Here is a 56637-nt window from a genome sequence, read left to right as displayed (position 1 = left end):
CGGAGTCGATGCGGGGGTGGCGGTCGGAGATGCGCAGGACCGACGACGCGCTGAGCTCGCACCCGACCCTGGACGAGGTGTGCGACGGCAACGGCTTCAGCGTCCGGTGGAACCTCGCCAAGCTCATCGGCGAGTACGCCCGGCACAACGGTCACGCTGACCTGATCCGGGAACGGATCCACGGCCAGACCGGAGAATGAAGGACACATCCTCCCCTGGATGCGGCGTGCCTGACGAGCGTCGACGTCCTCAACGCCGCAGGGGGGCCGGACCGGGTACAGAATCGGCAGAAGAGATCGAGACGGCCCACACCCTGCAGGAGCGCAGCCATGACGACGATCGTCGACCACGACGCCTACATCGCCGCGGCGCCGGTGCCCTTCCAACCCTTGTTGCGACGCCTGCGGCAGACACTGGCCCGCGCCCTGCCGGAGGCGGAGGAGGTCGTGGCCTACAACATGCCCGGTTTCAGGATCGGCGGTTCGGTCGTGGCGAGCTATGCGGCGTTCAGCAAGCAGTGCGGGCTGTACGTCCTACCGGGCGCCATCAGCGAGCATGCAGAGGACATCGCCGCCGCCGGCCTCAGGGCGACCAAGACCGGCATCACCTTCTCCCCGCGCAGACCGATCCCGGACGCGCTCATCGAGAGCCTGGCACGGGCGGCACGGGCGGACGCAACACCCTGACCCAGCGACCACCGTGTCAGGTCGACGAGACGGCCCTTCGCGTGAAGGTGACGCGGCCGCCGATGCGGACGTCCTGGCCACCGGCGGCTGCGCGAGCCGTCGCGAGTGCGTCGGCCGGGGTGGCCTCGAGAAAGTGGAACGTCGTGCCGCCCTCCATCTCCATCGGGGGCCGCGGGTGGTGGGTGAGCACGACGGTCGGTGTGTGGAACGGTGGATTCGGTCCCCACCGACCCCTCCAGTCCGGGTCGTCCTGCCACCCCGGCGGCCGGACGTGTTGGCGCCCATGATCTCAGCTCCGAAGCCGACACTGTGGCGCTGTGCGAAGGCATGGTCGACGCCCTCTGACCCGCCACCGTCCGCTGCAGCGTCGGAGGTACCCTCGGACCGTGGCATCGCGTGGCCGAGCGGCGATCTACGCACGCCGTCGCAAACGGCGCATGGCTCAGGTGGTGCACGACCTGACGGACGTGCAGTGGGCTGCGCTGGTGGGTGCCTGGGGCGGCTGCGCCTACTGCGGGGTGATGGATCGCCAGCTGCAGAAGGACTGCATGCTGCCCGTCTCCCGGGGAGGGCGTTACACCTTCACGAACGTCGTACCCGCGTGCGGCCCCTGCAATGCCAGCAAGTGCAACGCCGAAGTCACGGTGTGGATGCGACGCAAGAAGCTGGACGAACGCACCTTCCTCAGGCGCCAGGTCGAGATCGCGGAAGCGGTCGCCACTGCGGAAGGGTGACGACTGTCGGCGGCGTTCTCCCCGAGATCGTGCCTTTCGGGGTTGTGCTTCCATAGCGGCATGGCCGTTGACCTGGTTCGACCTCCGAAGGCCAGGGCTGGCGATCGCATTGCCGTGCTGTCCTCCTCGTTCGCTGCGCCGGCTGTTGCTCCTGAGGTCCACGATCAAGCAATGGCGCGACTGGAGCGGGTGACCGGGCTTGTCCCGGTCGAGTACCCCACCACCCGGCAGCTGGGCGCCAGCGCGAAAGAGCGTGCCCGCGACCTGAACGAGGCTTTCGCCGACCCGGCCATCAGGGCCGTCCTCACGACGGTCGGGGGCGAGGACCTGATCACCGTCATACCGCACCTGGACCCTCATCTGGTCAGATCAGACCCCAAGCCCTTCCTCGGGACGAGCGACAACACGAACGTGCACACCTGGCTGTGGACGCACGGTGTCGCAAGCTTTCACGGTGGCTCCTCACAGGTGCACCTGGGTCCGGGGCCGGATGTCGACGACATCCATGCGCGGTCGCTGCTGGCCGCGCTGGTGACGGGAGAGACGCTGGAGATCACGGACCCGGGCGAGTCGGAGGACTTCGGCCGTCACTGGAACGACCGGGGTGCCCTGCGGGAGTTCGGTGACCGCGAGCCGACCAAGGACTGGGTGTGGGCCGGCCCGGCCCGGGTCGTGACCGGTCCGACCTGGGGCGGCTGCCTGGAGGTGCTGCAGTGGATCCTCACCGCAGGCCGCTTTCCCCAGGATCCCGACGTCCTCGACGGGGGCATCCTGCTCGTGGAGACCTCGGAAGAACTGCCGTCGGCACGGGAAGTGCGGTGGATCCTGCGTTCCATGGGAGAGCGTGGCCTGCTGGCGGCTGTCGACGCCGTCCTCGTGGCCCGACCGCCGGTGTCGACCTTCGAGGACCGACCAGACCTGGCGGAGCGCAGCCGCCGGCGCACCGAGCAGTGCGAGACCGTGATCGAGGTCATCGGTCGGTACAACCCGGACGCGGTCGTGTGCGTCGGGATCCCCTTCGGTCACACCCGACCACAGTGGATCCTGCCCCACGGCGGGACCATGACGATCGACTCGACGACGCGACAGGTGACGGCTGACTATTCGTAGGGGCCGAACGTCGCGGGGGCGACCTCGTCCTGCGATGGCGATGCCGACGCTCTCGAGTCCGATGGCGATGCGTCACGCCACCCATTCCGTGGTGGCGGTCACAGCCATCCCCGGTCCCGCGCCAGCCGGGCCGCCGCGACCCGGTTCGAGGCGCCGAGCTTGCGCATCGCCTCGGACAGGTAGTTGCGCACCGTGCCCTCGGACAGATGCAGCTGTCCGGCGATCTCGCCGTTGGCCAGTCCCTCACCGGCCAGACGCAGGACCTGGCGCTCCCGGTCGGTCAGTGGGTCCGGCTCGCCCCAAGCGTCGGCGGCGAGCTGGGGGTCGATGGTGCGACCTCCTCCGTGTACGTCGCGGACGGCCTGGGCGAGGGCGCTGGCGGGCGCATCCTTGAGGAGGTAGCCGACAGCACCGGCATCCAGCGCCCGCCGCAGGTACCCGCTCCGAGCGAACGTGGTCAGGATGACCACCCGGGTCGGCAGGCCTCGACGCTGGACCTCGGCGGCCACCTCCAGCCCGGACATCCTGGGCATCTCGATGTCCGTCAGCAGGACGTCGGGGTGCAGTGTCTCGACCAGGCGCATGGCCTCCTCACCGTCGGCGGCGGTGCCCACCACGGTGATGTCGACCTCGAGCTCCAGCAGGGTGCTCAGGGCACCGAGAACCATGAGCTGATCCTCGGCCAGGACGACGGTGATCGTCATCACCCACCCACCTCCGGTGACCGGAGTCCGTCGTGGGCCGTCCGCACCAGGGGCACGGTCACCTCGACCACGGTCCCGTGCGCTGAGTCGAGGTGTGTCGCTTCGCGCACCTGGACGTGGCCACCGAGGCCAGCGATCCGTTCGCGCATGCCGGTGAGACCCGATCCCGCCAGCCCCGAGGAGCCGCGTCCGTCGTCACTCACCGTGAGCCGCGCGTGAGCCCCGACCGTGGTGATGCTGACGGTGGCGCGCCGGGCCTGGGCGTGGCGCACCACGTTGGTGACGGCCTCGCGCAGCGCCATCGCCAGGGCGGACTCCTGCTCGGGGCGCAGGGCGGTCATGTCGGCATCCACGTCGACGTGGACGTCGACTCCTGCCGCCTCCAGGGCCACCCGCGCCCCGTCGATCTCGGCGGAGAGACCCCTGGCCCGGTATCCGGCGACCGCGGTGCGCACCTCCGCCAGGGCTTCGCGGCCGATCTGCTGGATGTCGTCGGCCTCGGCCACTGCCCGATCCGGATCTGTGCGCACCAGTCGTGCGGCCAGCTCGGACTTCAGCACGATGACCGACAGGGTGTGCCCGAGCAGGTCGTGCAGGTCCCGCGCGATCCGCTCCCGTTCCGCGATCGTCGCCAGACGCTCGATCTCCTCGTCGGCACGCAGGAGTCGTTGGCTGGCCCTTTCCCGCTCAGCGTCGAAGATGCTCGTCGCGCCGACGACGGCGGTGAAGAACAGGGCGGGAGTGGGCCCGGCCAGCCGCCACGGCATCGGCACCGGGGAGATCAGCACCATCACCGCGACGAGAACGACGAGAGCGGCGACCGCCGTGACGGCCCGGCGGGTGGGGTACAGACGACCGGCGATGGCCGCCGCGTAGATCGCGAACACGCTGGCCCCGCTGTTGGCCAGCGAACCCGCCAGGGCCAGGACGCCGATGACCGCGAGGAGGATGAGGGTCTGCCGGTCGTCGCGGGCCCGGAACGTCGCGGCATACAGCGGCACGAACAGCGCGACGAGCACCGCCACTGCGAGCCAGTCCCCCGCATCGCTCGAGGTGTCGAACACGGGTTGGAAGAACAGCGCGCCGAGGTAGACCAACCAGACGTAGCGCATGAAGCGGGTGGGGTGCGGCGGGCTCTGGCTCATCAGGTGCGCCTCATCCGTAGGTCCGACCCTCGTCGCGCCGGAAGCCCCACGCGGCCACGGCCAGGAAGAACGCCGTGAACGCTAGCAGGACCACGACGTGCAGCGCCCATGATCCGCTCTCCGCGGCGCCGATCGTGCTCAGGGCGAGCTGGGCGAAGTGGTACGGCGGGAGAGCCGGAGCGATCCCCTGCACGAAGGTGGGCAGCTGGTGGATCGGGATCCACAACCCTGACGCGAACGCCATCGGCAGGTAGATGAGGTTCAGCATGGCTGGTGCGGAGTTCGGGCCGACGAGGTAGCCGAAGGCCAGGCCCATGGCCGAGAACGGCAGCGCCCCGAGCAGCAGGACCAGCCCGAGGCTCATCCACTCCGTGGCGGGCAGCCGCACCGCACCCACGCTGGCACCGAGGACGAACAGCAGCCCGATGATCAGTGCCGAGACCGTCGTGCTCATCGCCACCTTGCCCACGAAGTAGGCCTGCGGGGGCATCGGCGAGACGCGCTTGAGCCGCATCCAGCCCTGCCCCCGCTCGACGGCGACCGAGACGCCGAAGCCGAACAGGGCCGCGCCGATCACGCCGAACGTGCCGTACGTCGCCAGCATGTAGGTGGTCGCGCCCACCCCGCCGCCCTCACTGCCGCCGAACGCAACGCCGAAGAGCAGGTAGAACATCACCGGCAGGGCGATCGTGCTGACGGCGAAGATGGGAATGCGGATCAGCTTGAGGAACTCGTGTCGGGCCTCGGTGACGTAGATCCTCCTCTGACTCACCCTGGGCGCTGCTTCAGAGGTCGTCGTGGGTGTCGCAGTTCGGGTAGTCATGATGCTGCCTCCATGTCGCTGGTCAGGGTGAGGAAGGCTTCCTCCAGGCTCGGTTCGGTCACGGTCACGTCAGCTGCCCGGGGATCGAGATGGAGCAGCGCGCGGAGCGCTGGCTCAGCCGATACGACGAGCAGGTCGAGCCACGGACCCTCGCGTGATGCCCGGGTCACGCCGGGCCACCGGTCCGCCTCGGTCACGCTGACCGTGGTCTGGGCGCGGACCCGTCGCCCAGGCACGCGGGCCTTGATCTCGGCGGGCGTGCCCTCGGCGATCGCCACGCCGCGGTCGATCACCACGATCCGGTCGGCCAGGGCGTCGGCCTCCTCGAGGTAGTGGGTGGTGAGCACCACGCCACGCCCCGACCGGGCCAGCTCGCGCAGCGTGGTCCACAGGCCCCGCCGAGACTCCGCGTCCAGACCGGTGGTCGGCTCGTCGAACATCAGCAGGTCGGGGTCGCCCGCCAGGGTGATGCCGAACAGCACGCGTCGCTGCTGGCCGCCGGAGAGCTCGCCGAACATGCGGTCCTCGAGCCCTTCAAGGCCCGCTGCGCTGATGACCTGCGCGATGGGCAGGGGGTCGGGGTAGTAGGCGCGGAAACCGGCGAGCAGCTCCCGCACGCGCAGCGTGTCCGGTACCCCCGAGGCCTGCAGCATCGCGCCGAGACGGCGACGGGCACGCAGGTCGCGGGGGTCGCGTCCGAAGAGCCGCGCCATACCGGACGACGGCGTCGTCAGGCCGGTGAGCATCCCGATGGCCGTGGACTTTCCGGCCCCGTTGGGTCCCAGGATGGCCAGGAGCTCCCCGGAACGCACCTGCAGGTCCAGTCCGCAGACCGCCCGTACCGTGGCCGCGCCCTGACCGTACTGCTTCGAGGCCCCCACGAGCTCGGCGAGCACGGTGGTGTCCTGGGTGGTGGGCAGGTCCTGATGTCTGAGCTTCGTCGTCGTCATACCTCAAGGCTCGACCTCCGCGCACCGCGACAGTAGTGCCCAGAATCACCACCGGGGCATGAAAGTTGTCATGCCCGGCAGTGGTCCGGGGGACGTGATGACGGTGCTCGCCGCCGAGGTCCCACGGTTCGGCGTGCAGCAGCCACGCATCGACACAGCCCTGGCCCGAGCCGGGCAGGGAGACCACGGGTGGGTCCGCTCACCAGTGGTCGCCGCGGCCAACCGCGTCTGGATACAGCTGCACGAGGACCTACTGGCCACCCGGGCCATCCCGAGAGACGACCGCGGAGATCCCGAGGGTGTGGTTCCTTCACTCCCCCTGTCTCGACGCCGCAGCCCACGACGGGGGGCTTTACCGTCGGTCCGGGGCATGCACTAGATGACTTTCGGGAGGAACGCGCCCAGTACGCCCGACAGCAGCGGGGCGAGGATGAACAGGCTCGACTGCAGCTGCTGAAGGGGCGAGACCTGCGCCTGGGTCAACGTGTCTATCCGTGCTCGCCCGTCCATCCACTCCTTGAACTCGGACGTCGTCGGCGCAGGCATCCCCGCGACGGGAAAGTGGAACTCGCGGAGGTCGACGCACAACCGTTGAAGGGTCAGGTGTGCAGGGACGTAGACGACCAGGAGGAGCGCAGTGAAGAAAGCGCCGTAGAGGAGCACGGCCTCGGCCGGTGCCGCCCTGATGCTCCCACCCCCAGGGTCGAAGAGAAGGACGGCACGGCGGAGCGCACCCGCAGCCAGGACTGCCAGGCCGATCACGGCACCGGCGATCCCGAGGTACCTCTTGATGTAGTCACGGGCGACGACGGCGACCCTGAGATCGGCCTGGGTGAGCTTGTCCGGTGAGTGACGCCGGACCCGGTCCTGCACGAGCGCGATGGCATGTAGCGCAGGCAGTCCGACACCGACCGCCGCGAAGAGGGTCAGGAACGCCATCTTCGGGTGGTGCGCCCACAACGGTGAGTCCGGTCGCTGGGTCCCCAGCCGCGACACGATCAGCACGGCTAGGGCGGCCGTGATCAAGAACGGCAGGACCATCAGACGACGCGATGGCGCAGTGTCACGGTGCAGGTCGATCACCTCGCGCCAGAGGGGGAGCGTCACCACCGACCAGAACGCGGTCTGGACGCAGATCGTCACCAGCCATACCAGGAAACCGTCGGACCGGGTGAACCGCATGTGCACGCCCTCGGACGGGCCTGTCAGCACGACGGCAGCACCGGCCGCGGCCCCGAGGAGCACGAGCGCAAGAACCTGCAACGGGTCCCAGCTCTGCAGGGTACGCCGTTCCCACGCCCCCGGCCTGACTGGTGCGTCACGCAGCGCATCGCTCACGTCCACGAGTCCATCGTGCCCCTGCCGCGCCCGCAGGGGTAGCACTCGAGCCGTGTCGTGAGCAGGCGAGCCAGACGGCGAAGCACAGGCGCTGCAGCGTGACGACAGCGGCAACGGCCAGACCGGTCGGGAGGATCTCGTGATGGCAGAACGACCGGCGGCAGAAGAGGCGACCTGGTGCTCACATACCCTGCCGATATGACGCGCGAACGGGCGGTGCTCCTGGGACATCTCGAAGCAGAACGCAAGCATGTGCTGGCTGCCGTGGACGGGTTGGACGCGGCGAACCTGACCCGAGCCGTCGCCCCGTCGGGGTGGTCGATCGCCCAGCTGCTGAATCACCTCACCTACGACGCCGAGGTCTTCTGGGGTAGCGCCATCATCGGTGGCGACGAAGAGGCGATCGGCCTCATTCAGGACGGTTGGACAGCTCCAGTGACCTCCGGCGCTGAGGCCGTGGAGCGGTACCGACACTGGTCGCGCCGCACCGGCGCCGTACTTGCCGAGGTGGACCTTGACGGACCACCGCGCTGGTGGCCCTCAGAGGACGCCTTTCCCTTTCCACCGTTCGCGGACGTTCGTCAGTGCCTGCTCAGGCTCCTGCTCGAGACCGCCACCCACGCGGGCCACCTGGACATGGCCCGCGAGGGAATCGACGGTCACCAGTACCTCGTTGTCGAATAGACCCGTACCGATGCACGACGCGCGGCAAGTGCGGGCATTCTTGCAATCAGCGGTGATCGCGGAGGAAGCCACGCACGGCGATCACTGCGAACTCTTCCGGAGAGCACTCGACCCCGCCTGTCGTCATCTGCTGGGGCTCCGTTCTTCGATCTGTCGCCCTCGTGGCCGACGTCGGGCTTGGATTCGCAGCCGTCAGGCTTGCTCACGGGTGACGGACCGGACCACTCGTGCCGGCGTTCCGACGACCACGGTGTCCGGTGGCACGTCCTTGGTGACCACAGATGCTGCGGCCACGACAGCGTTGGCGCCGAGGGTGACGCCAGCCAGGACCGTCACGTTGGACCCGATCCACACGTTGTCGCCGATGACGATGGGGGCGGGGTGCATGTCGGCCCGGCGGCTCGGATCGAGGTCGTGGTTGAGCGTTGCCAGCACGGTGTTGTGTCCGATGAGGCAGTCGTCGCCGATGGAGACCCCGCCCTGGTCCTGGAAGACGAGCCGGAGTTGATGAAGACTCGTCTGCCCAGGGTGGTGTTCTTGCCGAAGTCGGTGCGAAAGGGCGGGAAGAGCGTTACCGTCTCGTCGATCGGTCTCCCGGTGAGCAGTCCCAGCAGCTCTCGTACCTTCCGGGGGCTGTGGAAACCAGTGTTGAGCTGAGCGGTGATGCGTAGGGCTTCTTGGCTGGTGAGGTGCATGACCTCGTGCAACGGGGAGCCTCCGGTGATCCTCTCGCCGGCCCTCAGTGCACCGGAGAAGGTCCTCCAGGTCCATGGGCGTCCTCTCGGTTCGTGGGGGCGTGCGCTGCCGGTGGTTACGCCAGGGTGTCGGTGTCGATCACGAAGCGGTAGCGCACGTCGGAGACCAGGACGCGCTCGTAGGCGTCGTTGATCCTCTCGGCCGGGATGATCTCGACCTCGGCGCCGATGCGGTGCTCGGCGCAGAAGTCGAGCATCTCCTGGGTCAGGGCGATGCCGCCGATCATGGATCCGGCGAAGGAGCGACGGCCGCCGATGAGGGAGAACACGTTCACGCTGAGCGGGTCGGCGGGCGCGCCGACGTTGACGAGGGTGCCGTCCACGGCGAGGAGGCCCAGGTAGGCGTCGAGGTCGATGCTGGCGCTGACGGTGTTGAGGATGAGGTCGAAGCTGCTGGCGAGCCGGTCGAACGTGGCCGGGTCGTCGGTGGCGTGGTAGTGGACGGCACCCAGGCGCAGCCCGTCCTCCTGCTTCTTCAGGGACTGCGACAGCACGGTGACCTCAGCGCCCATGGCGTGCGCGAGCTGGACTGCCAGGTGGCCCAGCCCGCCGAGGCCGACGACGGCGACCCTCTTGCCGGGTCCGGCGCCCCAGCGGCGCAGCGGGGCGTAGGTCGTGATCCCCGCGCACAGCAGCGGCGCGGCAGCGGCCGGGTCGATGCTCTCGGGCACAGAGAGCACGAAGTCGGCGTCCACGACGACGTGCGTGGCGTAGCCGCCCTGGGTGGTGGTGCCGTCGCGGTCGGTGCCGGCGTAGGTGGCGACCATGCCTTGGGTGCAGTACTGCTCGTCACCGTTGCGGCAGCTGGTGCACTCCCGGCAGGAGTTCACCATGCACCCGACGCCGACACGGTCACCGACGCTGTGACCGCTGACCTGGGAGCCAACCTCGCTGACGACGCCGACGATCTCGTGGCCGGGGACGAGGGGGAAGGGCTGCGGGCCCCAATCACCGTTGACGGTGTGGATGTCGGAGTGGCAGATGCCGGCGTACTGGATCTGGATGAGGACGTCGTGTGCTCCGACGTCTCGGCGCTCGATCGTGGTCGGGGCCAGCGGCTGGCCGGCGGCGGGTGCGGCGTAGGCGTTGACGCGCATGATGGTCTTCCTTCGTTCTGTCGGGTCGTCTTGCGGGGTGGTGGGGGACGGCAGGGCAGGCTGAGGCAACCGTCGAGGGCGCGTGCGTGATCGCCGCGTGGACGTGATCACGGCAGTGGCGAAGGCCTGGGGCGGGGGGAGGAACGACCTACTGCTGGTTGGTCCGAGTCAGTTCAGCGGCCAGTGCTGCGGCCTGTTCCGACAGCTGGTGGGTGCGCGCCGAGTCGCCGGCGGCGACCGCGTGCCAGTAGTCGATCTTCAGGCGCACGTACCGGTGGCGAAGAGCGACGCGCTACGCCTCCAGGGCCAGGCGACGCTCCTGCTCGGTGAGCAGTTGGATCTGCTCCTGGGAGGCCTGGGCGCCCAGCTGTCCGTTGGCGACGTAAGTGCGCATGTCGGCCACCGACATGCCGGTGGCGGCCAGGCAGGACACCCACAGGAGCTGGTCCAGGTCCTCCTCGTCGTAGACGCGGTGGCCGCTGCTCTCGCCGCGGCTGACGGGCCCGATGACGCCGATCGTCTCGTAGTACCGCAGCGTGCTGGCAGGAAGCCCCGGTCAGCGCGGCAGCTTCCCGGATCGTGTACGACTGCCCGGCGGTTCGTGTCCTCACGCCAACCACGCTAAGAACTTCCAAGTACTTGAAGTCAAAGGATCTTGAAGTCAAAGGATGGCGGCCAGCAGCGCGGCAGTCCCGCGCGGTCCGGGCCCATACTGCCCCTACGCCAACCCAGGCCTTGGAGACCCAGCAGGAGCCTTCCGCGGATCACGTACGCCTGCTCGTGGTGCTGGATCGTCGGCTCAGTCCAAGAAGACGGACCAGCAGATGTCGTTGCGGCGGACCTGGTCCTCGAGGACGAGTCCCCGGATCCGGTCGGGCAGTTGCCGGCGCTGCCAGTCGCGCTCGGTCCGCCCAGCTTCGGGGTCCTGGGGGGAGGTGGCCAGGACGGCCTTGATGGCGTAGGCGGCAGCGCCAAGTTCGTGCTCGGGCACGTGGGCGACGCAGGCGGCCTGGCCGGCGGCGTATGCAGCAGAACGCGCAGCGCCGCGAAACGGTCGCGTCGCGCCCATGGAGTGTCCGCCAGCGGCCCGCGCCTGCATCATGCCCATCTCGCCTCGGGCCCATGCCCGAGTGGCCCCTATCGCCTCGCGTGGCCGGGGGTCCGTGGGAGCCTGCGTCTCGAAGAGGTGCAGGACGTGCTCGGCGCAGTCGGCGGCCCACAGGGCAAGGAGGTGGTGATCCACGTCGGTGAGCGTCCCCCCGCGCCGGATCGTGACCAGGCGGGGGTCACGGACCGAGGGGAGGATCACGCGTCAAGCGTGCCAGAAAACGCGACGGCAGCGGCGCTCCCGACCCGCACCGTGCGGCAGATCCCGACGATCGTCGTTCTCCTCGGTGAGGGGAATCACTGAGGATCGTCAGCCGACTTCGTGAATCGTGGTGAGACAGAATGGGTGGCGTCCGTCATGTCCGCAGAGAACGCCGCCAGATCCCCAGGGTTTGGGCATGCGATAGTCGCTGAGCTGAGGCGGATCGACGCGGTCACGCTTCGAGCCTACGGCCGTCCCGACAGGCAGCGTGGGGAATGGTGAGGCAGCCGAGCGCGGTGCAGGATGACCGTATGCGACCGGGCCGGTTCTGCTTGGGGCTGCCCCTCGTACGATCAGTGACGTGCCGCTCCCAACCCTGCTCGTGATCGACGTGCAGCAGGCTTTCGACGACTCCGCGTGGGGAGAGCGCAACAACCCGGATGCCGAGATCCACGTCGGCGAACTCCTGGCCGTCTGGCGTGAGCTCGGCGCACCCGTCGCACACGTGCGCCACGAGAGCGCTTCGCCCACCGGGCTTTTCCGCCGCGGCACAACGGCATTCGATTTCAAGCCAGAGGCGCGACCGTTACCGGGCGAGGTGGTCATCGACAAGCACGTGAACAGCGCGTTCATCGGCACCGACCTGCATGAGTATCTGCGGAACACCGGGGCCGATCACGTCGTCATCGTCGGCCTGACCACCGATCACTGCTGCTCGACGACGGCGCGAATGGCCAGCAACCTCGGGTTCGAGACATGGTTTGTCTCAGACGCCACGGCGACCCACCCCCGGGCCGGCTTCGATGCCGAGACGATGCACCGGACTGCCCTCGCCAGCCTTGACGGGGAGTTCGCCCGTGTCATGACCACAGATGAAGCGATCACACGCCTTCACGCGCTCGCAAAGTGGGCAGGCTGAGGCGACCGGCACCGGCCAGCGGTCAACGGGTAGACGACACCGGGACGTGGTCCCACCCCTCCGCGGGGGGTCACTCCCAGGGCATGTCCCGCAGGATGTCCTGCGGGCGGGCCAACACGGTGTAGAAGAACCACGACGCCACGGCGCAGACGACCATGATGGCCGCCATCGGCACCGCCGAGTCGACCCCGAACACCCCGCTGACCGGGGAGATGAGCGCACCGAAGACGAAGTTTGCCGCCCCGAGCAGGGCGGCAGCCGCTCCGGCCCGCTCCCCGTGGTCGGCCAGCGCGATGCTCGGGCTGTTCGGCATGACGAAGCCCACCGAGCCCATCAGAAGGACGATGCCGCCGACGATGGCCCACACACCCAGGTCCACCAGCGCGGCGGTGAGCAGCGCCAGGGCGATGGCCAGCATCGAGGGCAGCGCCACCCGCAGCACCGCGGCCGGGTGCACCGTGCGCACCAGAGACCCGTTGACCTGACTGGTGACGGTCAGCGCTCCTGCGCCGGCGGCGAAGACCAGGGCGTACTGCTGGGTGGTCATCCCGTACAGCCCCTGGAAGACGAAGGTCGCGCTGGAGATGTAGGCGAACAGGCAGCCCATCGCGGTGCATGCGGTCAGGACCAGACCCACGTAGCGTCGGTCCGAGAGCAGCACCCGGTAGCTGGTCCACAGGGTCCGCGGACCGAAATGGCGCCGTCGCTCCGGGGGAAGGGTCTCCTTGACGAAGACCAGCGCCAGCACCGCCAGCAGCAGCCCGAAGGCTCCCAGCGCCCAGAAGATGGTCCGCCAGCTGCCGAAGATCAGGAACTGGGCGCCCAGCGTCGGCGCCAGGATCGGGGCCACGCCGACCACCAGGAAGAGCCGGGAGATGAAGGTCGCCATCCGGGAGCCGCTGTAGAGGTCGCGGACCATGGCCTGGGACAGCACCATCCCAGCCGCACCGGCCAGACCCTGCACGAAGCGCAGCAGCAGCAGCACCTCGATCGAGGAGGAGACCGCGATCGCCGCCGAGACCAGGACATAGACGACCAGCGACGCGATCAACGGTCGGCGCCGGCCGAAGGAGTCCGACAACGCCCCGATCAGGAGCTGGCCGGTGGCGAGCCCGACTAGGGTCGCGGTCAGGGTCAGCTGCACCGTGGCCTCGGTCGTCGACAGGTCGTCCACGACGGTCGGGAAAGCGGCGAGGTACATGTCGATCGTCAGCGGGCCGACCGCGACGAGCGCCCCGAACAGCAGCAGCCGGCCCAGCGGGGAAGGTTCGGTGCGGGGCCGGAGGGACGCGGGGGGTGCTGCGACGGGGGCTGATCTCACCACGGGACCAAGGTGGATGCCCTCCTGGATATTCCGGCAGCGGGCGCGGGTAGCCTGGCCCCCAGGCGGCCGAGATGGTCACCTATGCCGCGTTCCCGTCCGCGATAGCCGGTGTCCAACTGCTGCGGGCAAACGCGGATTTTCGCGGTGGTCCCTCTCATCGGCTACCTAGCCAGGCCCAGGAAAGCCATCAGGGCCCGTTCGACCTCTACGAGACTCTCGGGCGCCAGGCGGCCAACGCGCGTACCGACGTTCTCCCGGCGGACTGTGGTGACCTTGTCGATCATGACCTGACTGTCGTGCTGCACACCGGTGAGCTCGTCGGCGGCGACGCGTACGCGAAGCAGAGGGGCATCGACCAGCGTCGTCGTCAGGGGCGCCACGGTCACCGAGGCAGTGCCCTCGAAGAGGTCGTCCTGCACGATCAGCGCGGGCCTCGGCTTGGAGGCGTAGACACCCCCGGCGACGGTCCACAGCTCGCCGCGCCTCACTCCTCGTCCCATGCGGCGGTGACGGCTTCGACGAACTCCTGGTCATCGGACTGCTCGTCCGCCCTCGCGACCAGGGCCGCCTGACGTTGCGCCTCCTGTGCAAAGCGCTCGCTACGCACGTCCGGCACCCAGATCTGCACGGGTCGAAGGCCGCGTGCGCGCATCCTGCGCCGGTACTCGCTGACTCGATGCTTCACCGTCATGCCCAAGAGGTTACATGTAACGAGGGTGCGGCGGAAGGAGGTGCGTCACCAACGACGCCCGAAGACCAGTCCCCACCGCAAGCGCCGAGCGACCAGCGGCAAGAGCGGACGGCGCGAGGCTGGCCGCTCGGAGTGGTTCAGGGAAACGTTGCGGTTGGCCTCAGGTTGTGTTCGGCGGCCGGAAGGAGGGGCCGCCGGGTGCTTCCCACGAGCCGTCCGTTGGGATGACGCGCCTGCGCTCGAACCCGCGATACCACGTGCCCTGATGGGTAAGTTGCCCCTGATCCCCCTCCGTGAACTGGCCGTACTCGCGTGGTGGGATCTTGACCTCGATGCGTTCACCACTCCCAACCTCGAACGTGGCGAAGTAAGCGGTCTGCACCGCGCTGTCGCCCGCTCCGCCTTCGGTGTGGGTCCGCTTTCCGACCACCCGTGCGGCGACGGTCTGCTCGGGCAACGCGGAATTGTTGGCGAAGGTCTGCCCGGCTTGGACCAGCTTCACGACGACCACGGTCACGAAGATGATGAAGAAGATGCCCATGAGCACCGGCATCGTGGAGAACAACCCCTCGCCCGGTCCAGCAATAGGGTCGAGAGACACCCCCGGATCGAACTGCACGTCAGGATCCATGGCCGGGCCCGATCCGTTGGCGCCTGCCCACAGCGGCCGCCACATGGTCGTATGCATCAGGCCCACCTCCTCGATGAGTGCCAAGGTTCAACTTGGCCCAGGTCGGACGCTACCGTCCGGCGACGGGTTCCCGCGGCCAGCACCCCCCGATCGGGTCAAGAACCTTTCTTGGGTCCCCGGCAAGCGCTGTCCGTGCCGGGCCAAGCATGTGTTCGGCCAGGCGGACGCCCCGAAGACCTAACGCCCTCCGGGCGGCAAAGTCGGACGAGCGCAGCCGTCCTCCACGCGGCAAAGTCGGACGAGCGCAGCCGTCCTCCACGCGGCAAAGTCGGACGAGCGTAGCCGTCCTCCACGCGGCAAAGTCGGACGAGCGTAGCCGTCCTCCACGCGGCAAAGTCGGACGAGCGTAGCCGTCCTCCACGCGGCAGGAGCGGACGGAGAGACCATCGGGCAGCGCAGTCTCCTGCTCAGCTCAGCAAACAGCGAGCCGCAAACCGCCATAGCCGCCTCCTCTACTCTCATAGGCCTGGAGCATTTTGCGCCAGCCTCCAGTTGGCTGAGTGAGCGCACCTAAGCGGAAGCACTAAAAGCGCCAGGGCGTGGGCACGAGACTCTTTAGATACTCCACCACTCCGGGCTCGAGCCGCACGGGAGAGTTGCGCGATTGCCACGCCACTAGTTCCCGGCTCACTCGGTACCGCGCGGTCAGTGAATTTACCGCACTTTTTACGGTCTTAGCGTCTGCTTGCGCCATTACTGCGCCAGCCTGGCTTCGCGGCAGCAAGACCTCAGCGGCGAACGCGCGTGCTCGTGCCTCGACTGTCGGATTCAGGCGTCCACCGAGTACCTCAGCTGCAGGTAGCGCCGCGTCTCTATCCAGAAGTAGATGGCATATCTCATGGGCGACTGACGCGTTTCGACCACTACTGGACTGGGAGTGCCGTCCGGAAGTATTCACGATCACCGCTGGCCCCCGTCGATAACCCCAGCAGGCCATCGCATCGATCAATGGCGTCTGTAGAGAAACTTCCTTGTACTCGATGCCAAGGTCCCTCAGCCAAGCAATGGGATCGAATTTGGTATCGGTCGGAATGGCCTCAATTGCTCGAAACGCTGACGCTGCTGCATAGCCTTGCTCATATGGCCTAGTGAGATCTTCAGTAAGCGCGGCTCGTACCGCGGCGGAAAGATCGTCGAGCCCGGGAGTGTCAGATAGCTTCAGATCCTCAACCTGTGCCAGTGCAGTGGCGGTCACCCGCAGGGGGAGTCCGGCCGTCATCCTCGCGACCGCTAGCAATTCGTTGCCCGTTATTGAAATTCCGTTGACGCCCCAATCGAAGTAGCCTGGGCTTGAGGGCGTCTTCCCCCTCTGCGGCGTGAGCTCGCTGGCTAGTTGCTCCAATTGCGTCGGCGAAAGGCCAGTTGCAATGGGCAAGACCTCCTCCGGCGAGCGATCAGCTCGAGTCGACCATTCCTGCAAAGCGTGCTGAGATCGTGCATCAGCACCGCCTGCCACGTCTAATCTCGCCGCAATCTCGTTACCCAACCCCTCGAGAGTTTCGATTACATGTTGCCAAGGTACGGTCACGCGTCCTTTATCGGTCAGAATATGGCCCAGATGCCCCTCTCGCCAAACCACGAAGGGACGTGAGGAGGCGCCCTGCAGGGCTCGGTTCATATCATGGGACTCGAAGAATTCCCAAAGCAGCAACTCAGGCTCATCTGAATTTAGAGACGGTGAGTAACGGTACGCTCCAAGTACATATGATTGAAGTTCGGAAACGCTTTGCGGATCGACGTCGAATGGTAGACCATCTTCCAGTTCTAGGGAGGTCCAGTTATGAGAAAACCACTCGAGGAGCTCGATCCAAGTCCAAGCGAAGCCCCCTTCGGCTGGCCAAGCGGAGCGCCCGTCCAGGTAGATCTCCAGGGTTCCCTCGGTGGCGAGGGCAGCGTTTCCAGGCCGGGCGACGTCTCCCCACTCAACCGCGTATGACAGTGCGTGTTCAGCGTCTAGGAGCGCAGCCATGCAACGACCTCAGATTCGCAACCCAGCGTGGTGGCACGGGCAATCAACTGTTGCCTCAGCGCGCGGCTTGGAGGTAAGTTCTCAAGGAGTTCAGGGAAGCCATGGTACGAAACCCCAGGGTTAGTTGGCGTGGCCCGATAAACCACACCTTCGCGAATAGCGTATACCCGCTGCGGATGATCGTGAGGCCAACGGGAGGGGCTCCACTCAATACCATCGTTCAGCATTTCCTCAGCGTCAGAGAGCGTGAGGTCACTTGGGCACTTGCTCACTCTCACTCCCTTCACTTCAACTACGCCGGCACGCTTTTTTGCCCAATGATGCTTGCGCTTTGGGATCTGGTCTGGCTCGTACTTCCACCCCACCCGTGGCTCCTTCGCGCGTATCTCTCGGCTCACGATTGTGCCACGTGTAGGTGACGTGCGACAGGCACCCCGGCGGCGACCCTCAGGCCGCCGGACGGCGCGCGCTTCAGGCTTTGATGACTTGCTCTGATCGGCTGTGCCCCCGAAGGCTTCTCGCAGACGTCCTGTACTCGGCGGAGTCGTGATGTCACAAACCTCCGCCCGAGTTGCACGTCGACGGGCACGACGCGCGTCCGATGGACCATCCGACTCTCGGCGGAGTCGTGATGTCACGACCGTCAGCACGTGGTGTCTCAAGGATTCGTCTTTCGGCGGCTGCACGACGTCATCACCCCGCGGGATGGATGCCAGAAGCATCGACCCTGACCGAGGTCTCAGTGCCACGCACTCGCTCGCGCTCCACCTGCAAATCGCACGCGACCAGCCCGCGCCGGGCAGCCGCCGAGACTCACACGTTGAAGCGGAACTCCACGACGTCGCCGTCGGCCATGACGTAATCCTTGCCCTCGATGCGGACCCGGCCAGCCTCCTTGGCCCGGACCATCGAACCGGCCGCGTCGAGGTCCTGGAAGGACACGACCTCAGCCTTGATAAAGCCCCGCTCGAAATCGGTGTGGATGACGCCCGCAGCCTGCGGAGCGGTCCATCCCTGGCGAATCGTCCAGGCGCGCGACTCCTTGGGCCCGGCGGTGAGATACGTCTGCAGGCCCAGGGTCACGAACCCGACCCGGGCCAGCTGGTCCAGGCCGGGCTCCTCGACCCCGACCGACTCGAGCAGCTCGCGTGCCTCCGCGTCGTCCAGCTCCGCCAGGTCGGCCTCGAGCTTGGCGTTGAGGTAGATCGCCTCGGCCGGCGCGACCAGCGCGGCGAGCTCGGCGTGCAGGGACTCGTCGGTCAGCCCGTCCTCGTCGAGGTTGAACACGTAGAGGAACGGCTTGGTCGTCAGCAGCCCCAGCCCGCGTGCGATCCCCAGGTCCACCCCCGCGGCGGGCCCGGCGGCATACAGCGTGTCCCCCGCCTCCAGCACCCGCTGCGCGGCGAGCGCGGTGTCGAGGACCGCCTTGTCGGCGCGCTTGCCCTTGACCTCCTTCTCCAGGCGCGGGACGGCGTTCTCCAGCGTCTGCAGGTCCGCGAGCACCAGCTCGGTGTTGATCGTCTCGATGTCGTCCCGCGGGCTCACCCTGCCCTCGACGTGGACGACGTCGTCGTCGCGGAAGACGCGCACGACCTGGCAGATCGCGTCCGCCTCCCGGATGTTGGCCAGGAACTTGTTGCCCAGGCCCTCCCCCTCGGACGCGCCGCGCACGATCCCGGCGATGTCCACGAAGCTGACCGTGGCGGGCAGGATCCGGGCCGAGCCATGGATCTCCGCGAGCCGCTGCAGCCGGTCGTCCTTGAGCGGGACCACACCCACGTTCGGCTCGATCGTCGCGAACGGGTAGTTCGCCGCGAGCACGGAGTTCTTGGTCAGCGCGTTGAAGAGCGTGGACTTGCCCACGTTGGGCAGTCCGACGATTCCGATGGTGAGGGCCACGGGGTCAGGAGTCTACCCGGGGTATGGCGTCGCTCCCGCCACGCGCGGCCCGCCCCTGGGCGCGCGACGGGTCACCCGCGCAGGGCGGCGCGGACGTGTGGCACGACCTGGTCGACCCCGCGCCGCAGCATGACGATCGTGTAGTGGTTGACGTCGGCGACCTCCACCACCCCGACCTGCGGGTGCTCAGCGGCCCAGCGGGTCCGGGCCGCCTCGGGGTAGAGGGGTGGCTCCTCGTCCAGCAGGCCGCGGGGCGCGACGAGCCACACGGCCGGGTGCCGCAAGTGGGCCAGCCCGGTGAGCAGTGAGTCGCCGTCGACGAGCTCGCGGATGTCAGCCTGCAGCGCAATCGCGCGGGTGGCGGGCCGCAGGGCCCCGTCGGAGTCCACGAGGTCGTAGTCGACGTAGGCCGTGGTCAGGTCCGTCCACTCCCGGCCGATGGCCGGGTGCGCGGTCCAGAACCGCCGGTAGGCGGCGACGTCGGGGAAGGTCATCGCCAACCGCTCGGCGGCCGGGCCGAGCACGGCCACCGCCAGCTCCTCCGGCGCCACGCCCGGGGGCGGGAGGAGCGGCATACCCCCGTCGACGAGCACGAGGGAGGACACCCGCGCGGGATGCCGGTCCGCCAGCACGACCGACACGAAGGCCCCCATCGAGTGGCCGACGGCGACGGCCCGCCCCACGCCGAGGTGATCCATCACCGCGGCGACGTCGTCGGCGTGCGTGGGCATGCCGTAGGGACCCGGCAGGTCCCGCGAGCGGCCCCGCCCGCGGAGGTCCGGTGCCACGACGCGCACGTCCGGCATGGCCCTCGCCAGCTCGGCCCAGGCCACGTGCGAGGAGGTGATCCCGTGGACGGCGACCACGGTCGGCGCGTCCGCCGACGCTCCCTCCGGCTCCCAGACCCCGACCCTCATCACCCCGCCCCGCACCGGGGCGTCCACGGAGCGGTAGCGGTCGCCGACGACCGCGGCGAGCGACTCGGGCAGCTGGTCGGGCAGGGCCGTGGCGTCGGGCGTCATCGCGCGGGCCTTTCGTCGGTCGTGGTCGGTGCGAGGGCCCCCTGGACGACGTCCATGAGCGCCTCGTAGATGTGCTCCGGGATGTCGTCCGCCTGCTCCCAGAGGATCCAGCGCATCCCGATCAGCTCGCCGGCCCCCATCAACGCCCACGCGGCCACGGTGGGGTCGACCGCGCGGATGTCACCGCGCTCGCGCGCCTGAGCCAGCCCCTCGGCATACCCGTCGACGATGCTCGCGTAGTGGGCGCGCATCGCCTCGGGCGAGACGAACTCGGCCTGCCGGATGATCCGGTAGAGCGCGGGGTGCTGCGCGGTGAAGCGGAAGAACGCACGGAAGCCCTCCCGCTCGGCCTCGATCCTCGTCCTCCCCCGGCCCGACGCCTCGCTCATCGCCTGGCGGACCCGGTGCGAGAGGTCGCCCACCACCTCGTCGAAGATCTCCTTCTTCCCGGCGAAGTGCACGTAGAAGGTCCCGAGCGCCACCCCGGCCTCCTCGGTGATCTTGACGATCGAGGCGTCGGGGTAGCCGACCGTGGCGAAGACGTGCTCGGCCGCCTCCAGCAGCCGGGCGCGTGTGCGGGCGCCCCGGGGGGTGCGGGGGACGCGAGGTCCGGCGGCCTCGGGGGCGGGTGGCGGGGTGATCGTCATCGGACCTCCAGGCCCTCGGCGGCGAGCGCGGCTCGCAGGGCGTGCTCGCGGGCCACCTTGCCCACGGACAGGTAGGGCAGCTCGTGGACCAGGTGCACCGCCGAGGGCACCTTGAAGCTCGCGAGCCGGTCCCGGCAGCGCTCCACCAGCTCGGTCTCGTCGGTGACCACCCCCGGGCGCCGCACGACCAGGGCCACCCCGCGCTCCCCCCACCGCTGGTCCGGCACGCCCACGACCACGGCGTCCTCGACGGCCGGGTGGGTCTGCAGGACGGCTTCCACCTCGGCCGGCGCCACGTTCTCACCGCCGCTGATGAAGATGTTGCGCAGCCGGTCGACGATGCGCAGGTACCCGGACGCGTCGCGGGTCGCGACGTCCCCGGTGGCCAGCCAGCCGTCGCGCCAGATCGCGCGGGTGGCGTCCTCGTCGCGGAAGTAGCCGGCGAACATCCCGGGGCCGCGCACCATCAGCTCACCCGTGGCGGGCCCCTCCAGCACCTCCCCCGTCACCGCGTCGGCGAGCCGGACGTCGACGTGGGGGTAGGGCACCCCCGCCCAGCCCAGGCGGTCCATCGCCTCCCGCGGCGGGACGCACAGCACGTTGGGGCCGGCCTCGGTCAGGCCGTAGCCCTGGGTGAGCGCCACGCCCCGGGAGTGGTAGATGCGCAGCAGGGGCGCGGGCATCGGCGCTCCCCCGACGACCGCACCGCGCAGCGAGCCGAAGTCCGCGTCGGCGAACCTCGGGTGGTCCGCCAGGCGGGCGTAGTGCGTCGGCACCCCCATCATCGTCGTGACCCCGTGCTCGGCGACGAGGCGCAGGACCCGCCCGGGGTCGAAGGAGCGCTCGAGCACGACGGTCGCGCCCGTCCACCACGCGAGCAGCGGTTGGACGTTCCAGCCGCCGACGTGGAACTGCGGCATCACGCTGAGCACCACGTCCGACTCGTCCAGCTCGAGGGTGCGGGAGAGCGAGAGGTTGGTCCAGTAGCAGCTCGCGTGCGTCAGGACCGCCGCCTTGGGCCGCGCGGAGCTGCCGGAGGTGAAGACCATGAGCAGCGGGTCGTCGTCCGCGACCGGACCGCCCGGCCGGGAGGGCGCGGGCTCCCCCGCCCCGTGCCAGGGCGCCGGCACCGTGCGCTCGACCCCGTCCTCCCCCAGGTATGCCGTGGGCACCCGCGCGCCGGTCCGTGCCAGGGCGGTGCGGGCCAGCGTGCGCGTCTCCTCCTCGACCAGCAGGACCGCAGGGTCGCTGCGCAGGAGCTGGTCGGCGAGCTCGACCGGGGTCAGCCGCCACGAGAGCGGCACCAGCACGAGCCCGGCCCGGGCGCACGCGAAGAACGTCACGACGTGGTCGGCGCTGTTGCCCACGAGCGTCGCGACCCGGTCGCCGCTGCGGTATCCGGCATGGAGGAGGGCCGAGGCGAGCAGGCCGGCGCGCCGGGCCAGCTCGCCGTACGTCAGCTCGACCCCGCGGTCGACCACGGCGACCCGCTCGGGGTGCAGCCGGGCACGGTCGGAGGGCCAGCGTCCCAGCGTGTGGACCCCGGCGCCGTCGTCGTGGGTGGGTGTCACGTCGTCTCGTCCTCCGCGACCAGGGAACCAGGGGTCGGGGCCTGCGCGCCACGTGTCCGCCGTGCCCCGCGCAGCCGTACCCCCAGGCCGGCAAGCCCGCCGGGCAGGAAGAGGACGACGAGGACGAAGATCGCACCCAGGATGAAGAGCGGCTCCGACAGCGGGATCCGCAGCACGGGAGGCAGGTCGGAGATGGCCGGAGACTGCGCCAGCACGGCCAGCCGCTGGCTGAGCAGCACGTAGACCACCGCGCCGAGGACCGCCCCCCACCGCGAGCCCACGCCGCCCAGGACGACCATGAGCAGCAGGGAGATGGTCAGGTCCGCGCTGACGGCGTGCGGCACCGCGCCGGAGTTGAGGATGAGGTGCACCATCCCCATGCCCACGGCGATCACCGACGCGGCGACGAAGATCGCCAGCTTGACGAGGAACGGGCGCATCCCGAGCACCCGCACGCGCAGCTCGTTCTCGCGCACCGCCTCGGCCACGTGGCCGGCGCGGCTGTGCTGGACCCACGTGACCACCGCGAACGTGAACACGAGGGCAGCCAGGGCCAGCCAGTAGACGTTGCGGGTGTCGGCCACGCCGACCAGCCAGTCCGGGACGTGCTCGGTCGGCAGCCGCAGCCCCTCCTCGCCGCCGGTGACCCGCCCGGGGTCGCGCCGGACGAGGACCGAGCCCGCCTGCGCGAAGGCGAGGGTGACCATCGCGAAGGGGATGCCGGTGACGCGCAGGCTCACCGCACCGAGGAGGGTCGCGAGCGCGACACCGGCCGCGAGCACGAGCAGCGCCGCCGGCACCAGCCCGAGCTCGAGCTCGCGCATCAGGATGCCGAGGGCGTAGGCCCCGAAACCGAAGTAGAGCGCGTGCCCGAAGGAGAGCAGTCCCGCCACCCCGAAGAGCAGGTGGTAGGACAGCGCCAGCGCCGCCATCACCATGGCCAGCGCCATCAGGTGCAGGCTCCCGGGGGTGTAGGTCGGGCCGGGCAGGACACCCGGGAGGCTCAGGTCGAGCAGCGGCAGGCCGGTGAGGAGGACGACGAGCACGACGGGCAGGGCGTACCTCGTCAGGGTGGCACGCATCACTTCCTCCCGAGGAGGCCGGAGGGACGGGTGAGCAGGACCACGGCGAGGAGGACCACGACGGCGAGGTCACCCGTCCCCCAGAGGTAGTAGTTGGCGAACTGCTGCAGGACGGCGACGACCACCGAGGCGACGGCGGCTCCGAGGAGGGAGCCAAGACCACCGATGACGGTGACGATGAAGGCGAAGATGAGCAGCGTCTGCCCCAGCAGCGGGGAGACGTAGCCGAAGTAGTGAGAGGCGAGGACCCCGCCGAGGCCGGCAGCGGCGCCACCGATCGTGAACACGAGGGTGAACGCGTTCCGCACGTCGATGCCCAGCGCCGTGACCATCGAGCGGTTCTCCACCCCGGCGCGGATGATCATGCCGTAGCGGGTGCGCCGGAGGAACAGGACGATCGCGAGGAGCACCAGCGCGGCGACGATGATCGCCACGAACCGGTCGTTGGGGACGTTGGCGCCCGCCACCCGGGTGGTGGTCTCCATCCAGCCCGGCCCGGTGATGAACCGGGGGTCGGTCCCCCAGATGCCGTCGAAGAGGGCGACGGTGGCCAGCGCCAACCCCACGGTCACGAGCACCTGCTCGATGTGGCGCTCGTAGAGGCGCTGCACCAGGAACCGCTCGGTGAGGGCCGCGAAGACGGCGCCGGCGAGGGCGCCCACGAGGAGGGAGACGGCGAACCCGCCCCACGTCGAGGTGCCCATGCGGGTTGCGACCTCGTAGCCGAGGAACGCTCCCAGGGAGAGGAAAACCCCGTGGGCGAAGTTGAGGACGCCCATGAGCCCGTAGATGAGGCTGAGACCCGAGGCCACGAGGAAGTAGATCGCTCCGAGCCCGATCCCCGTGATCAGGAGGAGAAGGGCGGTGCTCATACGGCTCCTGCCGGGTCGGTGCCGCCATGCACGCCCAGGAGGCGCTGCGTGGCGGCGGGGTCGTCGAGGAAGTCGGCGGCAGGGCCGTGGTGGACGCTGCGTCCGTCGGTCAGCACGACCACGCGCGAGGTGAGGTCGCGCACCACCTGCAGGTTCTGCTCCACGAGGAGGACCGGGACCACCTCGGCCGCGCGGGTGAGGACGCGCCCCACCTCCTGGACCAGACGGGGCGCCAGGCCCTTGGTCGGCTCGTCGACGAGCAGGACCCGGTTGTCGTTGAGGAGGGCCCGGGCCAGGGACACCATCTGCTGCTGGCCCCCGGAGAGGGTGCCGGCCGCCTGCTGACCGCGCTCCTTCAGCTCGGGGAAGAGCTCGTAGACCAGGTCGTACCGGTGCTCGCCCCCCTTGCGCTCGGCCAGCCGCAGGTTCTCGGTGACCGTCAGCCCGGAGAACACCTCGCGGTCCTCCGGGACGTACCCCACGCCCAGCTGCGCCACCCGGTGGGTGGGCAGGGCGCTGATGTCACGACCCGCGAGCTCGATCGTGCCGGACCGGCCGATGAGGCCCATGACGGCCTTGATCGTGGAGGTCTTGCCCACGCCGTTGCGCCCCAGCAGCGCGGTGACCCCCGTCGCGGCGACCTCGAGGTCGACGTGCTCGACCACCTGCTGGCCGGCGACGTGGGCCCGGAGATCGCGGACGACGAGGACGGGGGCGGCCGAGGAGCCGGTGGTGGCGCCGACCGGGGCGGGCGTCTGCTCGGTCATGCCGTCTCCCCCAGGTAGGCGCTCTGCACGGTGGGGTCGGCCATCACGGCCTCCGGTGTGTCGATGGCGAGCAGGTGACCGAAGTGCAGCACGGCCACCCGCTCGACCAGCCCCATCAGCACCTCCATGTGGTGCTCGACCATGAGCACGGTGCACGCGTGGTCCCGGTGCAGGCTGCGGATCACCTCGGTCAGCCCGGGCACGTCGCCGGACGCGACGCCGGCCATCGGCTCGTCCAGCAGGACGACCGAGGGGTCGGTCGCGAGCAGCATCGCGATCTCCAGCTTGCGCTTGTCCCCGTGCGGCAGATCGCCGGCCCTGCGGTCGAGGCGGTCGCCCAGGCCGACGCTGCCGAGGAGCTCGCGGGCGTGGCGGGTCGCGGCGTCGCCGGGCCGCGGGAAGGAGATCAGGCTGAGGGCCCCGCCCTCGCGCACCTGCGCGGCGAGACGGACGTTCTCCAGCACGGACAGCGCGGGGAAGAGGGAGGAGGTCTGGAAGGTGCGTCCCAGCCCGGCGTTGGCCCGCTGGGTGATGGTGCGCCTCGTGACGTCGCTGCCGTCGAGGAGGACCTGCCCCCCGGTCGGCGGGAGCACCCCGGACACCAGGTTGAAGAGGGTGGTCTTGCCGGCCCCGTTGGGGCCGATCACGCCCACGATCTGGCCGGTGGGCACGGCGAAGCTGACGTCCTCGAGGATCTGCGCCCCGCCGATGCGCAGCGACAGGTCCCGGACCTCCAGCGCGGGGGCGGACGAGGTGTCCGCCCCCGCGCCGGCGGTGTGGCGGTCGGAGGTCACTTGCCGGACGCCTCCGGCGGCGCGACCTGCTCGGCGTCGACGGTGTCGACGAGCTCCGGCACCCAGGCGTCGCCCTCCTGCACGAGCTTGGCCGTGAACATCGGCTGGATGAGCGCGTGGTCACCCTCGCGGATGGTGGTGGTCCCCTTGGGTCCCTCGAACTCCCAGCCCTCCAGCGCGTCGATCATCGCGTTCACGTCGTCCCCGCCGGACTCGGTCAGGGCGTGCACGATCATCTGACCCGCCACGAAACCGTCCGGGGTGAAGAGGTCGGGCGTGCCACCAGCCTCCGTGACGTGGTCGACGAGCGCCTGGTTGACGTCGTTGTCGGCCGCCCCGGGGAAGTAGTGGGACAGGAAGCTGATCTTCTCGCCGATCGGCCCGTAGGCCGCGAAGGTCGCGCTGTCGGCGAGACCCGTGACCACCGGGGCGGCGTCGAAGACCTCCTGCTGGTCGAGCGACTGCCACATGTTCCCCGCGGTGGCGCCGGCCCAGGCGACGAAGATGAGGTCGGGGTCGGCGTCCACGACCTGGCGGGCGAAACCGGTGTAGTCGGTGGCGTCCTCGGGCACGAGCACGCTGTCCACCTCGGCGCCCTCCGCGCCGAGCACAGCCTCCACGGCGGCCAGGTTGCCCTGGCCGAAGGCGGTGTCCTGGGCCAGGACCACGACCTTGCCGCTCTGGTCCTCCAGGATGGAGCCGGCGGTGGCGACGTCCTGCAGGCTCTGGCGGCCGGAGCGGAAGGTGTAGTCGTTGACGCCGGTGATGGCGTCGGTGGCGGCCGGGCCGGAGATGTAGAGGATCTCGTTCTGCTCGGCCTGCTCGGCCATCGCGATGCCGATGGCCGAGACGACGGTGCCGCCGAGCACCTTGAAGTCCTGGCCGATGAGGTCCTTGGCCGCGGCGACCGCGGTGTCGGGTGTGCCTGCGTCGTCGCGGTAGGTGATCTCGATCGCCCGGCCGTCGACCTCTCCCGTGCCCTCGGTGGCGTAGTCGATGCCCGCCTCGAGGCCCTCGCGGTACTGCTTGCCGTAGGCGGCGAGCGGGCCGGTCTCGGAGTAGATGATGCCGACCTGGAACGGGTCCCCGCCCCCCGCCTCCCCGGTGCTCGACCCCTCGGACGTGCTCCCCGCGTCCCCGCCGGACCCGGGGTCGTTCCCGGTGTCGGACTGCTCGGACTGGCTGGGTGCGCAGGCGGCCAACGTCAGCGCGGCGGCCAGAGACAGGGCAAGGGCTGTGGTGCGGGACATCAGGAGCACTCCTTCGTGAACCGTCGACCTGAAAGGTGATTCAGGTTTCGGCGAAACCGTAGTGACGCCGACGCCGGCTGTCAACGAGACAGGGTCACGATCCGGTCACGGTCCGTCCCAGCGGCTCGTCCCGACGCCTGTGTCGGTCCTCGGTGCCATGCTCCCGGCATGGATCTTCCCTGGTGGCAGCTCGTCCTCCTCGCCCTGGTCGCGGCCCTGGTCGGTATGGCGACCGGCTGGCTCCTGTCCCGCGCCCGCGGCGGGGCGGACCTCGCCCGGGCGCAGGCGGAGCGGGACGGCTGGGCCCGTCAGGTGAGGACGCTCGAGGAACGTCTCGAGGACGACCGTCTGGCGGCCGCCGAGCTGGCTCCCCTCGGGCACGCGCTGCGGAGGGTGGAGGAGCAGGTCCGCACGCTCGAGCGCGACCGGGTGGAGCAGTTCGGCCAGGTCGGGGTGCAGCTGGCCGACGTGGCCGAGCAGACGCGCGTCCTGCACCGCCAGACCGCAGCACTGTCGGGAGCGCTCAACTCCTCCGGCACGCGGGGCACCTGGGGCGAGGTGCAGCTGCGCCGCGTCCTCGAGCACGCCGGCATGCTCGAACGTTGCGACTTCGACGAGCAGGTCAGTGCCACCACCCGGCACGACGCCCGGGTCCGCCCCGACGCCGTCGTCCACCTGCCCGGAGGCAAGACGCTGGTCATCGACAGCAAGGCACCGCTGACCGCCTTCCTCCGGGCCCAGGGGGAGGACGTCCCCTCCGAGGAGGCGGTCCGGCTGCGGCAGGCCCACTCCGCCGCGCTGCGGGGGCACGTCGACACCCTCGCGGGCAAGGACTACTGGAGCGCCTTCGCCACCTCCCCCGAGCTGGTGATCTGCTTCGTGCCCAGCGACGCCGTGCTCGCCGCCGCGCTGCGGACCGCGCCGGACCTCTACGACCACGCCCAGGCCCGACGGGTGGTGCTCGCCTCCCCGGGCACGCTGCTGGCCATGCTGCGGGCCACCGCGCTCGCCTGGCAGCAGGACGCGCTGACGGCCAACGCCCAGGAGCTCCTGCAGCTGGGGGCCGAGCTCCACCGGCGCCTGGCCACCGTCGGACGCCACCTGGGGGCGATGGGTTCGGCGTTGCGACGCTCGGTGGACACCTACAACAACCTGGTGGGCACCCTGGAGTCACGGGTCCTCGTCACCAGCCGGCGGATGCACGAGCTCGGCCTGGCGGACTCGCCCGTGCCGGCACCGACGCCGCTGGACGTCGTGCCGCGGCCGCTCACGAGCGCGGAGCTGCTCGCCGACGAGCTGGCAGGGGTCGACGACGGTCGTCCGGAGGTGGACCCGGACCTCGCCGGCGCCGGGGACCGTTCCTGGCCCGGGCACGGCCACGGTCGAGAACGCCCGCCGCTCGTCGGCTGACCGGTGCCGGGTCCGAGCGCCACCGTCGACGCGACCACGCCAGGCCCAGGTGGCGTCGTCCGGGTCGAGGTCGTCGGAGGTGCGACGTAGGGTGCGAGGTCCGGCACATCTTCCGAGAGGACCACGCAACGATGCGTAAGAACACCCTGCTGGCCGCGACCGCCGGTCTCGCCCTCGTGGCCGGCACCGCCGGCCCCGCCGCCGCCATCAAGTACGGCGAGCGCGACAACGGGAAGCACCCCTACGTCGGCCTGATGCTGGCCTACGTCGAGGACCCCACCGGCGCGCTGCAGCCGGCGTGGCGCTGTACCGGCACCCAGATGGACGCCGACACCTTCCTCACCGCCGGCCATTGCACCTTCGGCGCGGATGCGGTGGCCATCTGGTTCGGCGAGGACCTCACCGACGCCGCCGCGGTCGGCTACCCCGACTTCGGCAGCGCGGACGCCACCGGCACCCCCTTCACCAACCCCCACTACGACGACGCCGCCTTCTACCTGCACGACGTCGGCGTGGTGCAGCTCGACACCCCGGTCAACCTCGACGAGTACGGGGAGCTCCCCGAGCTGAACTACTGGCAGCAGCAGATCGACACGCGCAAGAAGGACCGTGACAGCTACACCACGGTCGGGTACGGCCTGCAGTGGTCCATGCCGGACAGCAACGGGCAGGGGCGGCAGAGCGAGGCGCTGCGGGTCAGGCTCCAGGCCGGCGGCGACCTCATCGGCTATCGGACGCTGGGCGGCGGCAAGACGAGCGACGCCTACGTCGTGCTCACGAACAACGCCAGCACCGGCGGCACCTGCTCCGGCGACTCCGGCGGCCCGACGTTCATCGAGGGGACGAGCACGGTCGTCGCGGTCACCTCGTTCGGCATGAACACCACCTGCGCAGGCACGAGCGGCGTCTACCGCATCGACACCGCCGACGACCTCGCGTGGCTCGCGCCGTTCATCGGCTAGGACCCACACCGCGCGGAAGGAGGGTCGGCAACCCCTGGGTCGCCGGCCCTCCGCCGTCACCTGCGCAGGTCGACGCCCCAGGTCAGCGCAGCGACCCGTCCCTCCCGGCAGGGATGGCACCCGGGTCGTGCTTGAGCTTGGTGACCTCCGCCCCGGCCGCCTTGAGGTCCCGTCGCAGCTCGGTGGGCAGGGCGAAGAGCAACGACTCCTGCGCCGCCGTCACCGCCTGCACGTCGGCGTAGCCCCGCTCCTCCAGCCAGTCCAGGACGTCGCGGACCAGCACCTCGGGCACGCTCGCCCCGCTCGTCACCCCCACCGTGCTGACACCCGCCAGCCACGCCTCGTCGATCTCGTCCGCGTAGTCGACGAGGTGGCCGTCGCGGCTGCCGTACTCCAGCGCCACCTCGACGAGCCGCTTGGAGTTGGACGAGTTCTGCGAGCCGACGACGATCATCAGGTCGCAGTCCGCAGCCATCTGCTTGACGGCGACCTGCCGGTTCTGGGTGGCGTAACAGATGTCGTCGCTGGGAGGGTCCTGCAGGTGGGGGAACCGCTCGCGCAGCACGCGGACCGTCTCCATCGTCTCGTCGACCGAGAGGGTGGTCTGGGACAGCCAGGCCAGCCGGCCGGGGTCCGGAACCTCCAGCGCCGCCGCGTGGGCGGGGTCCTCGACGACGATGGTGTTCTCCGGCGCCTCCCCGGCCGTCCCCTCGACCTCCTCGTGCCCGTTGTGGCCGACCAGCAGGATCGTGTAGTCCTCGCTGGCGAACCGGATGGCCTCGCGGTGCACCTTGGTGACGAGCGGGCAGGTCGCGTCGATGGTCTGCAGCTGCAGGGCGGCTGCCTCCGCGTGCACGGCCGGGCTCACGCCGTGCGCGGAGAAGATGACCCGGGCACCCTCGGGCACCTCGTCCGTCTCCTGCACGAAGATGGCTCCGCGCCGCTCCAGGGTCCGCACGACGTGCTTGTTGTGCACGATCTCCTTGCGCACGTAGACGGGCGGGCCGTAGAGCTCCAGGGCCTTCTCGACGGTCACGACGGCACGGTCGACGCCCGCGCAGTACCCGCGGGGGGCGGCGAGCAGTACCCGCTTCTCACCGGTCGCGGGGGCGGGCGTGCTGACGTCGCTCGGGCGGGTGTCGGGGATCGAGGTCACGGGCCCCATGGTAGGCGGCGCGGCTGGGTCGCCCCTGAGCGGCGAGCCGGAGCGCGGTCCGCAGCGCCGCCGCGACCTCGTCCGGGTGGGTCAGGGGGGCGAAGTGGGTGGCCCGCGGCACCGTCACGATGTGCGGGTCCGCGCAGGCCGCCGCATAGCGCCGCACGTGCAGCCGCATCTGGTCCCACTGCCCGTTGACCAGCACCACCGGGCACCCCACCTCCCGCAGCAGGTGGGGTCCGCAGGCACCCATCACCGCCGCCCAGGCCGCCGGGAGCGCCGCGTAGGCCGCACCGTCCGGGAGGGAGTCGGCCGCCGCGCCGGAGACACCGAGGCGTCGCACCACGGCGTTGGTGAAGCGGGCCATCCGGGCGGCTCCCACCCGTGGCAGCAGCGCGGCGAACCCGCGGTAGACGACGGCCAGCCGGTGTGACGGGTCCGCGCTCGCGCCGAGCAGCACCAGGGCGGACAGACGGTCCGGGTGAGCCTGCGCATACAGGGCTGCGAGATAGCCGCCGAGGCTGTGCCCCGCCAGGACGACACCCTGGCCCGGCGTCCTCCCCGAGACCGCCGCGTCGAGAACCCCGAGCGCTGCCTCGACCGTGAACGGCTCCGCGACCCTCGACCCGTGCCCGGGCAGGTCCACGGCCACCACCTCCGCGCCCGGGAGGAGGGCCGGGTAGGGGTCCCACTGGGCGGCGCTCATCCGCGTCCCGTGGACGAGCACGAGGCGCGGCGGCGGCGCGCTGTCCGTCACCCTCCCTACGCTAGCCCGGTGACCTCCGCCTCGCTCCCGCCGACCGCCCGGGACACCACCGCGTCCTCACCCTGGCCGCTCCGCACCCTCTCGATGAAGATCAGCGACTACGTGGACAGGATGTCGCCCCTGTGGGTGGAGGGGCAGATCGTCGAGCTCACCCGCAGGCCGGGGATGTCCCGGGCGTTCCTCACCCTGCGGGACACCGACGTCGACATGTCGCTGTCGGTGTCCATCCCGACCGGGGCGCTGGACGCCATGCCGAGCCCGCCCGGGACCGGGGCACGGGTCGTCGTCCACGCCAAGCCCACCTTCTGGACGAGGCGTGGCACGCTGCAGCTGGACGCCCGGCAGATGCGCCACGTCGGGGTGGGCGAGCTCCTGGCCAGGCTGGAGCACCTCAAGCAGCTGCTCCGCAGCGAGGGTCTCTTCGAGCCCGGCCGCAAGAAGCCCCTTCCCTTCCTCCCGCGGCGCGTCGGTCTGATCACCGGGCGGGCGACCGCTGCCGAACGGGACGTGCTGGCGGGGGTGCACCGGCGCTGGCCCGCCGCCCGGGTCGAGGTGCGCCAGGTCGCCGTGCAGGGCGCCGACACCGTGGTGGCCGTGAGCACGGCGCTGCGCGAGCTCGACGCGCTGGACGAGGTCGACGTCATCGTCATCGCGCGGGGCGGGGGCTCGTTCGAGGACCTGCTGCCGTTCAGCAACGAGGCGCTCGTCCGTGCCGTGTCCCAGGCCCGCACGCCGGTCGTGTCCGCCATCGGCCACGAGACCGACACCCCCCTGCTCGACTTCGTGGCGGACCTGCGGGCCTCGACACCCACCCACGCCGCCGCCGCCGTGGTGCCGGACGTCGCCGACGAGCTGCGCGGGCTGTCCACCGTCCGCCGCCGGGCGCTCGCGGCCGTGCAGCGGCGGATCACCGCCGAGCGGGAACGGCTCGCGTCCCTGATGAGCCGGCCGGTGATGACCGACCGTGCGGCGATCGTCGCCCAGCACCGCGCCGACGTGGAGTCCCTCCGCACGAGGGGCCGCGAGCGGCTCGCGGAGCGCCTCGGCCGGGAGCGAGACCGCAGCGGCGGGCTCGTGCGGCACCTCCGCGCCGTCTCGCCGCAGCACACCCTGGAGCGCGGGTATGCCGTCGTGCGGCACGGCGACGGCACGATCGTGCGCGACCGCGGCGAGGTCGAGGTGGACGAGCTGCTCCGCGTCACGGTCGCACGGGGCGACTTCGCGGTCCGGCCGGTCGCCGCGGCTACCCTGGCGACATGAGCCAGACGACCCCGCCCCAGGACGAGACGGTGCCCGTGGCCGGCCTGAGCTACGAGCAGGCCCGGGACGAGCTGGTGGGGCTGGTGGCCCGGATCGAGTCCGGCCAGGTCCCTCTCGAGGAGTCCATGCTCCTGTGGGAACGGGGCGAGGCGCTCGCGGCGCACTGCCAGGCCAAGCTGGACGCCGCTCAGGCAACCCTGGACCGGGCCACGGGCGAGGACGGCGGCTCCCCCGCGGCCGACGCCGAGGACGAGCCGGAGGGCGGTGCGCCCGCCTAGTCCCGGGCCTCGACGACGTCCAGGAACTGCCGGATCTCCTCCTCCGTGGCCGTGCCGTGCACCACGGCCGTGCTCCCACCGGTGTCCTCCGGCCCAAGGAGATAGGCGCGCTCGGCGTTGCTCCCGGGCGAGCCCTCCCAGGCCTGCCACGTCGCGGCGCCACCGGGCCCCTCCAGCTCCGCCTCCCCCGCCGGTGCCGAGTCGCCGAGCACCGCGGCCAGCCACGCGTCGGTGACGTCGGCGGCCTGGTGCAGCGCGACATACTCCCCCTGCGGCGAGGTGTAGCTGATGTGCCACGTCTGCACGCCCTCGAGCGGGTCGTAGGACACCACGGTCGGGACCCACTCCTCCCCGGGCTCCGGGACCCACACCGGCCAGGGCGCCTGCTCCACGACGTAGGCGGCGGTCTGGGTGACCTCAGGGGGGCGGCGCTGGGACTCCTCGGGGTTGAGGGTCAGGGCCCACCAGGCGAGCACGACCACCCCGACGGCGAGGGTCGACCAGACCATGTTCTGGACGGAGTAGCTGGCCAGCCGCCTGCGGCGACGGTCCGCGGGGGCCGCACCGGGGGTGACGCCCGCGGCGCCCCCCGGGGGGTCGCCCGCGGGCGCGCTGGACGTGGTCTCGGGACGCTCGGTGGTCACCCCTCCATCCTCCCATCCGGAGGGCCACGCCCCGACCCCCGACCGCTAGGCTGGCACGGCATCACGCGCCTCGCCGACGAAGGAGTCCGCATGACCACTGACAGGACTGCCCGCCCAGACACCCCTCAGGTGATCCCGGACCGCAACCTGGCGATGGAGCTGGTCCGCGTCACCGAGGCCGCCGCCCTGGCCGCCGGCCGGTGGGTGGGCCGTGGCGAGAAGATCCTCGCGGACAACGCCGCCGTCGAGGCGATGCGCAAGGTCATCTCCTCGGTCACCATGGACGGCATCGTCGTCATCGGCGAGGGCGAGAAGGACGAGGCGCCCATGCTCTTCAACGGCGAGAGCGTCGGTGATGGGACGGGCCCCCAGGTCGACGTCGCCGTCGACCCGATCGACGGCACGACCCCGACCGCCAAGGGGATGGACAACTCCATCGCGGTGATGGCGGTGTCCGAGCGCGGCACCATGTACGACCCCTCCGCCGTGTTCTACATGGACAAGCTCGTCGTCGGCCCCGACGTGGCCGACCGGGTGGACATCCGCCTGCCCATCAAGGAGAACCTGCGCCGGATCGCCAAGACCAAGAAGCGCTACATCGACGACCTGACGGTCATCATGCTGGACCGCCCCCGGCACGAGCAGTACGTCCGGGAGGTCCGCGAGGCCGGGGCGAGGCTGCGCTTCATCACCGACGGCGACGTCGCGGCCGCCATCGCCGCGGCCCGGGAGGACTCCTCCGTCGACATGCTGATCGGCATCGGCGGCACCCCGGAGGGGATCATCACCGCGTGCGCCATGCGGGCCATGGGCGGGGTGATCCAGGGCAAGCTGTGGCCCAAGGACGACGAGGAGCGACAGAAGGCTCTCGACGCCGGGCACGACCTCGACCGCGTCCTGACCACCGAGGACCTCGTGACCAGCAACAACTGCTTCTTCGTGGCCACCGGGATCACCACGGGCGAGCTGCTCAACGGCGTCCGCTACGGGTCCGGCACCGCGGTCACCAACTCGCTGGTCATGCGCTCCAAGTCCGGCACGATCCGCGAGATCATCTCCCACCACCGGCTCGACAAGGTGGCCGAGATCTCGGACGCGTTCTCCCCCGACGCCCAGCGGTGACCGTGCCGTGACCAGCCGGACGGCTCTCGAGGCCCACCACACCTCCGTCCTGACCGTCGGCGAGGCGCTCGTCGACGTCGTCCTCCCCCACGGCGGCGGACCGGCCACCTCGCACGTCGGCGGCTCGCCCGCCAACGTGGCCGTCGGGCTCGCCGCACTCGACCACGACAGCCGCCTCACCGCACACCTGGGCGACGACGAGCACGGCGCCCGCGTCCGCGAGCACCTCCTCGACGCCGACGTCGTGCTCACCGAGGGCTCCACCGACGCTCCCCGGACGTCCACCGCCACCGCCCACCTGGACGGCGAGGGGGTGGCGACCTACGACTTCGACCTCACCTGGCGGGTCGGGCCGCAGGACCTCACCGGGATCGGCCACGTCCACACCGGCTCGGTCGCCGCCACCCTGGAGCCGGGCGCGACCGGTGTGCTCGAGCTGATGTCGCTCGCGCGGGCCACGGCCACCGTCTCCTACGACCCCAACTGCCGGCCGACGATCATGGGTGAGCCGCACGCGGTGCGCTCCCGGATCGAGGAGTGCATCGGGCGCAGCGACGTCGTCAAGGCCTCCTCCGAGGACGTCCAGTGGCTGTATGACGACGCTCCCGTCGAGGAGGTCGTGCGCCTCTGGGGGCGGCTGGGCCCGGAGCTCGTCGTCGTGACCCGGGGCGGCGACGGCGCCGTCGTGCACCTGCCGGCCCGCGACCGGACGGTCGAGCTGCAGGCCGTGGCCGTGGACGTCGTCGACACGGTCGGGGCGGGAGACTCGTTCATGGCGGGCCTGCTCAGCGGGCTGCTCGACGCCGGGTTGCTCGGCTCCGCCCAGGCCCGCGAGCGGCTGCGAGCCGCCGACCTCGCCGACGTCGAGGAGGCCCTGCGCCGTGCGGTGGCCTGCGCGTCCTGGACCGTCGCCCGGGCGGGCGCGGCGGCGCCGACGCGCACCGACCTCACCGAGGGGTCGGGCCGGGGCTGAACCTCGGCGCGGGAGCGGCCTGCAGCGTGCCGTCCCGCTCCACGTAGGTGCCCCGCGCCCGCAGGTGCGGGTGCCCTGCCGCCTCGGCGAAGGTCAGCACCGGTGTGACGCAGGCGTCGGTGCCTGCGAGCCGGGCGCACCAGTCGTCCCGGTCGCGGGTCGCGAAGATGGCCTCCAGCCTCGCGTGCAGGCGCGGCCACGCCGAGCGGTCCGCGCGGTCCGGCAGGCCGCGGCCCTGCTCCCCCAGCCCCGTCAGCAGCGCCTGCCAGAACGGTTCCTCGAGCGCGGCCACGGCTATATACCTGCCGTCCGCGCAGGTGTAGGTGCGGTAGAACGGGGCACCGCCGTCGAGGAGGTTCGCCTCCCGCCGCAGGGTCCCCAGCCCGCTGCCGAGCATGGACAGGGCCATCTGCGACAGCAGTGCCGTGCCGTCCACCATCGCGGCGTCGACCACCTGCCCGCGCCCCGTCGCGGCTCGGCCCACGAGGGCGGCGAGCGCCCCGACCACGGCCAGCATGGACCCCCCGCCGAAGTCGCCGACGAGGTTGAGCGGCGGGGGCGGGGGGCGGTCGGCCGGTCCGATCGCGTGCAGCGCCCCGGTGAGCCCGAGGTAGTTGAGGTCGTGGCCCACGTGCCCGGACCACGGACCCTCCTGCCCCCAGCCGGTGACCCGGACGTAGACCAGCCCCGGGTTGCGGCCGAGACACGCCTCGGGTCCCACGCCCAGGCGCTCCGTGACCCCCGGTCGCAGCCCCTCCAGCAGGACGTCGGCGTCGGCCACGAGGTCGAGCACCTGCGCAGCGCCGTCGGCGGACCGCAGGTCCACGGCCACCGTGCGTGCCCGACCCCGCAGCAGGAGGTCGTCCTCCGGCTCGCCCAGCGACAGACCCGGGCCGCCCGGCCGGGCCACCAGCACCACCTCCGCCCCGAGGTCCGCCAGCATCATCGCGGCGTGCGGCACCGGTCCCAGACCCTGCAGCTCGACCACCCGCACGCCGGCGAGGGGACCGCCGCCGGGGCGCGTCGTCATACCCACGGCCCGAGCGTAGTGGGACGCTCCCGCCGCGGACTATCCTCGGCCCATGCCCGACGTCCGTCCCCGTCAGAGAGGGGTCGCCATGACCGCAGCGACCGACCCGGAGGCCTTCGCGGACCTCCTCGCGGCCAACTCCCGCTACGCCCAGCAGCACGACCTGAAGGGCTTCGACGGCATCGCCCGCGCGGGCGTGGCCATCGTCACCTGCATGGACTCGCGCATCGAGCCGCTGCAGATGCTCGGGCTGACCCACGGCGACGCCAAGATCTTCCGCAACCCCGGCGGTCGCGTCACCGACGCCGCGCTGGAGGCGATCGTGCTCGCGGTGCACCTGCTCAACGTCCGGCGGGTGCTGGTCGTCCCGCACACGCGCTGCGCGATGACCCGTTTCTCCGAGAACGAGCTGCGGGAGCGCATCAGCGAGCTCTCCGGCCAGGACGCCTGGTGGCAGCACTTCCACGTCGTCCCCGACCAGCACGCCGCCCTCGTCGAGGACGTGCACCGGGTGACCAGCCATCCCCTCGTCCGGGACCGCGCCCAGGTCGGCGGCTTCCTCTACGACGTGGACACCGGTCTGCTCGACCAGCTCGTCTGAGACCCCCTCCCGGTTCCGTACCCTGGGGATCATGCACACCGCCCTCTCCCTGGCGCCGCTGACGCTGGCCGCCGTGCTGCTGCTCAGCGGGGTCGCCAAGCTCGGCGACCCCGGCTCGACCGCCAGCATGATCCGGCTGCTGCGCCTGCCGGGGTTCCTCGGCCACCGTCTGGTGCCGCGCACCCTGCCCGTCCTCGAGCTGGCCACCGCGGCGCTGCTGCTCACCCCCTGGCGCCTGACGTATGCCGTGGGCGCGGCGCTCTCCCTCGGCCTGTTCACAGCCTTCCTCGTGGTCGTCGCCCGCGCGATGACCTTCGACCCGCGGCCGACGTGCGGGTGCTTCGGCCGGGTCGGCGACCACCGGATCACCGGGCGGACCGTCGGCCGCAACGCCCTGCTCCTGGCGCTGGCCCTGGTGGCCGCGGCGGTGGCCGTCGGCGGCGACGCGGCGGGTGCGCTCGTGGCTCGCTACGACCTCGGGGACTGGCTGTGGCTGGGCCTGTCGGTCGCCCTGGCGGTCGTGGCCGTCCTCGTCCTGGGCGGCCCGGGCGGCGCCGCACCGAGGGGCCGCGGTCGTCGTGACCGGGCTCGCGACCGGACGACGACCTCCGCCGTCACCGACGACGCACCGCAGGCCGAGGCTGACTACGTGCGGTCCCCGATCCCGCGGGGTGTGCTCCTCTCCCGTGATCTGGAGGTCCGGACCCTGCACTCGCTGGCGCGGGAGCGCGCGCAGCTGCTGGTCCTGGCCAACTGCTGGTGCGGGAGCACGATGGAGGCGGTCGAGCGGCTCGCGTCGTGGCGCGAGCGCCTGCCGCAGCTGGACGTGCAGCTGGTTCACACGCTGCGCCCCTGGGACGAGCCCCGCCTGCAGGACCTCGACGGCGTGTGGTGGGACCCGGGCGCCGTCGTCTACGACGCGCTGGGGGCCGGGGTGAGCCCCGCCGCGGTGCTGCTCGGCGCCGACGGCCTCCTGGCCGGCGGTCCGGTGAACGGCGTCGCCGCCCTCGAGGAGTTCGTCGCCGACGTCGAGGCCGAGCTGGCCGACGCGACCCACCCGGCCGACGCGCCGGCCTGAGGGCGGCCGCCCGCCGACGGCGGGCGACTCGGCGGCCGGTCCCTCAGAGGGCCAGTCGTTCGCGGACGACCGAGGCGAGGCGGTCGGCATACCCCTGGGCGCGCTCCTGCGCGTCGGCCTCCACCATCACCCGCACCAGCGGCTCGGTGCCGGACTTGCGCAGCAGCACCCGGCCCTGGGAGCCCAGCTCTCTGCTGACCGCGGCGACCTGCGCCTGGACCACGTCGTCGGTGCCCACCCGGTCCTTGTCGACGTCCCGGACGTTGACGAGCACCTGCGGCAGCCGGTTCATCACGGCGGCCAGCTCCCCGAGGGGGGTGCCGGAGGAGACGACGCGCTGCGCCAGGGAGAGCGCCGTGAGCACCCCGTCACCGGTGGTGCCGTGCTCCAGCATGATGACGTGGCCGGACTGCTCGCCGCCGAGGGAGTAGCCGTGGGCCCGCATCTCCTCGAGCACGTAGCGGTCGCCCACCGCCGTCTGCACGACGGTGATCCCCTCGCGCTCCATCGCCTGGATCAGCCCGAGGTTGCTCATCACGGTGGCGACCAGGGTGTCGTCGGTCAGGGTGCCCCGCTCGCGCATCGACAGCGCGAGGATGGCCATGATCTGGTCACCGTCGACCTGGGAGCCGTCGGCGTCCACCGCCAGGCAGCGGTCGGCGTCACCGTCGAAGGCGACCCCCATGTCGGCCCCGCGCAGCCGGACCGCCTCCTGGAGCTGAGCGAGATGGGTCGAGCCGTAGCCGTCGTTGATGTTGAGCCCGTCCGGCTCGCCGCCGATGACGTCGACGGTGGCCCCGGCGCTGCGGAAGACCTCCGGACCGACCGCGGAGGCGGCACCGTGCGCGGCGTCGAGGACCACGTGCAGCCCGTCCAGCCGGCCGGGGACCGCCTGCAGCAGGTGCTCGATGTAGAACTCCGCACCCCGCTGGAACGGACGGATCCGGCCGACCGCCGCCCCGGTGGGCCGTTCCCAGGTCACGCCGACGCGCTCGGAGATGCGGTCCTCGAGGTCGTCGGCGAGCTTGTGACCGCCCCGTTCGAAGAACTTCAGCCCGTTGTCCGGCATCGCGTTGTGGGAGGCGGAGAGCATGGCCCCCATCTCCGCGTTCATCCGCTGGGTCAGGTAGGCGATGGCCGGGGTCGGCAGGACGCCCGCGTCGAGGACGTCCACCCCCGCCGAGGCCAGACCGGCCATCACCGCCATCGCGAGGAACTCCCCGGAGGCGCGGGGGTCACGCCCGACCACGGCCGTGGCGCGGCGCCCGCCGAAGAGGCCCTGCCCGCCCAGCTCGTGGGCCACCGCCACCGACAGGTCGAGAGCCAGCTCGGCGGTGATGTCCTTGTTGGCGAGGCCGCGCACGCCGTCCGTGCCGAAGAGTCGTGCCATGTGTCCTGTTCCCGGATGTCGAGGTCGCCCGCCGCTCGGCGGGACAGTCCGACAGTATGCCCCACCGCTCCCGCAGGGGGTGCCGGTCAAGGTGGTCCCACGGATCGGTCAAGGCTCGGTCATTTTTCGGTACAGGTTTGCCCAACGGGCCCCTCGGGGGCTGTCGCGACGTCAAGGGGGAGGCGCACGATACGGGATGCACCGCACCGGCGCGGTGCCCACCCACCTTGGAAGGCACGCCATGACCCACACCCGCCGCCGCACGCTCGCCGCCCTCACCGGGCTCACCCTCGCCCTCGGACTCGCGGCTCCGGGGGTCGCCGCGCAGGGGCCGCCCGACGCGAAGGCCCCCCTGCTGGAGGTCGCGTCGGCACAGGTGGTGGAGGGTCGCTACCTCGTCATGCTCGACGCGCCCGCGACCGGCAAGGCGGGGCCGGGCGAGCGTGGCTCGGAGCGGGCCCGTGAGGCGGTCCGCGCGGCCACCGAGCGCAAGGTGGCCCAGGCTCGCGGCCGGGGCATCGGCGTCTCCCACGCCTACACCGCGCTGGGGGGCTATGCCGCCACCCTCACCCCGGCCCAGCTGGCCGAGCTGCGGGCCGACCCCGACGTCGCCTGGGTCGAGCCCGACACGGTGGTGTCCCTCGACGCCACGCAGACCGGCGCGACGTGGGGCCTGGACCGGATCGACCAGCGGGACCGTCCGTTGAGCGGGACCTACACCTACGACGCGACCGGTCAGGGGGTCCGCAGCTACGTGATCGACACCGGCATCCTCACCAGCCACACCGAGCTCACCGGGCGTACCGCGGCGGGCTACACCGCGATCAACGACGGCCGGGGCACCACGGACTGCAACGGCCACGGCACGCACGTCGCCGGCACCGTGGGCGGCACGAGGTACGGCGTCGCCAAGCAGACCACGCTCGTCCCGGTGCGGGTCCTCGGCTGCAACGGGAGCGGCACCAACTCCGGGGTGGTGGCCGGGATGGACTGGGTCGCCCGCAACGCCGTCCGCCCCGCCGTGGCCAACATGAGCCTGGGTGGCGGGGCCAGCACCACGACCGACGCCGCGGTGGACCGGATGGTGGCGGCGGGCGTGACCGTCGTCGTCGCCGCCGGCAACGAGAACCAGAACGCGTGCAACGTCTCCCCCGCCCGGGCGGCCTCGGCGATCACGGTCGGTTCGACGACGAGCAGCGACGCCCGGTCGAGCTTCTCCAACTTCGGCTCGTGCGTCGACCTGTTCGCGCCCGGCAGCTCGATCACGTCCGCGTGGTACACCAGCACGTCGGCGACGAACACCATCTCCGGCACCTCCATGGCCTCGCCGCACGTGGCGGGCGCGGCCGCCCTCTACCTGCAGGGCAACCCCTCCGCGAGCCCCGCGCAGGTCACCTCGGCCATCGTCAACGGCGCCACCACCGGTCGGCTGACCAGCCTGGGCAGCGGCTCCCCGAACCGCCTCCTCTACACCCCGGCGCTCACCGGCGGCGGCACCGTGCCCGAGCCCGAGCCGGTGCCCACCGGCATCGTCAACGGCGGCTTCGAGAGCGGGGCGACCGGGTGGGCCGGCAACACGGGCGTCATCGGCGCGGGCAGCTACCCGGCCCGCACCGGCGTCAACAAGGCCTGGTTCGGCGGGTGGGGACGCACGACCACCGAGTCGCTCACCCAGCAGCTCACGGTCCCCTCGACGGGGGCCACGCTCGACCTGTGGCTGCGCGTCGTGACGGCCGAGACCACCCGCAGCACGGCCTACGACCGCTTCTCGGTGCAGGTCGTCAGCAACGGCACCACGACCACGCTGGGCACGTGGTCCAACCTCAACGCCTCCTCCGGCTACGTCCAGCGCAGCGTCAGCCTCGACGCCTTCGCCGGCCGCACGGTGACCCTGCGCCTGGTCGGCACCGAGGACTCGAGCCTGGCGACGTCCTTCCTCGTGGACGACCTGTCCCTGCGCTGAGAGACGGACGGACGCCGACGGCCCGGCGGGAGCGATGCTCCCACCGGGCCGTCGGTGCTTCTGCCTGCCGGGGCGGCAGGAGCGCGGTCAGCGCTTGCTGTACTGCGGCGCCTTGCGGGCCTTCTTGAGGCCGGCCTTCTTGCGCTCGGGGACGCGGGCGTCCCGGGTCAGCAGACCGGCCTTCTTCAGGGCCGGGCGGTTGAGCTCCTCGTCGACCCCGTTCAGGGACCGGGCCACGCCGAGGCGGACGGCACCGGCCTGGCCGGAGGGGCCGCCGCCGTGCACGCGCACGAGCACGTCGTAGGCGCCGTCCAGCTCCAGCACGGTCAGGGGCTCGTTGACGATCTGCTGGTGCACCTTGTTGGGGAAGTACTCCTCCAGGGTGCGGCCGTTGATGGTCCACGCGCCGGTGCCGGGCACGATGCGCACGCGGGCCACGGCCTGCTTGCGTCGGCCGGTGGCGGCGCCGGGGGCGGAGGCGGTCGGGCGGGCGGAGGCCTCGGTCGTGGTCGAGGACTCGGTCGTGTACTCCGAGACGGCGTTCTCGTCGAACTCGTCGGACGCGACGTCGGTGGTGATGTCAGTCATCTGTCAAGTTCCTTACTGCGCGACCTGGGAGATCGTGTACGGGACGGGCTGCTGGGCCGCGTGCGGGTGCGTGTCGCCCGCGTAGACCTTGAGCTTGCTGAGCTGCTGGCGGCCGAGCGAGTTCTTGGGCAGCATGCCGCGGATGGCCTTCTCCACGGCGCGGGTGGGGTGCTTCTCCAGCATCTGCTCGTAGGTGTCCGCCCGCAGCCCGCCGGGGTAACCGGAGTGGCGGTAGAGCTTCTTCTTCTCGAGCTTGGCGCCGGTGAGCGCGACCTTGTCGGCGTTGATGATGATCACGAAGTCACCAGTGTCGACGTGGGGCGCGAAGATGGTCTTGTGCTTGCCGCGCAGGAGGATGGCGGCCTGGGACGCGAGGCGTCCCAGCACGACGTCCTGCGCGTCGATGAGGTGCCAGGCGCGCTGGATGTCGCCGGGCTTCGGGGTGTAGGTACGCACGGTGCAAACCTTCGTCGTCGGATGGGTGGGCAACTGCTCCAGTCTACCGGGGGCGCGACGCCGTCCCAAAACCGGACAAACCGCAGGTCGGAGGGGGTATGACGGCCATCCTCACCGCGCGTGCACCCTCCCTGTGCACAAGTATTGTGCACTGGGAGCACCCTCGCCTACGCTGGCGGGTATGCCTCTCCTCCCCGCGCTGCGCCGACGTCCCCGCCAGGCGGTCCCGCCCCAGGCACCTGCCGGGGCCACCCCTGACGGGCGGGTGCCCGCGGGGCGCCTGCTCCCCCGGGGCGTCGTGGTGCTCCTGGGCGTGGCGCTCGCCTTCGGCGTCCTCCTGGGCCTGCACGAGCTGCGCAGCTACGTCGCGCCGGTGTTCCTCGCCCTCAACCTCGTCATCGCGGCCGCTCCCCTGCAGGCGTTGCTGCGTCGCTCGGGGGTCCCGACCTGGCTGGCCGCGGCGGTAGCCGCGTTGTCCGTGTTCGCCTTCCTCATCGCCTTCTTCGGGGCGCTGGGGTGGTCGGTCGCCCGGCTGGTCGAGGAGCTGCCGCGCTACCAGGAGCAGTTCGAGGCGCTCTACCAGCAGGTGCTCGACCTGCTGGCGGGCTTCGGGATCGAGGAGGCCACCCTGACCGACCAGCTGCGCAGCGCCCTCAACCCGGAGGCGATCGTCGGCGCGCTCGGCGGGGTGGTCGGCAACGTGGGCGGTGTGGTGGCGCTGCTCGCCACGACGCTCATCGTCACCGTCTTCCTCATGGTCGACACCCTGTCGGCCGGCCGGCGGCTGGACCTCGTCCGCGAGCAGCACCCGCGGTTGGCGGACGCCCTCGCCGCCTTCGCCCACGGGGTCCAGCGCTACTGGCTGGTGACCACGATCTTCGGCCTGATCGTCGCCGCCCTCGACGTCGTGGCCCTGTCCCTGCTCGGCGTCCCGCTGGCGCTGACCTGGGGCGTGCTGGCGTTCGTCACCAACTACATCCCCAACGTGGGCTTCGTCATCGGCCTCTTCCCCCCGGCGGTGATGGCGCTGCTGGCCAACGGCCCGACCAACGCGCTGATCGTCGTGGTGGTCTACACGGTCATCAACTTCGTCGTGCAGTCCCTCATCCAGCCGAAGTTCACGGGCGACGCGGTCGGCGTGACCCCCACCGTGACGTTCGTGTCCCTCGTCCTCTGGGCCTGGGTGCTCGGGCCGATCGGGGCGCTGCTCGCCCTCCCTGCCACCCTGGTCGTCAAGGCGCTGCTGGTGGATGCCGACCCGCAGGCGCGGTGGCTCAACGCCTTCTTCGCCTCCGACCCTGACACGGCCCGGGCCGAGACCACCCGGGACGCGGTCCTGCAGCAGCCGTGAGCACCGGTCGCGGGGCGCTGCGCACGCTCGCCCACCCGCTGCGCAGCCGGCTGCTGGCCGAGCTGCGCGTGCACGGGGAGGCCACGGCGACCCAGCTCGCAGCGGCGCTCGAGACGCACACCGGTGCCACGTCATACCACCTGCGCCGCCTGGCGGAGGTGGGTCTGGTGGAGGACACCGGCACCGGAGCCGGGCGCCGACGCGTCTGGCGGGCCGCGCCGACCCCGGACCGGTCGGTGGTCATGGCCACGACGGAGGACGAGCCGCTGGACGAGGACGACGCGCAGGCCGTCGACTGGCTCGCGCTGGACTACCTGGCCCACTTCGGGGACCGCGCCCAGGCGTGGCTGCGCGAGCGCCAGGAGTGGGAGGGCACCTGGCAGGAGGTGTGCGGGCTCGAGGACCACACCGTGCAGGTCACCGCGGAGCAGGCCACCGCGATGCGGGCCGAGCTGCTCGAGGTGCTCGAGCGCTACCGCCGGGTCGGCCAGGGGAACCCGCAGGCCAGACGCGTGGTCGTCTACACATGCGCGCTGCCCGTGGACCGCCGCCTCCGCTGAGGGGGCGAACATGTCGAGGCGGCAGAACCATCTCCTGACCTACCCGGACCCTGCGTCCGGACGTGCCCGGCCGGCCGGTGGAGGGCTCAGCGGAGGCGCTCCAGCACCGCCGCGGTCAGGGCGGGCACGCGGACCGTGCCGGCCGCCTCGTCCCACGCCGTGGCGCGGACCACCTCGTCCGCCCCCTCGCGCTGGGCCTGCGCCAGCGCCCACGCCTGGCCGGACAGGCCCGGCACCGTCTGGGCGACCGGGAGCCTCGAGCCGTTCAGCACCAGCAGCAGCCCGGAGCGTCGGTCGTCGACGACCTCCGGCCCGGTGTCGTCGACGAGCATCACGACGACGTCCGGCCGACCGTGCTCGGTCCCGGACACCGGGAAGGAGAGCTGGCGAAGGATCCGCTGCCGGCTCCCGAGCCGCAGGAGCGGCAGGTCCCGCCGGAGGCGCAGCAGGTCGAGGGCGCAGTCCCGGGCGTGCGCCATGTCCGCGTTAGAGGGCCGCAGGGCCGGGTCGGCGAGCAGCGGAGCCATGAGGGACCACCGAGGCCCGTTGTCGGGTTCCGGAGGCAGGCCGCGTCCGAACCCGTTGTCCTGCAAGGTGTAGTCGAGGTGGTTGAACCAGTCACCCGAGGCATGGCTGTTGCGGTCCAGGCTCTTGCTCCGCAGGATCTCCGCACCGGCGTGCCAGAACGAGATCCCCTGCGAGAGAGTGACCGTCGCCAGCGCGAGGGTGTTGCGCCGGAGACGCTCAGCCATCGGGGTGTCCTGGGGCAGCTTGAGCAGCAGGGTGTCCCACAGGGTCTCGTTGTCGTGGGCGTCGACGTAGTTGACGACCTCGTCCGGCTCGTCCGCGTAGCCCGTCGGGGAGCCGCCGTAGGACACCGTCGCCCCGGTCACCGGACGCCCGGTCTCCTGCGAGCGGAACGCGATGTCGCGCAACCCGCCCGCCAGCCCTACCTGGAGCTGGTCGGTGTGCCGCGCCGACGCCCCCCCGGTCGCGAAGCCCAGACCGGTGCGGGGGTCCTCATCGTGCACGCTGCCACCCCTGACGGCGTCGCGCAGCCGGTCGTTGAAGGTGCCGATCCCGGTGCCGCCGAGCTGGCCCTGCACGGCCTGCACGAACCGCGCGTTGCCGGCCACCTCCCCGAAGTCCCACCCCTCGCCGTAGAGCGTCACCGCCCGCCCGTCGACACCGTGCACCTCCGGGGTGAGCGCGTCGAGGGCCGACCGCACGGCCTCCAGGTCGGCCACGCCGTGATGACCCATGAGGTCGAACCGGAAGCCGTCGACCCGGTAGTGCCGCACCCACAGCACGCAGGACTCGACCATCAGCCGGTGGGCCAGGGCGTGCTCCGTGGCGAGGTTCTGGCAGCACGTCGACGTCTCGACCCGGCCCTCCCCGTCCAGCCGGTGGTAGTAGCCCGGGACCACGCGGTCCAGGACGGAGGAGCGGTGCAGGCCGGAGTCCGTGGTGTGGTTGTACACCTGGTCCAGGACGACCCGCAGGCCCAGCCGGTGCAGCTCGCCCACCAGCATCCGGCACTGCTCGACCCGGCGTCCGCCGTGGGCCGCCCCGGCGTCGGTGGCGTAGGAGCCCTCGGGGGCCATGAAGTGCCAGGGGTCGTAGCCCCAGTTGAACGCGTCCCGGGTCGCGTGGGCCCGGACCATCGCCTGCTGCTGCATCCCCGCGGGGTCCTGCGACGAGAGCCGCGCGAGCACGGCGGGGTCGGCCTCCTCCTGCAGGGCGGGGTCCTCCTCGACGGAGGTCAGGTCGAACACCGGCAGGAGGTGCACCGTCGTCAGGCCGGCCCCGGCGAGCGCGGCCAGGTGCCTCCTGGCCGCCCCGTCGGCGCTCAGCCCCAGGTAGCTGCCGCGCAGCGGTTCCGGGCACGACGGGTCGTCCCGGGTCAGGTCCCGCACGTGCGCCTCGTAGATCGACTGGTCGACGGCACGGACCGGCGCGGGGGCCGGTGTGTCGCGCCAGACCGCCGGCGACCAGCGCGCGTCCTCGAGGTCGACCAGCACCGAGTGCGTCGAATCGACCGTCAGCGCGACGGACCAGGGGTCGGTGCTCCGCACCGTGCTGCGCCGACCCGTCCTGGGTATGACGTGAAGCAGCTCGAGCTGGTAGCACCGGTCGGTCCACGCCCGGCTCCCGGTCACGCTCCAGCACCCGTCGTCGTGCCGCGTCATCGGCAGGGACCGGGGCGTCCCGGCCGGTGCCCAGGCGCGCCTGCTGCCCTCCTCGGGCACCCCGTCCCACAGCAGCAGGCTGACCCGCTGCGCCGTCGGCGCCCAGACCGTGACCGTCGGCACCCGCTCCCCGTCCGGACCTGGGGACCAGCTGGCACCCAGGGGCCGCGCGGACGCGGCTGCGGCATACAGGTCGTCCAGGACGCCGGGGACCTGCAGCGAGGTGGCGACCACCACCTCCCCCAGCGCGTCCCGTCCCAGCAGCGCCACCTGCCCGGTGAGGAGCTCAGCAACCCGGGGGACGTCGGCCTCGGCCAGGTGCAGGGGGTGGCAGGCCGCCAGGTGGGGGTGCCGGTCCGCCACGGGGTGCGGGAGCGCCCCGTCCGCGAGCGCCAGCGGCAACGCGTCGACCTCCCCCGCCGCTGCCGGGTCGAGGCCGCCCTCGGGCGCCACGCCGAGGGTCCACGTGAGCTCGTCGACCTCGAAGCCCTGTGGCACGGCGGTGGCCGGGAGGGCGAGGAGGTCGCGGGTCAGCCAGTGGGCGCGGGCGGCGCGCAGGTCGACGTGCCTCATCGGTCCACCGCGGTGGGGACCGCCAGGACCTCGGCGGTGGAGTAGCGGTCGTTGACGACGTCACCGACCGGCCGCAGACCCAACCACCACGGCTGCCCGGGCCGGTCGACGCCCTGCCCCGACCCCCCCACCGGCGGACCGAGCGGCGTCACCGCGGAGGCTCCTGCCACCTCGCCGACGCAGCACCCGCCCGGCTCGTCCGAGACCAGCTGCCGGTCCACCTCCCCCAACGCCGCGCGCGCGAGGCGCGTCGCCAGCAGCCGGTCGAAGGGCGTGGGGTCGCCCCCGTCCTGGACGTGCCCGAGGACGAGGCTCCGGACGTCGAAGAGGTCCCCGCCCTCCTCCTCGAAGACCCGCGTCAGCACGTCGGTCGTGTAGGACGCCGAGGCCTCCTCGCCGCGGATGGCGAGCCACAGCCGACGGCCGCGCTGGAAGGTGTGCGTCATGCGCGCCGCGTCCGCGGCGAGCTCGCGGACCGTGAGGTGCTCCTCGGGCAGGTAGACGCGCTCGGCACCGGCGGCCAGCCCGGACATCATCGCGAGGTAGCCGCACGCGCCCCCCATCGTCTCGACCACGAAGCAGCGGCGCGAGGCCGAGGCGGACATCCGGACCTTGTCCAGGGCCTCCACGACCGTGTTGAGCGCCGTGTCTGCCCCGATCGACAGGTCGGCCCCGGGCAGGTCGTTGGAGATGGTCGCGGGCACGCAGACCACGGGCAGCCGGAGCGCCGGGTGGGCGCCGACGACCTCGGGGTCGGTCAGGACGGCGGCGGTCCGGTATGCCTCGCCGCCGCCGACCAGGACGAGCGCGTCGAGGCGCTGCTCCTGCACGACCCGGGCGATCGCCGCGACCTGGTCAGGGTCGGGGAGCAGCCGCCGAGTGCCGAGCACGGCACCACCCTGCCCACCCCAGTCGTCGACCTCCGCCCAGCCCAGCTCGCGCAGGTCACCGGCCGCCAGGCCGGGGACCGACCCCTGCACGCCGAGAACTCTGTCCCCCGTCACGGCGGCGGTGCGCACCAGGGCGCGCACCGCGGCGTTCATGCCGGGGGCGAGGCCCCCGGCGTGCAGCACCGCGATCCGCCGGGGAGGACGTCCACCGTCGTCCCGGGCCGGGCGCGACCCGGTCGGGTCGGGAGGCAGGTCGGGCGGGGAGCAGAGCTGAGCGAAGGAGGCGGCGAGGGAGGCGAAGGAGCCCCCGCGGGCAACCCGGGCCGCGGCGAAGTCCTGCGCGGCGACCGCGTCCCGGACGGCGTTGGTGGCCGCGATCGCGCGCTCGAGCGGCAGCAGGGTGATGCAGTTGTGCCGCACCCCGAGCACGGTGGCCGACGCGTCGGAGACGCTGAGGACGTGCTGCGTCGCGGCATACCCGAGCAGTGTCGGCATCCACCGGTCGTAGGCGGAGGGGCGGCCGCCGCGCTGGACGTGGCCGAGCACGGTGACCCGGGCCCCCTCCCCGCCGAGGCGCTCGGTGACCAGGGCCCCGACGTCCTGGCTGGTGATCGGGTTCCCGGCACGGTCGGTGGCGCCCTCGGCGACGATGACGATGAGGTCACGCAGGCCCGCGCCCCGGGCCGCGAGGAGGTGCTCGGCCAGGGCGTCGCGCCACCCCTCCCCCGGCGGGTCCTCCGGCACCAGGACCGCGTCGGCGCCGCCGGCGACGGCCGCCATGAGGGCGAGGTAGCCGCAGTGGCGACCCATCACCTCGACGACGAAGGTGCGCCGGTGGCTCGCGGCCGTGGACCGCAGCGCGTCGACCGCCTCGAGGATACGGTGCAGGGCGGTGTCGGCCCCGATGGTCATGTCGGTGCCGGCCAGGTCGTTGTCGATGGAACCGACGAGGCCGGCGACGGCCAGCCGCGGGTGGGCGAGCCGGACCGCCTCGTCCAGCTCACCGGCCGCCACCAGCTCCGCGAGCAGCTCGGGCCACTCCTGACGGAACTCCTCGGCGCCGCGCAGCGACCCGTCGCCGCCGATGACGACGAGCCGGTCGATCCCCTGCCGCACGAGGTTGGCGGCCGCGGCGCGCCGGCCCTCGCGGGTGCGGAACTCCTGGCACCGGGCACTGCCCAGGACGGTGCCGCCGACGTGGAGCACCCCCCCGACGTCGTCCCACCCCAGCGGCCGGATGCCCGGGCCGCCCGCGACGGCGCCGCCCCACCCCTCGTGCACGGCGTAGGGGCGGGCCCCGAGCCGCAGGGCCGTGCGCACGACGGCGCGCACGGCCGCGTTCATGCCCTGGGCGTCACCGCCGGAGGTGAGCACCCCCAGCGCGGGGCCGGGCAGGTCGGACCGGGACACGCTGGCGGCGACGTCGGGTTGCATACCCCCATCCTGCCCAACCCTCAGGGCTGCACGAACACCGCCACGGTGCGCGCCGGGACCGACGCCGTGCCGGCGACCGTGTCCCAGGTCGCCGACCGGACGACCTCGTCGGAGCCCGCGGCCTGGACGGGTGAGAGCTCCAGCCGAGCACCCTCCAGCCCGGGCACCCGCTGGGTGACCGCCTCGGGGCTGGCGTTGAGCACGACGACCAGCCGGTCCAGCGCGGGGTCGACGTCGGGCCCGGCGGTGTCGTCGACGTGCATGACGATCACCTGCGGGTCACCGAGGTCGGTGCCGGAGACGGGGAAGGACACCTTCTGCTCGATGAGCCCGGCATCCCCGAGCCGGAAGAGCTCGCTCGAGAAGCGCAGCCGCAGCAGGTCCTGGGCCATCGCCGAGGCCTGCTCGATGTCCGCCGGTGAGGGCTTGAGCGAGGGGTCGGCCAGCAGCGGCCGCATGAGGTCCCACTTGTCGCCGTTGTCGGCGGCGGGCGGCAGCCCTCGGCCGAAGCCGTTGTCGGTCATCGTGAAGTCGAGCACGTTGAACCAGTCACCGCTGTTGTAGGTGTTGCGGTCCAGGCTCTTGCTCCGCAGCAGGTCGGACCCGGCGTGCCAGAACGCCACGCTCTGACCCAGCGTCACCGTCGCCATCGACAGGGTGTTCAGCCGCACGCGCTCCTCCATGGGGGTGTCCTGCGGCAGCTTGAACGTCAGCGAGTCGAAGAGCGTCTCGTTGTCGTGCGCGTCGGCGTAGTTGACCACCTCGTCCGGGTCCTCCGCATAGGCCGCCGGCGAACCGTTGTAGCTGATCTGCGAGCCGGTGACCTCCTCCCCCGTCTCCTGGCTGCGCAGGACGAAGTCGCGGAGGTTGCCTGCCATCCCGATCTGCACGAGGTCGGTGTCGTTGGCGCTGCTGCCTCCGGAGCCGAAGCCCTTGTCGACGGTCGGGTCCTCGTCGAACGGCCCGCCGCCACGCACGCCGTCACGGAGTCGGTCGTTGAACGTCGCGATCGACGTGCCGTCCAGCTGGCCCTGGGTGGCCTGGTGGAAGCGGGCGTTGTCCGCCACCTCGCCGAAGTTCCAGCCCTCGCCGTAGAGCGTCACGGCGCGACCGTCGACGCCGTCCCTCTTGAGGCTGAGCCCGTCCAGCGCGGCCCGGACGGCCTCCATGTTCTCCCGGCTGTGGTGGCCCATGAGGTCGAAGCGGAAGCCGTCGACCTTGTAGTCCCGGGCCCAGAGCACCACCGCGTCCACCATGAGCTGCTCGGCCATGGCGTGCTCGGTGGCGACGTTCTGGCAGCAGGTCGAGGTCTCGACCTGGCCGAGCGCGTTGAGCCGGTGGTAGTAGCCGGGGACGACCCGGTCAAGGACCGACTTCTCGCCCTGGCCCGCCTGCGCGGTGTGGTTGAACACCTTGTCGAGCACTACCCGCAGGCCGGCGTCGTGCAGGCCGCCGACCATCGTGCGGAACTCGGAGACGCGCTCCCCGCCGTGGGCCGTGGCTGCCGTCGAGGCGTAGGAGCCCTCCGGCGCCATGAAGTGCCAGGGGTCGTAGCCCCAGTTGAAGGCGTCGGTGTCGGCCTGCGCGATCACGCACGCCTGCTGCTCCTCGCTGTCGGGCTGGAGCACCTCCAGGTCGCAGTCCGGGGTGGTCTGTGCCGCGGGGTCCTCCTCGATCGAGGCGATGTCGAACGTGGGCAGGAGGTGCACGGTGTTCATCCCCGCGGCGGCGAGCGCCTCGAGGTGGCGCCGGCCGTACCCGTCCTCGGCGAAGGCCAGGTAGGAGCCCTTCAGCTCCTCGGGCACGTCCGGGTCGGCCATCGAGAAGTCCCGCACGTGGAGCTCGTAGATGGTCTGGTCGACCTCGTCCTCGAGCGCCGGCGCGGTGGCCGTGCGCCACAGCGCCGGCTGCCACTTCCGGTCGTCGAGGTCGACGACGACGGAGCGGGTCGAGTTGAGGGTGAGGGCGACGGAGTACGGGTCGGTCACCCGGTTGACCTCCACCTCGCCGGTGCTGGGGGCGTAGACGGTCACCTCGTAGAGGTACTCCATACCGGTCCACCCCCGCTTGCCGTCGGCGGCCCACGAGCCGTCGCCGGCACGCTTCATCTGGACCCGCTGCGGCTCACCGGTGCCACCCGTCGGCCACAGCAGCAGGTCGACGTCCTTGGCCGTCGGCGCCCAGAGGCGCAGCGTGGGGTTCGGGCCGCGCCAGCTGATCCCGTATGCCGCCTGCCTCGCCTTCTGGGCGTAGAGGGCGTCCAGCACGCCGGGGACCTGGACGCCGGTGGCGTCGACCAGTCGGCCCAGGTCGTCGTACATCGCGACGGCGACCTGGCCCTTGAGGATCTCGGGGGCGTCCCTGGCGGTCTTCGCGCCCAGCCGCAGGGCGAGGTAGCCCTCCAGGTGCGGGAAGTCGTCCACGACGGCGGCGGGCAACCCGGCCGGGTCGTAGACCAGCGGGGCGGACGAGCCGCCCGTGACGTCCTCGGCGTCGACGGCCAGACCACCGTCCGCCGCCCAGTGCAGACGCCAGTCTGTGAGCTCGGGTGCCTCGACCCCGTCCGCCGGCCAGGCCAGCAGGTCGGGCGCGAGCCAGTGGGCCTTGGCCGCCCCGAGGTCGACAGCGACGCCGGCCTCGGACGTGGTGACGGTGAGCAGGTGCGTGTCGATGTCGTAGCTGAAGGTCGTCACCACACCGTCGCGGGGCACCGCGAAGCCGATGTCGGTGCCACCGGGTGCGCCGCCCGCGCCGTAGTTCTCGGCCCAGGACAACCCGTGCGCCACCTTCACCTGGTAGTTGCCGGCGGGGATCTGGGTGGTGCTGAACGTGTGTATGCCGTCACCGTCCGGGTCGATCAGCCACGGCAGCATGCATTCGGGCTGCCAGTCACCGGGGCAGCCCAGTTCGCTCTGGAAGCTGCCGGGGGCGGTGACGATCGGCCCCTGGGCGTCGGAGGTGACGTGCTTGCGCGCGTGGTCGTAGTAGAAGCTCACGCCCGCGCCGTCGGTGCTGTAGGGGACGTTCTGCCTCGCCGGCGTGCCGTAGCTCTCGTCCCATGCGCGGTCGATCGCCGCCTTGTACTCGTAGGACCCGGCCGGGACGACCCCGGCGTCGTAGGTCCTCTTCCAGATGCTGTCATTGGCGTCCAGGGAGAGCTGGGCCTGGTCGCACCAGGGCTGCCAGTCACCGCGGTTCGAGTCGTTGTCGGGGCAGCCCATCTCGGAGTTGTGGCTGCCCGGGACCGACACGGCGTCCGGCTGCTCGACCGGCCCCACCGGGGTCCCGCCGCCGTCGCCGCCACCACCGGTGCCGGTTGGTTCACCGACGACCCCGTACGAGGAGGAGGCGGAGAGGTTGCCCGAGTGGTCCTTCAGGACGGCGCGGTACTCGAGGAGGGTGCCGTCCGGCATACCCGAGACGTCGTGGAACACCCGGTAGGGGGCGTTGTCGTCGGTCCCGAGGAGCGTCCAGTCCTGCGTCCCCGCCGGGCGGTAGGCGAAGGACACCTGCGCGAAGGCGTTCTCGGGGACGGAGGCGGCGACCTCGGCGCGCCCGCCCACGACCGCGCCTGCCGACGGTGAGGTCAGGTGGACGGCCGGGGCCTCGGCACGCGGGGCGAGGGCCGCGCCCGCGCGGTAGACCTCGACGGACAGGGGTGCCACCTCGACCGAGATGCGGTCCCCGGCGTCGGACTTCACCGTGCCGCGCTCGCCGTAGATCGCGTGGTACCGGTCGGCACCGTAGGTCGGCACGGCCACCGTCTGCGCGGTGGTGGCGTTGTTCGCGACGACGACGTACTCGACCTGCTCGTCGGCGTCGATGCGGGAGAAGGCGTAGACGCCGGCGCCGTTGCTGGCGTAGCGGTGCACCTGCGCCCCGTCGGCCAGCGCCGGGTGCCGGTCCACGAGGTCCGACAGCGTAGCGATCTGCCGGTACAGCGGGTGCTTGGTGTCGTAGCGGTCCCGGGAGCCGGACGGAGCGGCGATCAGCGGCTCCTCGGCATACTGCTGCACCTGGGTGGCGAACATGTCCTGACGCGCGTCCTTGTCACCGCCTGCCCCGATGAAGCCCTGCTCGTCGCCGTAGTAGACGACGGGCTGGCCCCGCGTGAGGAACATCAGCTCGTTGCTCAGCTCGACCCGCGCCTGCAGGTCCGCACCCTCGTGGTCGCCGGCGAGCATCATCGCCGCGCGACCCATGTCGTGGTTCCCGGTGAACGTGGGCATCTGGTAGGCGTTGGAGTCGGCGTCGGTGTAGTAGTCGTCCTGCGCGTAGAACGTGCGCAGGCCGGTGGTCGCCGCACCCTTGACGAAGTTGAGGACCTGGCCCTGGAAGCCGAAGTCGATCACGGCCGGGAGCTCGCCCGCGGTGCTGAAGGTGGACAGGTAGGCCGGGTTGCCGTCGAAGACCTCGCCGAACATGAAGAAGTCCTCGTTCTCGGCGCGCGCGGCCTCGAGGACGCGCGGGCTGAACTCCTGCCAGAACTCGAGGTTGACGTGCTTGACGGTGTCCACGCGGAACCCGTCGATGCCCATGTCTGCCCAGGCGGAGTAGATGTCGACCATGCCGTCGACGACCTCGATCCGCTCGGTGAAGAGGTCGTCGAGGCCGATGAAGTCCCCGTACAGGCTCGACTCGCCGGCGAAGGTCGAGTCACCGCGGTTGTGGTACATCGTCGGGTCGTTCAGCCACTCCGGGACCTTGACCGTCTCGTCCGCCTCGGTGCGGAAGACCGGGGTGTAGGGGAAGGAGATCGCGGGGTCGAGGAGGGGGAACGGCTTGTTGACGTAGTCGCGGTCGTCGAAGATGGCGCCGTTGGCGTCGCGGTACGGCTCGGTCGCCTTGTCGACGTAGGAGTACTGCCCCTCCTCGTAGTCGATGACGTCCGCGGTGTGGTTGGTGATGATGTCGAAGTAGACCTTCATCCCGCGCGCGTGGGCGGCGTCGACCAGGTCCCGCATCTCCTCGTTGCTGCCCAGGTGCGGGTCGATCTGGGTGAAGTCCGTGACCCAGTAGCCGTGGTAGCCGGCGGACGCGTCGGCGCCGGCACCCTGCACCGGACGGTTCTTGAAGCTGGGGGTGAGCCAGATCGCCGTGGTGCCCAGACCCTCGATGTAGTCGAGACGGTCCGCGATGCCGGCCAGGTCCCCGCCGTGGAAGAACCCCTTGTCCGTGGGGTCGAAGCCGTGCTCGAGACGTCCGCCGGCGATGCCGGCCGTGTCGTTGGTGGTGTCACCGTTGGCGAACCTGTCCGCCATGACGAAGTAGAACTGCTCGTCGGTCACGGGGTTGCGCAGGCTGTCCTGCGCCAGCGCGGCGTCGGCCTCGGCCACCGGACCCGCGAGCGTCGCGGGGGCGACGCCCACCTTCTCGGTCTCCTCGTCGAAGGTGAACTCCAGCTCGGCGGGCCCCTCGAGGACGAGGGGAAGGTCGTCCGAGGGGAAGGAGTCCTCCCACCCACCGTTCAGGGCGACCTTGAACGCCCAGGTGCCCTCGGGCACCTCGAACGTCCCGGAGTATGCCGTGTCGCTCCCCTCCACGGGCGCCAGCCGCGTGTCCGTGCACGTGGGGTCCCAGTCAGCCCCGCAGCCGAGCTCGGACTGGAGGCTGCCGACGAGGGCGACGGTCTGGTGGCTCGCCCGCGCGGGGGCGGCCTGGCCCCCGACCGAGGTGGGGACGAGGACCCCGGTGGCGAGGACGGCGGTGCAGAGCAGGCCGACGAGGACGGGACGCGACATTGCGGCTCCTGGACAGGAAGAGCTGGGGGACGCGCCAACTTTACGACCTCGCTGACGCAACGGCAACAGCTAGACCGCAATTTCTTGCAAGACCGGCCGGTCAGAACACGTGACGGTCGGTGATCCTCGCGTACTGGGGAGGCCAGGGCAGGGCGTGCCCGAGCTGGTGCGCGGCCCGGTGCCACCAGTGCGGGTCGGCCAGCGCTGCTCGGGCGAGCATCACCGCATCGGCCTTGCCCGCCCGCAGGACGCCCTCGGCCTGCCGCGCTCCGGTGATCATGCCGACCGTGCTCACGGGAACCTCCACGGTCTCCCTCACCCGCTCGGCGAACCGGGTCTGGTAGCCGGGTCCGACCGGGATCGTCGGGGCTGGGACGTTGCCCCCGGACGAGACGTCGATGAGGTCCACCCCGCGGCGGCCCAGCTCGCGGCACAGCTGCACGGTGCGCTCGACATCACCCTCGATGCCCCCCTCGACCTCGTCGGACCAGTCCGTGGCCGACACCCTGACGAGGAGCGGCACCCGGTCCGGGATCGCCGCCCGCACCGCGTCGACGACCTCGAGCACGAGGCGTGCACGTCCCACGTCGTCGCCGCCGTAGCGGTCGGACCGGTCGTTGACCAGCGGGCTGAGGAACTGGTGCAGGAGGTAGCCGTGGGCAGCGTGGACCTCCACCACGTCGAAGCCCACCCGGACCGCCCGGGCGGCGGACCGGGCGAAGGCGTGCACGATCTCGGGCACCTCCTCGGTGCGCAGACCCCGCGGGGCGGCGTAGCTGCCGAAGGCCTGCTCCCCGGCACCGACCGCCCGCCAACCACCGTCATCGCGAGGGACGCTGCCGGAGCGCTCGTGGAACGGCGCGTACGTCGAGCCCTTGCGTCCCGCATGGGCCAGCTGCACCCCGATGAGCGAGCCGACCTGGTGCACCTGCTCGACGATCCGCTGCCAGCCGCGCATCTGCTGGTCCTCCCACAGGCCGGCGTCCCAGGGCGAGATCCGACCGTCGCGGCTGACCGCCGTGGCCTCGGTGAGGATCAGCGGCGCACCACCTACGGCGAAGGACATGAGGTGTGCCAGGTGCCAGTCGGTGACGAAGCCGGGCTCGCTCGGCCGGCAGGAGTACTGGCACATCGGTGACACCCAGGCCCGCCCCGGCACCTCGAGCGAGCGCAGCGTCAGCGGGCTGAAGATCATCGGCGGCATACCCGCGATCCTCCCATCCCTGTCCCTGGCGCCCCGATGACACCCGCACAGATGCGCGGGCAGAGCACATGCAGACAGCCCCCGACCGGTTTCCCGGTCAGGGGCTGTCGCACAAAGTGGTCCGGCGGTGTCCTACTCTCCCACACCGTCTCCAGTGCAGTACCATCGGCGCTGTCAGGCTTAGC

Annotated in this window: 51 protein-coding genes and 2 pseudogenes (1 of these 53 only partly in view); 17 read left to right on the top strand and 36 right to left on the bottom strand. The window is 71.4% G+C overall.

The genetic code is table 11. From position 1 onward, the window contains the following. Together D4B81_RS13935 and D4B81_RS13930 are read left to right on the top strand one after the other, a co-directional pair. On the top strand, nt 1-200 hold the 3' end of the coding sequence (locus D4B81_RS13935; RefSeq protein ID WP_122263313.1) for a mycothiol transferase. It extends 304 nt beyond the left edge of the window; the window shows 200 of its 504 coding nt (coding positions 305-504); its start codon lies beyond the left edge, outside the window; its stop codon occupies nt 198-200. 129 nt (nt 201-329) lie between these two features. After that, nucleotides 330-686 carry an iron chaperone gene (locus D4B81_RS13930; protein ID WP_122263201.1) on the top strand — a complete coding sequence of 119 codons (357 nt, stop codon included), beginning with the start codon at nt 330-332 and terminating at the stop codon, nt 684-686. 16 nt (nt 687-702) lie between these two features. Here the strand turns inward: D4B81_RS13930 and D4B81_RS18915 are convergent, their stop codons facing one another. Continuing rightward, on the bottom strand, nt 703-876 hold the full coding sequence (locus D4B81_RS18915; protein WP_237566003.1) for a hypothetical protein: 174 nt from the start codon (nt 874-876) through the stop codon (nt 703-705). Nucleotides 877-1072: 196 nt separating this feature from the next. On the opposite strand from D4B81_RS18915, the gene D4B81_RS13920 reads away from it, so the two are divergent. Both D4B81_RS13920 and D4B81_RS13915 read left to right on the top strand, forming a co-directional pair. Next, nucleotides 1073-1420, top strand: a complete 348-nt coding sequence (locus D4B81_RS13920; protein WP_237566002.1) for an HNH endonuclease — start codon at nt 1073-1075, stop codon at nt 1418-1420. A gap of 60 nt (nt 1421-1480) precedes the next feature. Beyond that, a complete protein-coding gene (locus D4B81_RS13915; RefSeq protein ID WP_122263199.1) occupies nt 1481-2530 on the top strand; it encodes a S66 family peptidase in 1050 nt (349 codons plus the stop codon). Between the two features lie 98 nt (nt 2531-2628). Here the strand turns inward: D4B81_RS13915 and D4B81_RS13910 are convergent, their stop codons facing one another. From D4B81_RS13910 to D4B81_RS13890, 5 genes are all read right to left on the bottom strand, one after another. Next, entirely contained in the window at nt 2629-3234 is a 606-nt protein-coding gene (locus tag D4B81_RS13910) for a response regulator transcription factor (protein ID WP_122263198.1), read from the bottom strand. Next, a complete protein-coding gene (locus D4B81_RS13905) occupies nt 3234-4379 on the bottom strand; it encodes a sensor histidine kinase (protein ID WP_122263197.1) in 1146 nt (381 codons plus the stop codon). Before D4B81_RS13905 ends, D4B81_RS13910 begins: the two co-directional genes overlap by 1 nt. Nucleotides 4380-4389: 10 nt before the next feature. Beyond that, entirely contained in the window at nt 4390-5151 is a 762-nt protein-coding gene (locus D4B81_RS13900) for an ABC transporter permease (RefSeq protein WP_161965170.1), read from the bottom strand. Between the two features lie 47 nt (nt 5152-5198). After that, entirely contained in the window at nt 5199-6152 is a 954-nt protein-coding gene (locus tag D4B81_RS13895; RefSeq protein WP_122263195.1) for an ABC transporter ATP-binding protein, read from the bottom strand. A gap of 375 nt (nt 6153-6527) precedes the next feature. Beyond that, entirely contained in the window at nt 6528-7490 is a 963-nt protein-coding gene (locus tag D4B81_RS13890) for a hypothetical protein (RefSeq protein WP_161965169.1), read from the bottom strand. Nucleotides 7491-7688: 198 nt separating this feature from the next. Here D4B81_RS13890 and D4B81_RS13885 point away from each other — a divergent pair, with 198 nt between their 5' ends. After that, a complete protein-coding gene (locus D4B81_RS13885; RefSeq protein ID WP_122263311.1) occupies nt 7689-8174 on the top strand; it encodes a mycothiol transferase in 486 nt (161 codons plus the stop codon). 192 nt (nt 8175-8366) lie between these two features. Here the strand turns inward: D4B81_RS13885 and D4B81_RS19325 are convergent, their stop codons facing one another. From D4B81_RS19325 to D4B81_RS13865, 5 genes and pseudogenes are all read right to left on the bottom strand, one after another. After that, the gene (locus tag D4B81_RS19325) at nt 8367-8609 is read right to left on the bottom strand and encodes a DapH/DapD/GlmU-related protein (protein ID WP_419866247.1); all 243 of its coding nucleotides are present in this window, start codon (nt 8607-8609) and stop codon (nt 8367-8369) included. Nucleotides 8610-8624: 15 nt separating this feature from the next. Further along, nucleotides 8625-8945: pseudogene (locus tag D4B81_RS19320) on the bottom strand (hypothetical protein); the annotation flags it as partial. A 40-nt stretch (nt 8946-8985) separates the two neighbouring features. After that, nucleotides 8986-10029 carry an NAD(P)-dependent alcohol dehydrogenase gene (locus D4B81_RS13875; protein WP_272914074.1) on the bottom strand — a complete coding sequence of 348 codons (1044 nt, stop codon included), beginning with the start codon at nt 10027-10029 and terminating at the stop codon, nt 8986-8988. A gap of 433 nt (nt 10030-10462) precedes the next feature. Beyond that, nucleotides 10463-10543, bottom strand: a pseudogene (locus D4B81_RS18910) (MerR family transcriptional regulator); the annotation flags it as partial. Between the two features lie 282 nt (nt 10544-10825). Further along, nucleotides 10826-11335 carry a putative immunity protein gene (locus D4B81_RS13865; RefSeq protein ID WP_122263192.1) on the bottom strand — a complete coding sequence of 170 codons (510 nt, stop codon included), beginning with the start codon at nt 11333-11335 and terminating at the stop codon, nt 10826-10828. Between the two features lie 361 nt (nt 11336-11696). On the opposite strand from D4B81_RS13865, the gene D4B81_RS13860 reads away from it, so the two are divergent. After that, nucleotides 11697-12254 (top strand): cysteine hydrolase family protein, encoded by a 558-nt coding sequence (locus tag D4B81_RS13860; RefSeq protein ID WP_202613702.1) that lies wholly within the window; start codon nt 11697-11699, stop codon nt 12252-12254. 70 nt (nt 12255-12324) lie between these two features. Here D4B81_RS13860 and D4B81_RS13855 read toward each other — a convergent pair whose 3' ends face one another. The 14 genes from D4B81_RS13855 to D4B81_RS13790 all read right to left on the bottom strand — a co-directional run bounded on the left by D4B81_RS13855 (nt 12325) and on the right by D4B81_RS13790 (nt 26833). Continuing rightward, nucleotides 12325-13575, bottom strand: coding sequence for a multidrug effflux MFS transporter (locus tag D4B81_RS13855; protein ID WP_161965168.1), 1251 nt, complete (start codon nt 13573-13575; stop codon nt 12325-12327). A gap of 164 nt (nt 13576-13739) precedes the next feature. Then, nucleotides 13740-14066 (bottom strand): type II toxin-antitoxin system PemK/MazF family toxin, encoded by a 327-nt coding sequence (locus D4B81_RS13850; protein ID WP_122263189.1) that lies wholly within the window; start codon nt 14064-14066, stop codon nt 13740-13742. Next, a complete protein-coding gene (locus tag D4B81_RS13845; RefSeq protein ID WP_122263188.1) occupies nt 14063-14269 on the bottom strand; it encodes an antitoxin MazE-like protein in 207 nt (68 codons plus the stop codon). Before D4B81_RS13845 ends, D4B81_RS13850 begins: the two co-directional genes overlap by 4 nt. Before the next feature lie 160 nt (nt 14270-14429). Beyond that, nucleotides 14430-14984, bottom strand: coding sequence for a DUF2500 domain-containing protein (locus D4B81_RS13840; protein WP_161965167.1), 555 nt, complete (start codon nt 14982-14984; stop codon nt 14430-14432). A 499-nt stretch (nt 14985-15483) separates the two neighbouring features. After that, nucleotides 15484-16929: an ImmA/IrrE family metallo-endopeptidase gene (locus D4B81_RS13835; RefSeq protein ID WP_122263186.1), complete on the bottom strand. Its 1446-nt coding sequence runs from the start codon at nt 16927-16929 to the stop codon at nt 15484-15486. Nucleotides 16930-17742: 813 nt separating this feature from the next. Beyond that, on the bottom strand, nt 17743-18828 hold the full coding sequence (gene ychF, locus D4B81_RS13830) for a redox-regulated ATPase YchF (RefSeq protein WP_122263185.1): 1086 nt from the start codon (nt 18826-18828) through the stop codon (nt 17743-17745). Nucleotides 18829-18899: 71 nt separating this feature from the next. Then, nucleotides 18900-19850: an alpha/beta fold hydrolase gene (locus tag D4B81_RS13825; protein ID WP_122263184.1), complete on the bottom strand. Its 951-nt coding sequence runs from the start codon at nt 19848-19850 to the stop codon at nt 18900-18902. Then, on the bottom strand, nt 19847-20497 hold the full coding sequence (locus D4B81_RS13820; RefSeq protein ID WP_122263183.1) for a TetR/AcrR family transcriptional regulator: 651 nt from the start codon (nt 20495-20497) through the stop codon (nt 19847-19849). The genes D4B81_RS13825 and D4B81_RS13820 overlap by 4 nt, the downstream gene beginning before the upstream one ends. Further along, a complete protein-coding gene (locus D4B81_RS13815; protein ID WP_122263182.1) occupies nt 20494-22068 on the bottom strand; it encodes a class I adenylate-forming enzyme family protein in 1575 nt (524 codons plus the stop codon). Before D4B81_RS13815 ends, D4B81_RS13820 begins: the two co-directional genes overlap by 4 nt. Continuing rightward, nucleotides 22065-23150: a branched-chain amino acid ABC transporter permease gene (locus D4B81_RS13810; RefSeq protein ID WP_122263181.1), complete on the bottom strand. Its 1086-nt coding sequence runs from the start codon at nt 23148-23150 to the stop codon at nt 22065-22067. The genes D4B81_RS13815 and D4B81_RS13810 overlap by 4 nt, the downstream gene beginning before the upstream one ends. Then, nucleotides 23150-24022 carry a branched-chain amino acid ABC transporter permease gene (locus tag D4B81_RS13805; protein ID WP_122263180.1) on the bottom strand — a complete coding sequence of 291 codons (873 nt, stop codon included), beginning with the start codon at nt 24020-24022 and terminating at the stop codon, nt 23150-23152. The genes D4B81_RS13810 and D4B81_RS13805 overlap by 1 nt, the downstream gene beginning before the upstream one ends. Then, on the bottom strand, nt 24019-24789 hold the full coding sequence (locus D4B81_RS13800) for an ABC transporter ATP-binding protein (protein WP_122263179.1): 771 nt from the start codon (nt 24787-24789) through the stop codon (nt 24019-24021). Before D4B81_RS13800 ends, D4B81_RS13805 begins: the two co-directional genes overlap by 4 nt. After that, on the bottom strand, nt 24786-25583 hold the full coding sequence (locus tag D4B81_RS13795; RefSeq protein ID WP_122263178.1) for an ABC transporter ATP-binding protein: 798 nt from the start codon (nt 25581-25583) through the stop codon (nt 24786-24788). The genes D4B81_RS13800 and D4B81_RS13795 overlap by 4 nt, the downstream gene beginning before the upstream one ends. Then, on the bottom strand, nt 25580-26833 hold the full coding sequence (locus tag D4B81_RS13790) for a substrate-binding domain-containing protein (protein ID WP_122263177.1): 1254 nt from the start codon (nt 26831-26833) through the stop codon (nt 25580-25582). Before D4B81_RS13790 ends, D4B81_RS13795 begins: the two co-directional genes overlap by 4 nt. Nucleotides 26834-27001: 168 nt before the next feature. Between D4B81_RS13790 and D4B81_RS13785 the strand changes: the two genes are divergently transcribed. Together D4B81_RS13785 and D4B81_RS13780 are read left to right on the top strand one after the other, a co-directional pair. Then, nucleotides 27002-28243, top strand: a complete 1242-nt coding sequence (locus D4B81_RS13785) for a DNA recombination protein RmuC (RefSeq protein WP_122263176.1) — start codon at nt 27002-27004, stop codon at nt 28241-28243. A gap of 131 nt (nt 28244-28374) precedes the next feature. Next, nucleotides 28375-29205: a trypsin-like serine protease gene (locus tag D4B81_RS13780; protein ID WP_122263175.1), complete on the top strand. Its 831-nt coding sequence runs from the start codon at nt 28375-28377 to the stop codon at nt 29203-29205. 82 nt (nt 29206-29287) lie between these two features. Here D4B81_RS13780 and D4B81_RS13775 read toward each other — a convergent pair whose 3' ends face one another. Both D4B81_RS13775 and D4B81_RS13770 read right to left on the bottom strand, forming a co-directional pair. Continuing rightward, nucleotides 29288-30370, bottom strand: coding sequence for a 4-hydroxy-3-methylbut-2-enyl diphosphate reductase (locus D4B81_RS13775; protein WP_122263174.1), 1083 nt, complete (start codon nt 30368-30370; stop codon nt 29288-29290). Next, on the bottom strand, nt 30300-31118 hold the full coding sequence (locus D4B81_RS13770; protein ID WP_237566001.1) for an alpha/beta fold hydrolase: 819 nt from the start codon (nt 31116-31118) through the stop codon (nt 30300-30302). Before D4B81_RS13770 ends, D4B81_RS13775 begins: the two co-directional genes overlap by 71 nt. 18 nt (nt 31119-31136) lie before the next feature. On the opposite strand from D4B81_RS13770, the gene xseA reads away from it, so the two are divergent. Continuing rightward, the gene (gene xseA, locus D4B81_RS13765) at nt 31137-32387 is read left to right on the top strand and encodes an exodeoxyribonuclease VII large subunit (RefSeq protein ID WP_122263173.1); all 1251 of its coding nucleotides are present in this window, start codon (nt 31137-31139) and stop codon (nt 32385-32387) included. After that, a complete protein-coding gene (locus D4B81_RS13760) occupies nt 32384-32665 on the top strand; it encodes an exodeoxyribonuclease VII small subunit (RefSeq protein ID WP_122263172.1) in 282 nt (93 codons plus the stop codon). The genes xseA and D4B81_RS13760 overlap by 4 nt, the downstream gene beginning before the upstream one ends. On the opposite strand, the gene D4B81_RS13755 is transcribed toward D4B81_RS13760, so the two are convergent. Continuing rightward, nucleotides 32662-33309, bottom strand: coding sequence for a DUF4245 domain-containing protein (locus tag D4B81_RS13755; RefSeq protein ID WP_122263171.1), 648 nt, complete (start codon nt 33307-33309; stop codon nt 32662-32664). The two genes, D4B81_RS13760 and D4B81_RS13755, sit on opposite strands and share 4 nt — an antisense overlap. 90 nt (nt 33310-33399) lie before the next feature. Here D4B81_RS13755 and glpX point away from each other — a divergent pair, with 90 nt between their 5' ends. Then, a complete protein-coding gene (glpX, locus tag D4B81_RS13750; RefSeq protein ID WP_122263170.1) occupies nt 33400-34431 on the top strand; it encodes a class II fructose-bisphosphatase in 1032 nt (343 codons plus the stop codon). Between the two features lie 7 nt (nt 34432-34438). Further along, on the top strand, nt 34439-35404 hold the full coding sequence (locus D4B81_RS13745; protein ID WP_122263169.1) for a carbohydrate kinase family protein: 966 nt from the start codon (nt 34439-34441) through the stop codon (nt 35402-35404). Here the strand turns inward: D4B81_RS13745 and D4B81_RS13740 are convergent. Further along, on the bottom strand, nt 35379-36434 hold the full coding sequence (locus tag D4B81_RS13740; protein WP_122263168.1) for a CaiB/BaiF CoA transferase family protein: 1056 nt from the start codon (nt 36432-36434) through the stop codon (nt 35379-35381). The genes D4B81_RS13745 and D4B81_RS13740 overlap by 26 nt on opposite strands. A gap of 88 nt (nt 36435-36522) precedes the next feature. On the opposite strand from D4B81_RS13740, the gene D4B81_RS13735 reads away from it, so the two are divergent. Both D4B81_RS13735 and D4B81_RS13730 read left to right on the top strand, forming a co-directional pair. Next, on the top strand, nt 36523-37035 hold the full coding sequence (locus tag D4B81_RS13735) for a beta-class carbonic anhydrase (protein ID WP_097189174.1): 513 nt from the start codon (nt 36523-36525) through the stop codon (nt 37033-37035). 31 nt (nt 37036-37066) lie between these two features. Continuing rightward, entirely contained in the window at nt 37067-38113 is a 1047-nt protein-coding gene (locus D4B81_RS13730) for a MauE/DoxX family redox-associated membrane protein (RefSeq protein ID WP_122263167.1), read from the top strand. 43 nt (nt 38114-38156) lie between these two features. Here the strand turns inward: D4B81_RS13730 and glmM are convergent, their stop codons facing one another. After that, nucleotides 38157-39503: a phosphoglucosamine mutase gene (gene glmM / locus D4B81_RS13725; RefSeq protein ID WP_122263166.1), complete on the bottom strand. Its 1347-nt coding sequence runs from the start codon at nt 39501-39503 to the stop codon at nt 38157-38159. Nucleotides 39504-39744: 241 nt separating this feature from the next. Between glmM and D4B81_RS13720 the strand changes: the two genes are divergently transcribed. Beyond that, on the top strand, nt 39745-41466 hold the full coding sequence (locus D4B81_RS13720; RefSeq protein ID WP_122263307.1) for a S8 family serine peptidase: 1722 nt from the start codon (nt 39745-39747) through the stop codon (nt 41464-41466). Between the two features lie 87 nt (nt 41467-41553). On the opposite strand, the gene rpsI is transcribed toward D4B81_RS13720, so the two are convergent. Then, nucleotides 41554-42054: a 30S ribosomal protein S9 gene (rpsI, locus tag D4B81_RS13715; protein ID WP_122263165.1), complete on the bottom strand. Its 501-nt coding sequence runs from the start codon at nt 42052-42054 to the stop codon at nt 41554-41556. Between the two features lie 12 nt (nt 42055-42066). After that, nucleotides 42067-42510 (bottom strand): 50S ribosomal protein L13, encoded by a 444-nt coding sequence (gene rplM, locus D4B81_RS13710; protein ID WP_097189178.1) that lies wholly within the window; start codon nt 42508-42510, stop codon nt 42067-42069. Nucleotides 42511-42691: 181 nt separating this feature from the next. Here rplM and D4B81_RS13705 point away from each other — a divergent pair, with 181 nt between their 5' ends. Both D4B81_RS13705 and D4B81_RS13700 read left to right on the top strand, forming a co-directional pair. Further along, on the top strand, nt 42692-43861 hold the full coding sequence (locus D4B81_RS13705) for an AI-2E family transporter (RefSeq protein ID WP_122263164.1): 1170 nt from the start codon (nt 42692-42694) through the stop codon (nt 43859-43861). Continuing rightward, the gene (locus D4B81_RS13700) at nt 43858-44421 is read left to right on the top strand and encodes a winged helix-turn-helix domain-containing protein (RefSeq protein WP_122263163.1); all 564 of its coding nucleotides are present in this window, start codon (nt 43858-43860) and stop codon (nt 44419-44421) included. The genes D4B81_RS13705 and D4B81_RS13700 overlap by 4 nt, the downstream gene beginning before the upstream one ends. 86 nt (nt 44422-44507) lie before the next feature. On the opposite strand, the gene pulA (D4B81_RS13695) is transcribed toward D4B81_RS13700, so the two are convergent. The 4 genes from pulA (D4B81_RS13695) to D4B81_RS13680 form a co-directional block, all read right to left on the bottom strand. After that, nucleotides 44508-47183 carry a pullulanase-type alpha-1,6-glucosidase gene (gene pulA, locus D4B81_RS13695; protein ID WP_122263162.1) on the bottom strand — a complete coding sequence of 892 codons (2676 nt, stop codon included), beginning with the start codon at nt 47181-47183 and terminating at the stop codon, nt 44508-44510. Continuing rightward, nucleotides 47180-49507: a 6-phosphofructokinase gene (locus D4B81_RS13690; protein WP_122263161.1), complete on the bottom strand. Its 2328-nt coding sequence runs from the start codon at nt 49505-49507 to the stop codon at nt 47180-47182. Before D4B81_RS13690 ends, pulA (D4B81_RS13695) begins: the two co-directional genes overlap by 4 nt. Before the next feature lie 20 nt (nt 49508-49527). After that, nucleotides 49528-55248 (bottom strand): pullulanase-type alpha-1,6-glucosidase, encoded by a 5721-nt coding sequence (gene pulA / locus D4B81_RS13685; RefSeq protein WP_122263160.1) that lies wholly within the window; start codon nt 55246-55248, stop codon nt 49528-49530. Between the two features lie 100 nt (nt 55249-55348). Then, nucleotides 55349-56452 (bottom strand): NADH:flavin oxidoreductase/NADH oxidase, encoded by a 1104-nt coding sequence (locus D4B81_RS13680; RefSeq protein WP_122263159.1) that lies wholly within the window; start codon nt 56450-56452, stop codon nt 55349-55351. Nucleotides 56453-56637: the final 185 nt, after the last annotated feature.

Origin of the sequence: Ornithinimicrobium cerasi, assembly GCF_003702705.1 — a bacterium.
In the GTDB taxonomy this organism is placed as follows: domain Bacteria; phylum Actinomycetota; class Actinomycetes; order Actinomycetales; family Dermatophilaceae; genus Ornithinicoccus; species Ornithinicoccus cerasi.
The sequence above is the reverse complement of the archived record's forward strand: the minus strand, read 5'-3'. Positions and strand labels throughout refer to the sequence as shown.

Excerpts from the sequence above, each read along its gene's own strand:
- D4B81_RS13720 (WP_122263307.1), top strand. The coding sequence starts at position 39,745 with ATGACCCACACCCGCCGCCGCACGCTCGCCGCCCTCACCGGGCTCACC.
- D4B81_RS13805 (WP_122263180.1), bottom strand. The coding sequence starts at position 24,022 with ATGAGCACCGCCCTTCTCCTCCTGATCACGGGGATCGGGCTCGGAGCG.
- D4B81_RS13905 (WP_122263197.1), bottom strand. The coding sequence starts at position 4,379 with ATGAGCCAGAGCCCGCCGCACCCCACCCGCTTCATGCGCTACGTCTGG.
- D4B81_RS13835 (WP_122263186.1), bottom strand. The coding sequence starts at position 16,929 with ATGGCTGCGCTCCTAGACGCTGAACACGCACTGTCATACGCGGTTGAG.
- D4B81_RS13885 (WP_122263311.1), top strand. The coding sequence starts at position 7,689 with ATGACGCGCGAACGGGCGGTGCTCCTGGGACATCTCGAAGCAGAACGC.
- D4B81_RS13820 (WP_122263183.1), bottom strand. The coding sequence starts at position 20,497 with ATGACGATCACCCCGCCACCCGCCCCCGAGGCCGCCGGACCTCGCGTC.
- D4B81_RS13800 (WP_122263179.1), bottom strand. The coding sequence starts at position 24,789 with ATGACCGAGCAGACGCCCGCCCCGGTCGGCGCCACCACCGGCTCCTCG.
- D4B81_RS13810 (WP_122263181.1), bottom strand. The coding sequence starts at position 23,150 with ATGCGTGCCACCCTGACGAGGTACGCCCTGCCCGTCGTGCTCGTCGTC.
- D4B81_RS13705 (WP_122263164.1), top strand. The coding sequence starts at position 42,692 with ATGCCTCTCCTCCCCGCGCTGCGCCGACGTCCCCGCCAGGCGGTCCCG.
- D4B81_RS13895 (WP_122263195.1), bottom strand. The coding sequence starts at position 6,152 with ATGACGACGACGAAGCTCAGACATCAGGACCTGCCCACCACCCAGGAC.
- pulA (WP_122263162.1), bottom strand. The coding sequence starts at position 47,183 with ATGAGGCACGTCGACCTGCGCGCCGCCCGCGCCCACTGGCTGACCCGC.
- D4B81_RS13915 (WP_122263199.1), top strand. The coding sequence starts at position 1,481 with ATGGCCGTTGACCTGGTTCGACCTCCGAAGGCCAGGGCTGGCGATCGC.
- D4B81_RS13760 (WP_122263172.1), top strand. The coding sequence starts at position 32,384 with ATGAGCCAGACGACCCCGCCCCAGGACGAGACGGTGCCCGTGGCCGGC.
- D4B81_RS13910 (WP_122263198.1), bottom strand. The coding sequence starts at position 3,234 with ATGACGATCACCGTCGTCCTGGCCGAGGATCAGCTCATGGTTCTCGGT.
- D4B81_RS13730 (WP_122263167.1), top strand. The coding sequence starts at position 37,067 with ATGCACACCGCCCTCTCCCTGGCGCCGCTGACGCTGGCCGCCGTGCTG.
- D4B81_RS13775 (WP_122263174.1), bottom strand. The coding sequence starts at position 30,370 with ATGGGGCCCGTGACCTCGATCCCCGACACCCGCCCGAGCGACGTCAGC.
- glpX (WP_122263170.1), top strand. The coding sequence starts at position 33,400 with ATGACCACTGACAGGACTGCCCGCCCAGACACCCCTCAGGTGATCCCG.
- D4B81_RS13780 (WP_122263175.1), top strand. The coding sequence starts at position 28,375 with ATGCGTAAGAACACCCTGCTGGCCGCGACCGCCGGTCTCGCCCTCGTG.
- D4B81_RS13790 (WP_122263177.1), bottom strand. The coding sequence starts at position 26,833 with ATGTCCCGCACCACAGCCCTTGCCCTGTCTCTGGCCGCCGCGCTGACG.
- D4B81_RS13930 (WP_122263201.1), top strand. The coding sequence starts at position 330 with ATGACGACGATCGTCGACCACGACGCCTACATCGCCGCGGCGCCGGTG.
- D4B81_RS13845 (WP_122263188.1), bottom strand. The coding sequence starts at position 14,269 with ATGACGGTGAAGCATCGAGTCAGCGAGTACCGGCGCAGGATGCGCGCA.
- rpsI (WP_122263165.1), bottom strand. The coding sequence starts at position 42,054 with ATGACTGACATCACCACCGACGTCGCGTCCGACGAGTTCGACGAGAAC.
- D4B81_RS13680 (WP_122263159.1), bottom strand. The coding sequence starts at position 56,452 with ATGCCGCCGATGATCTTCAGCCCGCTGACGCTGCGCTCGCTCGAGGTG.
- D4B81_RS13785 (WP_122263176.1), top strand. The coding sequence starts at position 27,002 with ATGGATCTTCCCTGGTGGCAGCTCGTCCTCCTCGCCCTGGTCGCGGCC.
- D4B81_RS13825 (WP_122263184.1), bottom strand. The coding sequence starts at position 19,850 with ATGACGCCCGACGCCACGGCCCTGCCCGACCAGCTGCCCGAGTCGCTC.
- D4B81_RS13690 (WP_122263161.1), bottom strand. The coding sequence starts at position 49,507 with ATGCAACCCGACGTCGCCGCCAGCGTGTCCCGGTCCGACCTGCCCGGC.
- glmM (WP_122263166.1), bottom strand. The coding sequence starts at position 39,503 with ATGGCACGACTCTTCGGCACGGACGGCGTGCGCGGCCTCGCCAACAAG.
- D4B81_RS13735 (WP_097189174.1), top strand. The coding sequence starts at position 36,523 with ATGACCGCAGCGACCGACCCGGAGGCCTTCGCGGACCTCCTCGCGGCC.
- D4B81_RS13740 (WP_122263168.1), bottom strand. The coding sequence starts at position 36,434 with ATGACGACGCGCCCCGGCGGCGGTCCCCTCGCCGGCGTGCGGGTGGTC.
- pulA (WP_122263160.1), bottom strand. The coding sequence starts at position 55,248 with ATGTCGCGTCCCGTCCTCGTCGGCCTGCTCTGCACCGCCGTCCTCGCC.